Origin of the sequence: Labrys sp. (in: a-proteobacteria), from assembly GCF_047605565.1 — a bacterium.
In the GTDB taxonomy this organism is placed as follows: Bacteria; Pseudomonadota; Alphaproteobacteria; order Rhizobiales; family Labraceae; genus Labrys; species Labrys neptuniae.
Map to the genome: position 1 here is coordinate 1 of NZ_JASGFM010000001.1, position 55,454 is coordinate 55,454.

Below are 55,454 nucleotides of genomic sequence, written 5' to 3' on the forward strand. Positions count from 1 at the left end.
TCTCTCGCCCGCACCAATCCTGACACAGTCTAACTACACAGGGTGCACGGGCATCTTGCTCGTTCTTCCGATCCTGCGAGTGCTGCGTTTCCAAGAACGGGCAAGATGCCCGTGCACCCGAGACTCGCTGTTCAAGACACCTTGACGCCGCCTCGCCCGATCTGTTCCCTGGGGCATTGCCGACGGCTCTGCTTCGGCCGACGGTCCGGCGCAGGCAGCGACAGGGAGCTTCGAGGATGCGGTTTTCACTCCGGCCGATGCTTGCCGGTCTTGCCTTTGTGCTGGTCGGGTGCACGGCTCTCTCCGCTCCTGCTTGGGCGGACAAGCGCATCGCCTTGGTGATCGGCAATTCGGCCTATCGCAACACCGTGCCGCTGCCCAATCCCCGCAACGATGCCACCGACGTCGCCAAGGCCCTGAAGGCGGTCGGCTTTACGGTGGTCGAAGGCTATGACCTCGACAAGCGCGGCATGGACGATGCCTTCAGGCGTTTCGCCAACGAGGCCGAGGGCGCCGATGCGGCGCTGTTCTATTATGGCGGCCACGGTTTCCAGTTCCAGGGCTCGAACTATCTGATGCCCGTCGATGCCAAGCTGACCGGCGTCGGCGATGTCAATTACGAGATGGCGCGGGTCGACGACATCCTCAACGACCTGCAGCGCGCCAACGGCGTGCGCATCGTCATGCTCGATGCCTGCCGCGACAATCCCCTGGCCCAGCAGCTTTTGTCCAAGGCGAGTCCGACGCGTTCGATCGGCATCAGCCGCGGCCTCGCGCGCATCCAGCAGACGGCCGGCAGCGTGATCGCCTATTCCACCCAGCCCGGCGCCGTCGCCGCCGATGGCGGCGGCCGCAACAGCCCCTTTGCCGCGGCCTTTCTGGGGGAGGTCGGCAAGCCTGGGGTCGAGATTGGTGCCTTGTTCCGCCGTGTCGCCGCCAATGTCTACAAGGCCACCAATGAGCGGCAACTGCCCGAGGTGACCTTCTCGCTGCTCGGCGATTTCTATTTCGCGGGCGGCGCTGCGGCGCCCACCCCGGTGCCGCCTGTATTGCCCACGCCTGCACCACAGACGCCCGTACCCGCGCCACTCGACGCTGCTGCCCAGGCTGCGGTGGAAGGATGCGACAAGATGGCGGCTTCGCCACAGGACATGGACCGCCCCTCCGGCGTGCCCGGTGTCGAGTTCAACCGCATCCAGCCCCGCCTGGCCGTCGAAGCCTGCCGGGCGGCCCTGGCCGCCGCTCCCGAGGATCGGCGCGTGCAGTTCCAGCTGGCGCGGGCGCTCGATGTCGCCGGCAGCGATGCCGAGGCGCGGGACCTGCTGACCAAGGCCGCCGCCGCGGGCTCGGTCTCGGCCATGTCGGACCTGGCCCTGATGCTGGAGACGGGCGAGGGCGGCCCCATGGATCTGCCGCGTGCCGTGGCCCTGTTCGACCAGGCCGCGGCGGCCGGCAATATCTCGGCTATGCGCAATATCGCCATCGAGTTCGAGAATGGTACCGGCCGCCCGCGCGATGCCGTGCAGGCGGCGCAATGGTACCGGAAGGCCGCCGACACCGGCGATCCGCAGGCGATGGGCTTCCTGGCCGTGCTCTATCTGCAGGGCACGGGCGTGCCCAAGAATGCTGGAGAGGCGCGCCAATGGATCGACAAGCTCGTCGAGACCGAGCACACCCAGACCATGCTGCGGGTCGGCTATGTGCTGCTCGGCCAGACTGGAGCGGTGAAGGATTTCGCCACGGCCCGCAAGCTGTTCCAGCGTGCGGCCGAACTGGGCGATGGCGACGGCAACGTCATGCTCGGGAACATGGCGGCCAACGGCATTGGCGGGCCGCGCGATTTCGGCAGGGCCACGGATTTCTTCGAGAGGGCCGCGGCGATCGGCAACCTCAATGCCAAGGCCAGCCTGATACCGTTCCTGATGGCGGGGGCTGGTGGCATCAAGCGCGATCCCGGCAAGGCGGCCGACTACGGCCTGGAAGCCTTGAGGGGCGGCTCGCCGGTGGCCCGCGGTCTCCTGATCGACAAGGCCTCGACCTCGCTTACGCCGCAGCTGCGCAAGGCCGTCGAGCAGCGGCTGGCCAAGGCCGGCCTGCTCAATCGCGCCCCGGACGGCAGCTACGGGGCCGACACGTTGGCAGCCCTGCAGGCCTTCGTGCTGGCGAAATAGGCCTCTTCGATGGCAGATAGGGCCTGTTTCTGACGATACAGGCAGGAATCGCAGGTCATGTCATCAACAGGACAGCAATCCCCAACAGGAACTGTCCCATGCGTCTGCGTCTTGCCCTAGCCGCCCTCATCGCGAGCGCCACCCCGGTCCTGGCCGCCGACCTCGGCTACACCACCGCCGAGCCGATCGCCCCGGTGGTGCCCTATAGCTGGACCGGCTTCTATGTCGGTGCCCATGCCGGGGCCGTGTTCGGCAATGCCAGGATCAGTGCCGACATCGGCGGCTATCGTCAGAATTTCAACGACGTCGGTTTCATCGGCGGCCTGCATGCCGGCTACAATTACCAGTTCGAGAACAATGTGGTGGTCGGGCTGGAAGGCGACATCGACTACACCTCCCTGTCGAAGACGCGCCACAGCGTCGCCGGTGCCGTCCCTTATAGCGTCCGCTTCAAGAGCGACTGGCAGGGCTCGATCCGCGGGCGGGTCGGCTATGCCTTCGACCGCTTCCTGCCTTATCTGACCGCCGGCGTCGCCTTCGCCAACCAGAAATACAACGTCAACGCCCCCGGCCTCGGGGCTTTTTCGGCCAGTACCACCCGGGCCGGCTGGACCGTCGGCGCCGGCCTCGAATATGCGCTCAACGACAATTGGTCGGTGCGCGGCGAGGTGCGCTACAGCGATTTCGGCAAATGGCGGATCCGGGCGGCCAATCCAGGCAAGGTCCGTTTCCACGAGACCACGGCCCTGCTCGGCGTGAGCTACAAATTCTGAAGGCGAGGGGCCGGACAGGCGATGATCGTGGCGTGATCCCACCAGGGATTGCGGCGGATACGGTGATCCACGATGTCGAATCCGGCCTCACCCAATTCGGCCAGGAGTGCCGGCAGCGGCCTGAGAGTACGGCTTGGAACGCCGCCGTCGACAAGGCATTGGCGTTCCACGTCATAGCGGGCACACGCTTCGGGCGAACGCGGCGGGCCGCACATGGTACTGGCGATGAAGATGCCGCCTGGCTGCAGAATGCGGCGAATTTCCGCCAGGCAAAGGCTGCGATCCGCGCCGATCAGGCAGTGCAGGCAGGCGCCGTCGAAGACCAAAGCGAAAGATGCCGCGTCGAAATCGGGCATGGTGCGCACATCACCCCGGATGAAATGGCCAGCAAGCCCGGCGGCCTCGAAGGTTTCATGGGCCCAGTCGATGGCCGTTGGCGAGATATCGATGCCGTGCACCCGATAGCCGCGTTCGGCCAGCAGCAGGGCTGCCATGGCGGCATTGCCGCAGCCGAGTTCGAGGGCAGGGCACGGGGCAGGCGGCAGGAGATCGGATCGATGGAGGTCGTCCAACATCGCAGCGAGCTTCAGCCGATTGCCGGCATGACAATCTCCGGCCCAACCCGGCAGGCCGGCGGCGCGCAGGTCCCGGTATCGTTTCTCGTAGTCCTGCATGCTTACCCGGAGGCTCGACCTTCCGCCGTGTTTACGTCAAACTTCGCGCTGACCTCAGGGAAGCAAGCGTGAGTCTGGGGGAATCATGAAGAGCATTCATGGCCTGATTGCCATCACATTCATCGCGACCCTGGGGATTCTTGCAACCGGTCCGAACGGCTCGGCTTGGGCCGCCGGGACCTGCGAGCACCGGGCCGCGCCGGCCGGGGCAAGCGGCAAGCGGGTGGCTGTCATCGTCGGCAATGGCGGCTATGGCAATGGCATTCCAGCCCTGCTCAATCCGTCCAGGGACGCCGAGGCTGTCGCCAAGGCGATGGGGGCGCTCGGCTTCGAAATCTTCCTCGCCGGTGATGCCGACAGCGCGAGCCTGCAGAACTGCCTCGCCACCGCCTATGCCGGCGCGGTCGGGGCCGATGTGGCGATGTTCTATTATTCCGGCCACGGCATCCAGATCAAAGACGAGAACTATCTGGTGGCCACCGATGCCACCTCGAAGGATCTCCAGCATGGCTTCGTGCCGGTGCAGCCGATCGTCGACACGCTGCAGAAAGGCGCCAAGGCGACCCTGGTCTTCCTCGATGCCTGCCGCAACAACCCGATGGCCGAGGGCGGTCAGGCCGGGCTTTCGGTCTCGACCGGGCGCGGCCTCGCCCGGGTCGAGGGGGCGGGAGCCACGGCAGCGCCGGGCGCCGTGCAGGCGCGCGGGCTGATGGTGGCCTATGCCACCTCGCCCAATGCGGTGGCGCTGGACGGCAAGGGCGAGCTCAGCCCCTTCACCGGTGCCTTCGTCAAGGCGGTCGGCACCTCCGGCTATTCGATCCAGCGCATCATGAGCGACGTCACCAAGGCGGTGGGGGAAGAGACCGATTGGGCCCAGACGCCCTGGATGAAATCCTCCCTGACCGACGAACTCAAGCTCGGCGGCGGCCAGACCCTGGCCGAGGCCCAGTCCGTCTCCAACAATCATGCCACCCGTTCGCTGGAACTGCTCTACCAGGACAGTGACAAGCAGGCGGCGATCATCGAGGCGCTGAAGGGACTGCCCTCCCAGTCGGACGATACTGCGCTGAAGCGCTTTCCCAAGGCCTATCTGGCGCTCTACACCGCCGTTCAGAGCCGCCAGATCAAGCTGCCCGTCGACACGGGCAAGACCATTCTCTGGACTGCTGTCTCGCCGCTGGACCGCGTTGGCCTCCTGGCGTCCAGTGCCGACTACCAGTCCGGCGAACTCGATTTGTGGTCGACGGACAAGGGCAAGATCGTGGCGAGGCTGGCTCTTGAGACGGGCGCCCGCAATCTGCTGTTCAGCCCACACGGCAAGTTCCTCGCCGTGAGCTCCTCCGGCAAGGTCTCGGTCTTGAACGGGCTTGATGGCACCAAGCTGTTCGACCTGCCGCGCGAAGGCGCGGTCTCCATGATGGATTTCAGTCCGGATGAGAGCCGTCTGCTGCTGGCGGGCGACAATTCCGGGTTCCTGACGGTCATTGACGTCGCCACGGGCAAGCCCATGATCCGGATCAAGGAAAGTGCGCTTGGCCTTGGCAAGGTCAACGCCTCGAAAGTGGCTTCCGCCGTCTTCGGCGGCAATGATGCGATCTGCCTCAGGCTTCAGGCCGACCTGATCCGTGCGCAGAAGGCACCCGGCGGGAATGCGGTGGCGATCTTCGATCTGCGCGAGAGCCGCACCACCCATCTGCGCTCGATCGATGCATCCATTGAGCGCGTGTTGTGCGATCCCACACGCAAATATCTGATCGGCGCTTCTTCCATCGGCTTGGGCGATGGGCTCCTGGAAATCTGGGATCTCGCCCGCGATGAGATGACCGAAGTCAAGACGACGAACGAGAAGGTCGACGGGCTCGATCCAAGCGGGCGCTATGTCCGGACGACTGATCTGAGCGGGCGCAAGGGCGGCTTTGTGTATGAACTCGCCACCGGCAGGAAGGTGAGCCTTGCCGCCATTCCTGACGGGTTCCAGAATTCCGGGCCCCTCGTCTACAATATGTCGGGCGGGGTCGTCGGCCTGGACATGACCTCGAATCCCTGGCGCGACTGGCCGGATGAGAGCCTGTTCGGACCAAGCCTGGTGCAGAAGGCCGAGGCGGGATTGACCCCGCCGCAACGCCAGGAAGTCGCACGCGACCGGATCACCTTCGCCGAGGTTGCCACCGCACCGTAGAGCGACGCCGGCGTGGACCTTGAGCCGATTTCGGCTAGGGTTCTTCCGCAGACGGCCATTTGTTTTCGGGGTGACACCAGGAGGCAGCATGGAAAACGACATTTACACCACGGCCCTGCTCGCTCTGGGTGGCCTGTTCATAGGCCTGGGGTTGGTGATTGCCATTCTGTGGGGTTCGGCGGCCTGGGAGAGGCGGCGCCTTTCCAGACGGCGCCGCTTGCGCCCGCTCTCTTTCGCTTTTGCGGCATCGGAGTGGGACGCCAGCGACACCGATGCTCCGGTCGGCAGCGGGGATGGCCATGGCGGCTGCGGGCATGGCGACGGAGGGCATTGAGGCAATTGTGCTGGGACCAGCGCTTGCGACGGCCAGGCCGGTCCTGCGCCTGCCTGGGGTGGCGGGTTTCGAGCCATGGCCATGGAGGCTGCGACGCGCTGCGCCATCGGGGTCTAAGAGGAACTGGGATGGCAGGAGATCGTCCATGTCATCCACCCCGGCAACCAGGCCTCCATCGCTGAGACCAGAAGGCTCGGCTCGGAGCGGTGGGGCTCGACCGAGTTGCCCCGCCCTACAGCGGTACCCTCTGCGAACTCTACGGGCAGCGGCGCGGATAGGGGTTCCGGCGCGCGGGGGCAGGAACAAACTTCGCGCTCAAAGGTTTCATTTTTTTACGATCATATCTTGACGTTAACGTAAACTGAATATATCTCCCGGTCATCTGCAAAGCAGGGGTCTCCGATGTCACTGAGCGAGATGGCATTCGCCGAAGAAGCAACCGACCCGCGCAAGGGTGGACAACGCAAGGAGCAGTTCACCATCCACGAATTGGTCACCGAATTCGAGGTGACCTCGCGTACCCTGCGTTTCTATGAAGAGAAGGGCCTGCTGATCCCCACCAGGCGGGGGCAGGAGCGCATCTATTCCCGTCGCGATCGCGCACGCCTCAAGCTCGTCCTGATGGGCAAGAGCGTCGGCTTCTCGCTCGAGGAGGTCAAGTCGATGCTCGACCTCTACGATCTCGGCGATGGCCAGGCCACGCAGCTGCGCGTCGCCCTCGAGCGGTTCGAGGAGAAGCTCGCCGAGCTCGACCGTCGCCGCCGCGACATCGACCACGCCTATGCCGAACTCAGCCATGCGCGCGACATCGTGCGCGGTCGTCTCGGCCGCCAGCAGAAATAATTCAACAGGAGCAGACCGATGCCCAGCTACAAGGCTCCCGTGGAGGATGTGATGTTCCTCCTCAACGACGTGCTCGACATCAACAAATACAACAATCTCCCCGGCTTCGAGGACGTCTCGCCCGAGACCGTGGGCGCTATTCTCGGCGAAGGCGCCAAGATGTGCGAGGAGTTGCTGCAGCCTCTCAATGCCAGCGGCGACCGTGAAGGCTGCATCCGTTCCGACGACGGCACGGTGACGACGCCGGATGGTTTCAAGCCGGCCTACCAGGCCTACCGCGAAGGCGGCTGGGTCGGCTTGCCGGCCCCGGCGGAATATGGCGGCGCCGGACTGCCGGCGGTGCTCAACTCGGTCATGCAGGAATTCGTCTCGGGCGCCAATCTGGCTTTCGGCATGTATCCGGGCCTGACCCAGGGCGCCATCGCGGCTTTGCTCGAGCATGGCAGCGACGCGCAGAAGCAGACCTATCTGCCCAAGATGATAGCCGGCGAATGGACCGGCACCATGAACCTCACCGAGCCGCATTGCGGCACTGATCTCGGCCTGATCCGCACCAAGGCCGTGCCCGCCGGCGATGGCTCCTACAAGATCTCCGGTACCAAGATCTTCATCTCCGCCGGCGAGCATGACCTCGCCGACAATATCGTGCATCTGGTGCTCGCCCGCATCGAGGGCGCGCCGGCGGGTACCAAGGGCATCTCGCTGTTCGTCTGCCCGAAACGTCTCGTCAATGCCGACGGCTCCCTCGGCGCCGGCAACAAGGTCTCCTGCGGCAAGATCGAGGAGAAGATGGGCATTCACGCCAATGCGACCTGCGTGATGAACTACGAAGAGGCGACCGGCTATCTCGTCGGTGTCGAGAACAAGGGCCTCGCCGCCATGTTCGTGATGATGAACGAGGCGCGGCTGGCCGTCGGCATGCAGGGCCTGGCGCTCGGCGAGGTCGCCACCCAGAATGCCGCGGTCTATGCCCGCGAGCGTCTGCAGGGCCGGGCGCTCACCGGTGCCAAGGAGGCCGACAAGGCGGCCGATCCCATCATCGTGCATCCCGATGTCCGCCGCACCCTGATGACGGCCCGCGCCCTCAACGAAGGCGGCCGCGCTCTGGCGCTCGCCACCGCGCTGCAGGCCGATATCCATCGCCGTTCGCCCGATGCGCCCGCCCGCCAGGCCGCCGACGATCGTCTCGGCCTGCTGACCCCGATCGTCAAGGCCATCCTCACCGAAAACGGCCTGCAGAATGCGATCAATAGCCAGCAAATGTTCGGCGGCCACGGTTATATCGCCGAGGTTGGTGTCGAACAGTTCGTGCGCGACGCCCGCATCACCCTGATCTATGAAGGCGCCAACGGCATCCAGGCCCTCGACCTCGTCGGCCGCAAACTGCCGCGTGACGGCGGCCGTGCCATGATGGCCTATCTCGGGGAATTGAACGGTTTCCTCAAGGCCCATGAGGCGGACGAGGCCCTCAAGCCCTATATTGCGCCCCTGAAGGCTTCGGCCGGCCATCTGCAGCAGGCGACGATGTGGCTGATGCAGAATGCCCTGGCCAAGCCCGACAATGCCGGCGCGGCTTCGACCGATTACCTGCATCTCTTCGGCCTGGTGGCGCTCGGCTATATGTGGGCGCAGATGGCCAAGGCAGCGTTGGCAATGGGAGAGAGCGATTTTGCGAAGAACAAGCTGATTACGGCGAAATTCTTTGCCGATCGGTTGCTGCCGGAAACCGGACTGCGCCTGGCCCGCGTCACCGCCGGTGCCGGCGACGTGATGGCCCTGTCGGCCGAGGCGTTTTGATCGGAGCGCGGACATCTTGTCCGCCCTTGCAGGCCAGATAATCTGATGGGGAAGAGCGGACAGGATGTCCGCGCTCCCAGGGAGAGACCCAATGAGCGAAGCCTTCATCTACGACGCCGTGCGCACACCGCGCGGCAAGGGCAAGGCCGACGGCGCCCTGCATGAGGTCACCAGCCTGTCGCTGGCGAGCCAGACGCTGCGGGCCGTGGCCAAGCGCAACGAACTCCCCGAGAATGCGGTTGAGGACGTCATCCTCGGCTGCGTCGATCCGATCGGCGAGGCCGGTGGCGACATCGCCCGTATCGCCGCGCTGCATGCCGGTCTTGGCGAGAAGGTGCCGGGCGTGCAGATCAACCGTTTCTGCGCCTCGGGCCTGGATGCGGTGAACCTGGCGGCCGGCCAGATCGCCGGGGGCCAGAAGGATCTCGTCGTCGCCGGCGGCGTCGAGAGCATGTCGCGCATCGGCATGATGGCCTCGGGCGGCGCCTGGGCGCTCGATCCCTCCAGCGCGGTGCCGACCTGGTTCATGCCCCAGGGTATTTCAGCCGACCTGATCGCCACCAAATATGGCTTCTCGCGGGACGACGTCGACGGCTATGCGGTTGAGTCGCAGCGCCGCACCGCCCAGTCCTGGAGCGAGGGGCGCTTCGCCAAGTCCGTCATCGCCGTCAAGGACATCAACGGCCTGACTATCCTGGACAAGGACGAGCATATGCGCCCTGCTACCACCATGCAGTCCCTGGCCGCCCTCAACGCCTCTTTCGTGCAGATGGGCGAGATGGGCGGCTTTGACGCCGTCGCGGTGCAGTCGCATCCGGAGGTCGAGAAGGTCAGCCACGTCCACCACGCCGGCAATTCCTCCGGCATCGTCGACGGTGCTTCCGCTGTGCTGATCGGTTCGGCCGAGGCCGGCAAGCGTTTCGGCCTCAAGCCGCGGGCCCGTCTCCGGGCGGCGGCCTCGATCGGCTCGGATACCGCCCTGATGCTGACCGGCCCCGTCGACGTCACCGAGCTCCTGCTGCGCAAGGCCGGCATGAGCAAGGCGGACATCGACCTCTTCGAGATCAACGAGGCCTTTTCCTCGGTCGTGCTGCGCTACATGCAGGCCTTCGATCTCGATCCAGCCAAGGTCAATCCCTGCGGCGGCGCGATCGCCATGGGCCATCCGCTCGGCGCCACCGGTGCGATGATCCTGGGCACCGCCCTCGATGAACTCGAGCGTACCGGCAAGTCGACAGCCCTGATCACGCTGTGCGTTGCCGCCGGCATGGGCGCCGCCACCATCATCGAGAGGGTGTGACCTCTTTTCCTTCTCCCCTTGCGGGTGCCGTCAACTCTCTTGAGTTGACTTGAGGTGCCCCGAAGGGGCGGATGAGGGGTCTTGCGGCCGTTCATCCGGAATCGAATGAGCCCTCGAAACCCTGAGAGGTTTCGTCCACCCCTCATCCGGCGCTGCGCGCCACCTTCTCCTGCAAGGGGAGAAGGAAATTGGCTGGAGCCATCTCATGAACCTCACCAATTTCCGCTTCGATGTCGACGGCGACGGCATCGCCCTCGCCACCTGGGACATGCCGGGCCGCTCGATGAACGTCATCACCGTGGAGGTGATGGAAGAACTCGGCCAGATTCTGGAGCGCGTCACCGCCGATGCCGCCATCAAGGGCTGCGTCATCGCCTCGGGCAAGGACGCCTTTTCCGGCGGCGCCGATCTCACCATGCTCGAGGGCATGGGCCAGCGTTACGCCAAGGCGCGGGCCGAGCTCGGCGAAGACAAGGCGATGGAGACCTTCTTTGCCGAGAGCCGCTTCCTGTCGCAGCTCTATCGCCGCATCGAAACCGCAGGCAAGCCCTTCGCCGCCGCCATCAACGGCGTCTGCCTGGGCGGTGCTTTCGAACTCACCCTGGCCTGCCACTATCGCGTCGGCGCCTCCGACAATGACAAGGCCCGCGTCGGCTTGCCTGAAGTCAAGGTCGGCCTGTTCCCCGGTGCCGGCGGCACCACCCGCGTGTCCCGCCTGATGAAGCCGGACCAGGCCCTGCAGATGCTGCTCAAGGGCGACCAGCTGCGCATCGGCCAGGCTCAGAAGATGGGCCTGCTGCACGCTGTCGCCCCGCGCGAGGAGCTGGTTGCCAAGGCCAAGGATTGGATCAGGGACGGCGGCTCGCCCGTGGCGCCCTGGGATGTCGAAGGCTTCCGCCTGCCCGCAGGCCCGGTCTATTCGAAGGCCGGCATGATGGTATTCCCGCCGGCCAACGCGCTCTATCGCCGCGAGACCTACGACAATTATCCCGCGGCCCGCGCCATCCTGCAGACGGTGTATGAGGGCCTCCAGCTGCCCTTCGACCGCGCGCTGACGGTGGAATCGCGCTATTTCGCCCATGTGCTGCGCTCGACCGAGGCGCGCTCGATGATCCGTACCCTGTTCGTCTCCATGCAGGAGCTCAACAAGGGCGCGCGCCGTCCGGCCCTGCCGCCGTCGAACCTCAAGCGCGTCGGCGTGGTCGGCGCCGGTTTCATGGGCGCGGGCATCGCCTATGTCTCGGCTTTGGCCGGGCTCGACGTGGTGCTGGTCGATCGCGACCAGGAAGCCGCCGACAAGGGCAAGGCCCATTCCGACGGTCTGATCACCGGCCAGATCAAGAAGGGCCGCGCCTCGATGGCGGACAAGGAAGCCCTACTCGGCCGCATCACCGCCACGGCCGATTTCGGTGCGCTGGCCGGCGTCGACCTCATCGTCGAGGCCGTGTTCGAGGATCGCACCGTCAAGGCCGAGGTGATCAAGAAGATCGAGGCGGTGATCGGCAAGGACACCATCTTCGCTTCGAACACGTCGACGCTGCCGATCTCCTCGCTGGCCGAGAACTCGGCCCGACCCGAGCAGTTCATCGGCGTGCATTTCTTCTCGCCTGTTGACAAGATGCTGCTGGTCGAGGTGATCAAGGGTGCCAAGACCGGCGACAAGGCCATTGCCGTCGCGCTCGACTTCGTGCGCGCCATCCGGAAGACGCCGATCCTGGTCAATGACGGCCGCGGCTTCTTCGCCAATCGCTGCGTGCTCAACTATATCCGCGAAGGCCATCTGATGCTGGGCGAGGGCGTGCCGCCGGCGATGATCGAGAATGTCGCCCGGGCCGCCGGCATGCCGGTCGGGCCGCTCTCGCTCAATGACGAGGTCGCGATCGACCTGGCCTGGAAGATCCTGCAGGCCACCAAGAAGGACCTTGGCGAGGCCGCCGTCGATCCGGCGCAGGAGAAGCTGCTCGACGCCCTGCTCAACCAGCATGGCCGCCTCGGCCGCAAGAACGGCAAGGGCTTCTACGACTATCCGGCCGGCGCCTCCAAGCGGCTATGGCCGGGCCTGTCGGACCTCCAGGCGGTGAAGCTCGATCCCGATACCATCGACCAGAAGACGCTGAAGCACCGTTTCCTGGTGGTCCAGGCGCTGGAAGCAGCCCGCACGGTGGAGGACGGCATCATCACCGACATGCGCGAAGCGGATGTCGGCTCCATCCTCGGCTTCGGCTTTGCGCCCTTCACGGGGGGAGCCCTGTCCTATATCGACGGCGTGGGCAGCAAGGCCTTCGTGGCTCTGTGCGACAAGCTCGCAGCCGCCTATGGCCCGCGCTTTGCGCCCAATAAGCTGCTGCGCGACATGGCCGTCAAGGACGAGCGTTTCTATCAGCGCTTCAAGCCTGAAAAGAAGGCGGCGTAAGGTTGTGGGGAGTGTCGACCAGGAGTCCGTGCTTCGGAGCGCGGACTTCTCAGCGACATGTCTTCATGTCGCGATGTCCGCATCTTTGAACCACAGAGCTAGCAGAAAGAGGCGGACAGGATGTCCGCGCTCCAAACTTACCGCAGTCCCTTCTTGATCTGCCGGATCAGGCCGGGGCCTTTGTAGACCAGGCTCGAATAGAGCTGCACCAAGGTGGCGCCGGCCGCGAGCTTGGCTTTGGCGGTCTCGGCCGAATGGATGCCGCCAACCCCGATCAGGGGGAAGCGGCCGCCGACGCGCCGGGCCGTCTCGGCCAGGACCTGGGTGGAAAGCTCGAACAGTGGGGCCCCCGACAGGCCGCCGGCTTCCTTGGCCGTCTCGCTCTCCCTCAGCGTCTCCGGCCGCGATATCGTGGTGTTGGAGACGATCATGCCGTCGAGCTTGTGGGCGAGCGCCCGGTCGACGATGTCGTCGAGCTCGAACATGGTGATGTCGGGCGCGATCTTGAGAAGCAGCGGTCGGCGCGGCCCGATGAGCGCAGCCGTATCGCGCGCCTCCACCGCACGGGCCAGCAACTCGTCGAGCGCCTCGCGCTTTTGCAGATTGCGCAGGCCCGGCGTGTTGGGCGAGGAAATGTTGAGGGTGAAATAGGAGGCGACGGGGGCGAAGACGATGATGCCGGCGGCATAGTCGGCAGCCTTGTCCTCGCTGTCCTTGTTGGCGCCGACGTTGACGCCGAGAATGCCGCGGCCCTTGCGGGCCTTGAGCCGGGCCAGCACGGCGGCATGGCCCTGATTGTTGAAGCCGAAGCGATTGATGACGCCCTCGTCCGCCGGCAGGCGGAACAGGCGGGGGCGGGGATTGCCCTCCTGGGGCCGCGGGGTGACGCTGCCGATCTCCACGAAGCCGAAGCCGAGCCTGAACAGGGGATCGACCACCTCGGCATTCTTGTCGAAGCCCGCCGCCACGCCGACCGGATTGGGGAAATCGAGCCCGAAGGCCTTCACCTGGAGCGAGGCCGGATCGGGCAGGGACGGAGGGATCGGCAGGCTGCGCAGGGCGGAGAGGGTGGCCTCATGCGCCTCTTCGGGATCCATGCGAAACAGGCGGGGGCGGATGAGGGCGAAGGCGGCGCCGATCATGGCTGCTGGCTCGAGAGAAATTCGAGCGGGAAGACATGGCGGCCATCCGCTCCGAGCGGCAGTGGCGCCGTCCATTCGATCAAATCGAGGGGCAGGGCGGCATAAAGGTGGGGGAACAAGGCGCCGCCGCGCGAGACTTCCCATTTGAGGGCTTCGCCGAGCCTGTCGGCTTCGACGGCGGCGAGGACGAGATCGTCCTGGCCGGCGAAATGCCGCGCCGCCGTCTCCTGCGCCGTCTCGGCGGAGGAGAAATGGATATAGCCGTCCTGGACGTCGATGGGGGCGCCGTCGAAACGCCCGGCAGCCTCGGCGTTGCGCCATTGCTGCGCCGTCAGGATCTTGAAAATGAGCGCCATATGTCCTCCAGCCTTTCGCCGCACGTCCTCTACAGGGCCTGAAGACTTTACGAAAGGGCCTGCCGCAGGGCGCCTGCACGGATTTTCCATCGGATACAGGGCTTCGAGGCTTGAATACGCCACGACAATGACGGATTGACGCCTTGTTCATGCCTTTCCCTGAGTGGAAAGCAAATGTCGCAAGCTGCGGTAGCCCTTGCTTAACCCGGCGCTGATATGACTGATCTGATTGTAATGATTTTGGAAGGCTGGGATGGCGCAGGGCCAACGGCGCATGGTTGAGCGGGTCGAACCCCGTTTCGAGCCCGAAAAGGGCGAGGAAGCCGATCAGGGCGATAGTTTCCGCCTGACCCGGGAAGACCGCCCCGCGCCGGTACCGCTGGAGTTGCGCGAGCGCTCGCCCTCCCGCGCCAAGACCGCGCGCTCGAGCAAGGGCTGGAGCCTGTTCGGCGGATCCTCCTCGCGGGGCGGCGGCTCCAACCGTCGTGGCGGCGGGGGCGGCGGCGGCAGTTCGGGAAGCGGGCGCAAGCCCAAGCGCCGGCGCTCCATGCTCTATCGCCTGACCTACTGGTCCTTCCTGCTGTGCATGTGGGGCCTGCTCGGCGTCGGTGGCGTCGTGGCCTGGTATGCCGCCAATTTGCCGCCGATCCAGAATCTGGAAGTGCCTCCGCGCCCGCCCAATGTGAAGATCGTCTCGGCCGACGGCACCGTCATCGCCAATCAGGGCGAAATGGGCGGCGCCGCCATCTCGATCAAGGACCTGCCGAAATATGTGCCGCAGGCCTTCATCGCCATCGAGGACCGGCGCTTCTATTCCCATTACGGCGTCGATCCGCAGGGCCTGGCCCGCGCCGGCTATGTCTATCTCACCACCCACCGCCTGACCCAGGGCGGCTCGACGCTGACGCAGCAGCTCGCCAAGAACGTCTTCCTCACGCCCGAGCGCAGTCTGCGCCGCAAGATCCAGGAAGCCATCCTCGCCGTCTATCTCGAGCGTAAATTCTCCAAGAACCAGATCCTGGAGATGTATATCAACCGCGTCTATTTCGGCGCGGGCTCCTACGGCATCGAGGCCGCGGCGCAGCGCTATTTCCGCAAGCCCGCCAAGGAACTCACCATTGCCGAGGCCGCGACCCTGGCCGGCCTGGTCAAGGCGCCGTCTTCGCTGGATCCAACCAAGAACCCCAAGGGCGCGCATGACCGGGCCCAGCTCGTGCTCGACGCCATGGTCGATACCGGCGCGATCAGCGCGCAGGACGAGAAGACGGCCCTGGCCACGCCCGTCAAGGTTTCCAAATTCGCCGCCCGCTCTTCCGGCAACTATCCGGCCGACTGGATTTCCAACCAGCTCAGCGACCTCACCGGCCCGCTCGACACCGACGTGGTGGTGGAGACCACCATCGATGCCAAGCTACAGAATCTTGCCGAACAGTCCCTGCGCCAGGGCCTCGACAAGTCGGGCGGCAAGCTGCGCGTGAGCCAGGGCGCCCTGGTGGCGATGGATCCCGATGGTGCCGTCAGGGCCATGGTGGGCGGGCGCTCCTATGCGGAGAGCCAGTTCAACCGGGCGATTTCGGCCTATCGCCAGCCTGGCTCCACCTTCAAGCCTTTCGTCTATCTCGCCGCGCTGATGAACGGCGCGACGCCCGATACCGTCCGTGATGACGCCCCGATCACCCTGGCGGGTTGGAGCCCGAAGGACTTCTCGCGCGAATATCGCGGCCCGGTGTCGCTGACCACGGCGCTCGCCCTCTCGCTCAACACGGTAGCGGTGCGCCTGTGCGCCGAAGTGGGGCCGAAGGCAGTGGTCGCCGTCGCCCACAGCCTCGGCATCAATTCCAATCTCGATCCCAATCCCTCCATCGCCCTCGGCACGTCGGAAGTCACGCCGCTGGAGATCACCTCGGCCTATGCCACCTTCGCCAATGGCGGGCGCATGGTGATCCCCTATGTGGTCAAGCGCATCAGGACCGAGAAGGGCAAGGTGCTGTTCCAGCGCCAGGCGCCCGGCAATCAACGCGTCATCGAGGACGACAAGGTCGGCATGATGAATGCGATGATGAGCCAGACCCTGACGGTCGGCACCGCGCGCAAATATGGCCTGCCGGGCTGGCAATCGGCCGGCAAGAGCGGCACCAGCCAGAACTATCGCGATGCCTGGTTCATCGGCTACACCAGCCACATGGTAACAGCCGTCTGGCTCGGCAATGACGATGGCACCTCCACCTCGCGCATGACCGGCGGCAGCCTGCCGGCCCAGATCTGGAACGAGTTCATGCGCGGTGCCCATAAGGGCGTGCCGCCGGCGCCGCTGCCGGGCCGTCCGTGGGTGCGCGAGGCGCCGCCGCCGGAGGACGTCATCGCGCAGCAGCCGCAATTCGACGGCGCACCGGAGGACCAGCCGGTGGCTGTCGAGCCGGTAATGACGGCGAATGCGCCGCGCAACACCGGTCGGCCGATCGCGGACTGGCTGAACCGGGTGCTGGGACGGTAAGTTTTGGGGGGCGGGTCTTCGGACCCGCCTTCTTTGCCTTCAGGCGCTGTGTTTCAGGCGGGTCCGAAGACCCGCCCCCCAAATCACCCCAGATCCATCTCGAACCAGTTGGCCTGATGGCGCGGCCAGCGCCGTGGCGTCACGAAGACCGCATCGAAACGCTGGACCAGCAAGGCGTGATCGGGATGGCGTGCCAGCCAGGCCCGGGCCGCGGTGGCGATGCGTCGCTGCTGGGTGGGCGTGATCGCTTCGAGCGCCATCGCCAGATCTGCGCGTGCCTTCACCTCGACGAAGACCAGCGTGCCGCCGCGGCGGGCGATCAGGTCGATCTCGCCGCCCGGTACCTTGAAGCGTCGGGCGAGCAGGCGGTAGCCCTTGAGGCGCAGCAGCCAGCCGGCCCGTGTCTCGGCATTGAGGCCGACGCGGAAGGCGGCCTGGCGTTCGAGCCTGCTCAAGAGGCCCTGCTGCGGCGCTCCGAGGCCATCTCGACGGCACGGGCATAGACATCGCGCTTGGGCAGGCCGAGGCGGGCCGAAACGGCGGCGGCGGCATCCTTGACCGAAAGCGTATCGAGCGCGGCAGCCAGCGAAGCCTCGATGTCGTCGGCGCTGGCCTTTTCCTCGACCGGCGGTCCCACCACCACCACGATCTCGCCCCGCGGTTCGTCGGCAATGGCAAAATCGGTGGCCAGCGACACGAGCGTGCCGCGATAGACCGTCTCATAGGTCTTGGTGAGCTCCCGTGCCACGCTCGCGGCGCGGTTGCCGAGCGCCGTCGCCATGGCAGCCAGGCTGTCGGCGAGGCGCGGGCCGCTTTCATAGAAGATCAGCGTGGCCGGGATGGTCTTGAGCTCCGCAAGGCGATTGGCGCGCGCGCCGTCCTTGCTGGGCAGGAAGCCTTCGAAGAAGAAGCGATCGGTCGGCAGGCCGGCGACGGCGAGCGCAGCCAGCGCGGCAGAGGGGCCGGGTGCGGCAAAGACGGGAATATTCTCTTCGATGGCCTCGCGCACCAGCTTGAAGCCGGGATCGGAGACCATGGGCGTACCGGCGTCCGAGACCAGGGCAACGCCCTGGCCGCTGGTCAGCCGCTCCAGGATCTGGGGCCGCACGCGGGGGGCGTTGTGGTCGTTATAGGCCAGGAGCTGGGCGCTGATACCATAATGGTTGGTGAGGCGGCTGGTGACGCGCGTATCCTCGCAGACGATGAGATCGGCGGCGGCCAGCGTGGTCAGCGCCCGCAGCGTGATGTCCTGGAGATTGCCGATGGGCGTCGCCACCACATGGAGGCCCGGCAGCAGGGAGGGAGCGGTCAAGCGCTGGCCATGCAGCAAATAGCTGTGTTCGGCGCCGACGATGGAGGGGGAGAAATCTGGACGCATGGGGTCCTGCCTTTGCCGGCCGCGAGTCGCAATCCGCAGCCTGTTCTCCTGTGTAGCTCCTTGAGAATCAAAGGCAAGTTGATCTTCCGGCCGGGGTGATCAAGATAGAGGCATTACGCCATCAAGAGAGAGATTTCATGAAGCCCGGCCCGAACGACGTCCTGTTGGTGATCGACGTGCAGAATGATTTCTGCCCGGGTGGGGCGCTGGCCGTGCCCGACGGCGATTCGGTGGTGCCGGATATCAACCGGATGGCCGTGGATTTCGCCCATTGCGTGCTGACGCAGGACTGGCACCCGCCCGGCCACTCCTCCTTCGCCTCCAGCCATCCGGGCAAGGCGCCGTTCACCACGACGACCATGCCCTATGGCGAGCAGACGCTCTGGCCTGATCACTGCATCCAGGGCAGCCCGGGAGCCGAGTTCCATCCCGGCCTGGCCCTGCCCAGGGCGGAGATGATCATCCGCAAGGGCTACAATCCCGCCATCGACAGCTATTCGGCCTTCTTCGAGAACGACCGCACGACGCCGACCGGGCTCTCGGGCTATCTCAAGGAACGCGGTCTCGGCCGATTGTTCTGCGTGGGCCTCGCCACCGATTTCTGCGTGCGCTTCTCGGCCGAGGATGCCAGGCGCCTGGGCTTCGAGACCATCGTCGTGCTCGATGCCTGCCGCGGCATCGACCTCGGCGGATCCGTCGCGGCGGGGATTGCCGCGATGCGCGAGGCGGGCGCCACCCTGGTCGACCGGATCTAGGGCGTGTTGGTCTTCTCAGCTCCATTGAGCCCGGCCGGTGGGGCGGTCTGCAGAGCCTGACTCAAGACCAACAACGGAACCGGGAGAAATTCCACCTTTGTCATGCCCGGGATAGGCCCGCTGATGACAAAGGTCGAGGTTCCCGTGACTTCTCGATCAGGCCCTGAAGACCGGCCCACCAGGAATCAATGCGCCTGCGCGGTCGCCGCCGTTTGCGGCATGGCGCGGTGCAGATGTCGGGTCAGCCGCTTCTCCAGCAGGTTCCAAACATGGGCGATGGCGAAGACCATGATCAGATAGAGGATCGCCGTCCACATATAGGCCTGGAAATCGAAGGTGCGCGAGAAGGCAAGGCGGGTCACGCCCATCAGTTCGGGGACTGCCACCAGGGCGGCGACCGAACTCGCCTTGAGCATCAGGATCAGCTCGTTGCCATAGGGGCGCAGGCTCACCATCAGGGCCTGGGGCAGGATGATCTTGCGGAAGATCTGGCCCGAATGCAGGCCGAGGGCGAGGCCTCCCTCGGTCTGGCCCCGCGGCAGCGACTCGATGCCGCCGCGCAGGATTTCGGCCTGGTAGGCGGCGGTGTTCAGGGTGAAGGCGATCACCGCGTAGTAGAAGCCGTCGCGCAGCAGCCACCACAGGCCCAGGTCCTCGAACAGGGATTTGTGGGCGCCGAGAAAGATGCCGAGGCCGTTATAGATCAGATAGACCTGAGCCAGCAGCGGCGTGCCGCGAAAGAAGTAGATATAGCCAAAGGCCAGCCCCCGCAGGACCGAATTGCGCGACATACGTGCCATTGCGATCGGAAAGGACAGCAGGGCGCCCAGCACCATGGCCAGGGCGACCAGCAGCAGTGTCAGGCGCAGGCCGGCCAGGAAACGCGGGCCATAGGTCGCCAGCAGGTCGCTGTTGAGGCCGATATCGCCGACGAGAGCAAGAAATCCGGACCAGAGCGTCTCCATGCTCAGGCCCTCGCCAGCTTCTGGCCGCGATTATAGTGCCTTTCCAGCATTGTCTGGGCGATGCCGGACAGGATGGCCATTACCAGATAGAGCAGGCAGCAGGCCGCGTAGAACAGCAGCGGTTGCTTGGTCGCGAAGACGGCCCTGTTGGTCATGTACATCAATTCGCTGACCGCGATGGCGGAGACCAGCGAGGTGTCCTTGAGGAGCGCCATCCAATTGTTGCCGAGTCCGGGCAGGGCCGTGCGGATCAACTGCGGCAGGATGATCTTGCGGAATGTCACAACGCGGCTGAGGCCCAGTGCCGCCGCGCCCTCGCTTTGTCCCCTGGAAAGGCTGCGCAGGGCGCCGAGCCAGACCTCGCTGGAAAAAGCGCCGAGCACCAGGCCGAGGGCCACGAAACCGGCGGCGAAACCGCTGACCTCGATCTGGATGCCCAGCCCGAGCGCCGCCAGAAGTGTATTGATGGCGGACTGGCCCAGGAAATAGACGATCAGGATGGTGAGCAGTTCGGGCAAGGCGCGGAACAGCGAGGTGTAGATGCCGCAGACGATGCCGAGCCAGATGGGACCGCCATGCTTGGCCATCGCCACGCCGAGCCCGAGCAGCAGGCCGAAAGGCAGGGTACACAAGGCCAGGCCCAGGGTCATCATGGCGCCCTGCAGCAGCGGGGTGCCCCATCCCGTTGCGCCAAATCCCAGAAGTTCCATTCCATGCCCCCGCCGCTGAGCCCTCGGGATATGGCTCTGGCACCGGATTCGGTGCCAGGCCGATCAAAGCGCTGCCAGGTCAGGCCGACAGCTGCATTCGATGCAGCCGGCCAAAAGCGTTTTGTGATTTGGCACAATCGCCAAGAATCGCAAAAACGCGTCTGACCAAAGAGTTAGAGCAAGGCAGCGTTTCCTTTTAAACGCGCTTTGCTCCAGGCCTGACGCGTCTCAGGCGGTGGCGTCAGGGCACCCAGAGGTCGAACGGAAAATATTTCTCGTTCAGCTTCTTGTAGGTGCCGTCGGCGTGAATTTCCTCGATCGCCTTGCTGATGGCGTCGCGAAGATCGGTGTCCTCCTTGCGCACGGCCGCACCGACACCGAGGCCGAAATATTTGACGTACTTCTTGATGTCGATCTCGGCCTTGATCTCGCAGCATTTGCCGGCATCGGATTTGAGCCATTCCATCATGGCGCTCTTGTCGGCTTCCACGGCGTCGATACGTCCGGCGGCGAGGTCGGCATTGGCCTCGTCCTGGGCGGGATAGAGCTTCACCTGGGCGCCGCCGGGGCCGATCTCACCCTCAAGGAAGTTGGAATGGATGGTGGAGGACTGGGTGCCGACGATGGAACTCTTCAGGCCGTCGGCGTCGAAGGATGTGATCTTGCTGTCCTTGGGGGCGACCCAGACGGCCGGCGTCTGGTAGTAGGACCTGGAAAAATCGACCTGTTTCTTGCGCTCGTCCGTGATCGACATCGAGGCGAAGATGGCATCGTATTTGCCGGCCTTCAGGCCGGGAATGATGCCGTCCCAATCCTGGGCAACCACGGTGCATTTGGCTTTCAGCTTCTCGCAGACGGCCTTGGCGATGTCGACGTCGAAGCCGACGATCTCGCCCGACGGCGTCAGGCTGTTGAAGGGAGGATAGGCCCCCTCGGTGCCGATCTTGATGGTCGACCAGTCCTTGGCGTGGGCCATGCCCATGCTGGCCATCAGCGCCAGTGCACCGGCGGCGAATGTTACGAAACGCATAAAACCTCCCTGGGTAGTATCGGAATGCTTCTTGGCTGGTGTCGTGCAAATGTCATCCCGTCGGGCGAATGAAACACCGCCCCCAGGCAAAAGCAATAGGGCTGGGATGGCGCCCGATGGTCGCTTTCGCTTCGTCGCTCTTGCTAAGGCTGGGCGTTTGTGATCACAATTCCAGGATGAGTCACTGGGATCCGTCCGATGAAATCCGTCTATTCCGAGCGTCACAAGGGCCATGCCGGCAATGTCGAACTGGTGGCCGGTGCCATCGTCCCGGCCTTCGAGATGCCCTCGCGCGCCGAGTTCATTCGCGCCCGCATCGACGAGGTCGGGCTCGGCCCGGTGCTGGCACCGCAGACCCATTCGCTCGATGCCGCCCGGCGCGTGCACAAGCCCGATTTCATCGATTTCCTCGGGCGGGCCTATCCGATGTGGAAGGCCGCCGGGCGCGAGGGCACCGCGATGCCCTTCACCTGGCCGACGCGCGGCCTCAGGGGTGACAGGCCGCCGGAATCGATCGAGGCGTTGCTCGGCTATTATTCCTTCGACGCCGGCGCTACCTTCGTGGAGGGGACCTGGGACGCGATCAGATCCTCCTACGAGGTGGCGCTGACCGCCGCCGGACTGGTCAAGGGCGGCGAGAAATCGGCCTTCGCCCTCTGCCGCCCGCCCGGCCATCATGCCGGTTCCGGCTTCATGGGCGGCTATTGCTTCATCAACAATGCGGCCGTGGCGGCGCAATGGTTCCTCGACAATGGCGCCCGCAAGGTCGCGATCCTCGATGTCGACTACCACCACGGCAACGGCACGCAGGAGATCTTCTACGAGCGTGACGACGTGCTGGTGCTCAATCTGCACGGCGACCCCGCCAATGAATATCCCTTCTTCCTCGGCTTTGCCGACGAGAAGGGCGCCGGCAAGGGGGAGGGCTTCAACGTCAACTATCCGATGCCGGCGGGCACGACCTTCGAGGTCTGGGGCGCGGCGCTGGACGATGCTTGCGCCAAGGCGGCGGCCTACAAGCCCGACGTGCTCCTGGTCTCGCTCGGGGTCGACACTTTCGAGAAGGATCCGATCAGCGCCTTCAAGCTGAAGACCGAGCATTATCCGCTCATCGGCGCGCGCATCGCCAAGCTCGGCCTGCCGACGCTCTTCGTGATGGAAGGGGGTTATGCCGTGGCCGAGATCGCGGTGAATGCCGTCGGCGTCCTCACCGGCTTCGAGGGCGCATGATGGCCAAGACGACATTCGGGGTGGTGCAGTTCGCCTGCACCGACAATATTGAAGACAATGTTGCCACCGCGACGCGCCTCGTGCGCGAGGCGGCCGGTGCCGGTGCCCAAATCGTGCTGGTGCAGGAACTGTTCGAGGATCTCTATTTCTGCCAGGAGGAGAAGGCCGAGCATTTCGCCAAGGCCCGCACGCTGGACCAGGACCATCCGACCCTCAAGGCCATGCGTGCCCTGGCCGCTGAGCTCGGCGTGGTCCTGCCCGTCAGCCTGTTCGAGCGTGCCAACCAGGCCTATTACAACAGCCTGGTCATGGTCGACGCCGATGGCGGCGTCCTCGGCCTCTACCGCAAATCCCATATCCCGGACGGGCCCGGCTATGAGGAGAAGTTCTATTTCCGGCCCGGCGATACCGGTTTCAAGGTCTGGCCCACCCGCTTCGGCACCATCGGCGTCGGCATCTGCTGGGACCAGTGGTTCCCCGAGGCGGCGCGGTCCATGGCCCTGATGGGCGCGGATGCGCTGCTCTATCCCACCGCGATCGGCTCGGAGCCCGCCACCGGCTTCGATTCGATGGAACACTGGCGCACGGTGATGCGGGGCCATGCCGGCGCCAACATCATGCCGGTGATGGCCGCCAATCGCATCGGCGTCGAGCGTTTCGGCGAACAGGAACTGACCTTCTACGGCTCCTCCTTCATTGCCGGCCAGCATGGGGAATTGCTGGCGGAAGCGGGGCGCTCCAGCGAAGCGGTGCTGACGGCAAGCTTCGATCTCGAGGCGATTCGCGCCGAACGCGCCGCCTGGGGCCTGTTCCGCGATCGCAGGCCCGAGCTTTACGGCCGTATTGCTACTGGAGACGGCAGTCTTCCCCTGCGATGACTGGTTCGTGAGGCGATAAAACTTGAACGCGACGCGGATCGGCGCAATCATGACAGTGTGACGACAGGCCGTTTACACAGGAGGCGTCATGACGGAGGCTGATCCGCCGGGATCGCTGTTTTCGCGAAGCGAAAGCGCAGATGTCGCGCACCTTCCCGCTTCGCGCCGCCCCGATCCACCCGCCATCGCCTTCGACCGGCACGAACTGCGCCAGATTATGAATCTTTACGGCCGCATGGTCTCCCATGGCGAATGGCGCGACTACGCCATCGATTTCCTGCGCGACAAGGCCGTGTTTTCCATCTTCCGGCGTGCCTCGGAGATGCCGCTCTACCGTATCGTCAAGGATCCCTCCCTCGCCCAGCGCCAGGGCGCCTATAGCGTGCTGGCCCCGACCGGCATGATCCTCAAGCGTGGCCATGACCTGGCGCGCGTGCTGCAGGCCATCGACAAGCCGCTGCGGCTGGTGGTGTGAGCGCGCTCTTGATTCGCATGGGGTGAACGGCAATCAGCCAAGCCGCAATGCCTGGGCCTCCTCGCCCCGTTCTTACGGGGAGAGGTAAGGTGAGGGGTGGCGCTGTGGCTGGGTAAGGCTGTGTAGGCCTCACCCTTACCCTCTCCCCGCTTTGCAGGGCGAGGGGGGCTTCGATGTGGCTGCTCCGTCCTTGAGGACTTCAACTCGCCCGTCCGTTATGCCCCGCCATCACGCAGAGCAGTTCGAACATCAGCGTCGCGCCGGTCAAAGCGGTGAGGCCGGACGGATCGAGCGGAGGGGAGACTTCCACCAGGTCCGCGCCGACCAGATGGGCGCCTTCCATCAGGCGGATCATCGCCTGGGCCTCACGCGTCGACATGCCGCCGATCTCCGGCGTGCCGGTGCCGGGTGCGAAGGAAGGGTCGAGCGCATCGATGTCGAAGCTGAGATAGGCGGGCTGGTCGCCGATGATGGCGCGCGCTTCGGCCATGACATCGGCCACGCCGCGAGCCATGAACTCCTCGATGAAGACGATGCGGACCCCGGCGGCCCGGGCGAAGTCGTAATTGGCGGCATCGGAGATCGCGCCGCGAATGCCGATCTGGATCATGCGCCTGGGATCGACCAGCCCCTCCTCGATGGCGCGGCGGAACGGCGTGCCATGGTTGTAGCGGCTGCCGAAGAAGCTGTCATAGGTGTCGGAATGGGCATCGAACTGGACGAGGCCGACCGGCGCCTGTTTCGCCAGGGCACGCAGGATGGGCAGGGTGGTGAGATGGTCGCCTCCCGCCGTCAATGGGCGGGCGCCGGCGGCCTGGATCTGCGCATAAAAGGCCTCGATGCTTTCCAGGCTCGCCATCAGGTCGAGTGGGTTGATCGGTGCGTCGCCGCAATCGCCGGCCCGTATCCGGTCAAAGGGCGAGATGCCGGTGACATGGTGCACCCGCCGCACCAGGCTCGACTGGTTGCGAATCTCCCGGGGACCATGCCGCGCGCCGGTTCGGTTGGTCGCGCCGCCATCGAAGGGAATGCCGACGAGGGCGATGTCGATCTCGTCCGGTCGGGCCATGGGTAGGCGCATGAAGGTCGAGGGGCCGGCAAAGCGCGGCACAAGCCCCGAATCGAGCGGCTGGAAGGGATGGTTGCTGCTCACTTTTGGTTTCCTGTCCGGGAGCCTGAGACGATCAGTCGATGGTGTAATGCGCATCCCGGGGCATGCAGTCGGCGCCGTTCACCGGCACCAGGTCCTGGGGACAGGCCGAGAAGACGACGATCAGGTCCATCTCGGCCTTGAGGCGGACATGGGAGCCCGGCGTCGACACCGGCGGCTGGAAGGAGACGCTGCCATCGGCGCCGACCGGGATGTTCATGAACAGGTTGAGCGGGCTGGGTGTCTCCGCGCCGGTGACGCCGAGCGAAGCCAGGGCATGCGCCAGATTGTCGGTGCAGCTGTCGTGATGACCGACATGGCCGAGCTGCTCATAGCGATAGCGGTCGCAGGCGGCGATCAGCGTGTCGTGGATTCCGCCGGAATTGTCTTCGACCAGGGTGAGCATGGGACGCCGGCGATTGCTGCGCAGCGTGTCGCCGAGCTGGGGATTGACGCGCAGCATGGCGCCGCGGCTGTGCTCCATCGACATGAACTCGCCGGGATCCTGGGCATTGAAGGCCCAGCTGTCGACGACCTGGCTGCCATGGGTGTTGATGACGGTCACCGTCTGCCCGGCCTTGACCCGCTCCGCCACGCCCTTGCGTGCCGGGATGAGGCGCAATTCGCCCTTCGCTCGCCCCTCGATGCCCATTCGTGCTGCCTCCCTTGAATTTGCTTCGGCGCCTGATGCGCTCAACCTTTGGTGCGCAGCCTTAGCGCAATTTCTTTACGAACTCCGCTACCACCGGTGCCAGCCTGGTGACGATCGCGTCGACGCCGGCAGCGGTCGGATGCATGCCGTCGGCCTGGTTGAGGCCCGGTGTGCCGGCGACCCCATCCAGGAAGAAGGGATAGAATTCTGCCCCATACTGGTTGGCGAGATCGGGATAGATGCCATCGAACGCCTTCTGGTAGTCGGCGCCGAGATTGGGCGCGGCGCGCATGCCCATGAGCAGGACCGGGATCTTGCGCTCCTTGAGCCGCTCCAGCATGGCCGCGAGATTGGCCCGGGCGAGCTTGGGATCGATACCGCGCAGCATGTCGTTGGCGCCGAGTTCGAGCAGCACAGCCTTGGTGCCGTCGGGGACCGACCAGTCGAGCCGGGCAAGGCCGCCGTCGGTGGTGTCGCCGGAAACGCCGGCATTGTCGATCGTCACTTCGATGCCGAGCTTGGCGAGGGCTGCCTGCAGCTTGGCGGGATAGGCATCCCCAGCTTCCAGGCCGAGCCCAGCGGTGAGGCTGTCGCCCAGGGCCACCAGCCGCAGCGGTTCGGCAGCTGCCGACACGGTCGTGAGCGGGGTCATGACAAGCAATGTGAGAATTGCCACAATCGATGCATAGATACGATACACGATCACGAAAACCTTTCAGGCAGGATGCGAATGAGCGAAGCGATCGATCTGGCTGATGTCCATCTCAGCCTCGGCACCGGCGCGGCACGCGTTCACATTCTCAAGGGCGTTACGCTGAAAATAAGGCAGGGGGAAGCGGTCGGCCTCGTCGGCCCCTCCGGTTCGGGCAAATCCACGCTTTTGATGACGCTGGGCGGCCTGGAGCGGCCCGATAGTGGCAGCATCCGCATCGCCGGGCAGGATCTCGGCGTCCTCGACGAGGATGGCCTTGCCAAGTTTCGCGGCCGGCATATCGGCGTGGTTTTCCAGTCCTTCCATCTCATCCCCACCATGACGGCCCTCGAAAACGTCGCCGTGCCACTGGAACTGGCCGGCCGGCGCGATGCCTTCGCCCGCGCGGAAGCGGAATTGGAAGCCGTGGGGCTCGGTGCGCGCAAAGCCCATTATCCGGCCCAGCTCTCGGGCGGCGAACAGCAGCGCGTGGCGCTGGCCCGCGCCTTGGCGCCCGAGCCCGCCATCCTGATCGCCGACGAGCCGACAGGCAATCTCGACGAGGGGACGGGCGCCGGCATCGTCGAATTGATGTTCCGCCTGAAGCGCGAGCGCGGCGCCACCCTCGTGCTGGTGACGCATGACCTCGGCCTTGCCGCCCGCTGTGATCGCATGATTCGCATTCGTTCCGGCCATATCGAGGCGGACGAGGCCATGAAGGTGGAAGCGGCGGAATAGATCTCCCCGGCTCCATCAGGCCGATCGAGCGTGGCCGGCACGCCGGATGCAGCGCTTTTCGATAAGGCCGAGATCCCGAACTCGCCGTGCCATGGCCATGGAATGCGCCAGATTGCCGATTAGGCAGGTCCGTTTCGGGTCTCGCGCCCTGCGCGAGGGGCATTGGGGAAAAGTATGGTTGATTCGCAGCAGGGCAGGCGTGCCCTCTTCATCGTCAATCCCAACGCGCGCAATGGCGGCAAGGGCACCGATGCGATCCGCAAGGTGCTGGAGACGGGCGGCATTCATCTCATCGAGGCGAACCCGGAAGGGGACGAGAAGATCGCCGACGTGATTCTGCGGCGCCGGGAAGAGTGCGACCTCGTCATCGTCGGCGGTGGTGACGGCAGCCTCAACGCCGCCGCCCGGGGGCTGATGGAGACGGGCCGGCCGCTCGGCGTGCTGCCGCTCGGCACCGCCAACGACTTCGCCCGCACCGTCGAGATCCCGGCCGATCCGCTGAAGGCGGCCGAACTCATCGTAACCGGACAGCCCAGGCCGATGGATCTCGGCGAGGTCAATGGTCAGCTCTATTTCAACGTGGCAAGCATCGGCTTCAGCGCGGACCTTGCCGCCGAACTCTCCGAGAAGGCCAAGAAGACGTTCGGCAAACTCGGCTACGGCATCGTGGCCGCCCGGCTGCTGGCGCGCTCGCAGCTCTTTACCGCCTATCTCGACCATGACGGCACCACCGAGAAGCTCAAGACCCTGCAGGTCTCGGTCGGCAACGGCAAATATTACGGCGGCGGCATGAGCGTGGAGCAGACCGCCACGGCCGATGACGGCAAGCTCGATTTCTACAGCCTGGAGGTCGACCATTGGTGGCGCCTGCTCAAGCTGCTGCCGAGCCTGCGCAGGGGAACCCATGGCCAGTGGGACGACGTGCGGGCTTTCGGCACCACCGAGCTGGTGATCCGCACCAACCGGCCGCGCCCTGTGAACACCGATGGCGAGCTCACCACCTGGACGCCGGCGCATTTCAAGCTCCGGCGCCATGCCATCGAAGTCTATGCGCCGCCGGCGAAATCCGGCTGATCAATGCCCTGACAGGCGCTGCGCCAGGAGTGAGCAGAACAGCGCCCATCCGGCGCCGATCACCCATCCGGCAATCACGTCGGTGGGCCAGTGCACGCCGAGATAGACGCGGCTGACGCCGACCATGAAGGTCAGCAGCGTGCACACCACCATGATGTAGATCGACAGGGCACGCGTGGGAAAACGGCGGGCCAGCATGATGCCGAGCGTGAAATAGACGGTCGCCGACATGAAGGAATGGCCGCTGGGAAAGCTCGACGTGTAGACCCTGGAGCCGTGCGCCACTAGGTCGGGCCTCGGCCGGTCGAAGCCATATTTCAGGAGCGAGCTCATCAGGATGCCGCTGCCGATGGCGAGGATGACGAAGACGGCACTGCGCGGCGATCCTGATAAAGCGAGAAAACCTGCCACGGCCAGCGTTGTCAGGGTCAGCACGCCGACGCCGCCGAGACCAGTGAAGTCTCGCATCATCTCCTCGAGCCAGCCCGGCCCGAGCGGATCGGTGAGATCGGCGGGATCGCGCATCATCAGGAGGATGGCGCGATCGAAGGCTTCCGTGCCGCCTCGCATGACCAGGCCGGCCAGCACGGCGAAGATCAGAGCGGCGCCAGCGACGCACAGGATGGCGACCAGCGCCGAGCGCTCGGGATGTTGCTGGATCATGAGGATTGCTGGGCCTTAGAACTCGATGCCTTGCTGGGCCTTCACGCCGGCGGCGAAATGATGCTTCACCAGCGTCATCTCGGTCACCAGGTCGGCCGCCTCGATCATCTCGGGCTTGGCGTTGCGGCCGGTGACGACGACATGCAGGTCCGGTCGGCGCGCCTTCAAGGTCTCCACCACCTCGGCGAGGTCGAGATAGTCGTAGCGCAGGGCGATGTTGATCTCGTCGAGCACGAGGAGGCGGATGCCGGGATCCGCCAGCATCGCCTTGGCTGCGTCCCAGGCCCGGCCGGCGGCGGCGACGTCGCGCTCGCGGTCCTGGGTCTCCCAGGTGAAGCCCTCGCCCATGCTCTTCCAGGTCACCAGGTCGTCGAAGCGCTCCAGCGCCGTGCGCTCGCCGGTCGACCAGGCGCCCTTGATGAACTGCACCACGCCGATGCGCCAACCATGGCCGAGCGCGCGCATGATCAGCCCGAAGGCCGCGGTGGACTTGCCCTTGCCGGGACCGGTGTTGACGATCAGCAGGCCCTTTTCGGTGATGGTCTTGGAAGCGACCTCGGCGTCCTGCACGGCCTTGCGCTTTTCCATCTTCGCCTTGTGGCGTGCGGCATCGTCGGTCATTTCAGCATCCACTCACTTCACCACCAGAGGCAGGCCTGCCATCATGAAGATCACCCGGTCGGCGAGGGCGGCGATCCGTTGATTGAGCCGGCCCTGCTCGTCGCGAAAGGCCCGGCCGAGAGCGTTGTCCGGCACGATGGACAGGCCGACCTCGTTGCTAACCATCACCACCGGGCCGGAGACCGCCGCCAGGGCTTCCTGCAGCCGGAGAAAGGCGGATTTGAGGTCATGTCCGCCCAGCATGAGATTGCTGAGCCAGAGCGTCAGGCAGTCGACCAGCACCGGACCCCGTGTAGCGGCAAGCGCTTCCGGCAGGGCGAGCGGCGCATCGACCGTATGCCAGTTGGCGTCGCGCCGGGCCTGGTGCTCGCCGATGCGCTCGCGCATCTCGTCGTCGAAGGCTTGCGCGGTGGCGATATAGGTCCAGGGCGCGGGATGGGTCGAAATCAGGCTCTCCGCATGCCGGCTCTTGCCGGAACGCGCGCCGCCGAGGACGAGGGTGAGTCGAGGAGAGGACATGCCGCCTTCCTGCCGGGTCTTGGGCAGGAAGGCAAGTAACGCGATTTCACCCTTCCCTGGAGGGGAGGGTGAAGACTCACACCGGTCCCCATTTCAGGTCGGTGTTCTTGACCGGCAGGCTGCGGATGCGCTTGCCGGTGGCGGCGAAGATCGCGTTGCAGACGGCCGGGGCGATCGGTGGCGTGCCGGGCTCGCCGATGCCGCCCCATTTCTTGCCGCCGCTGAGCACGAGATGGGTCTCGATCGGGGGCGTGTCGGCGAGACGGGCGACCTGGTAATCGTCGAAATTGCCCTGCACCACCGCGCCCTTCTCGATGGTGATCTCGCCGAACAGGGCGGCCGACAGGCCATAGACCACCGCGCTCTCGATCTGCATCTCCACGGTGAGCGGATTGACGACATGGCCGCAATCGACCGCCGCCACCACGCGCTGGACCTTCACCTCGCCCTCGGGGCTGACGGCGAGCTCCACCACCTCGCCGACGATAGTGCCGAAGGATTCGTGGATGGCGATGCCGCGCCCCCGGCCCTTGGGCAGCGGTTTGCCCCAGTCGCTCTTCTCAGCCAGCGTGTCGAGCACGGCGAGAAAATCCGGCTTGCCCTCGAGCAGCTTGCGCCTGAAACGGTAGGGGTCCTGGCCACTGGCCTGGGCCATTTCGTCGATGAAGCTCTCTAGGGCAAAGGCATTCTGCGACGAGCCGACTGAACGCCAGAACATCACCGGCACATGGGTGTTCTTGAGGATGCAGTCGATCTGGGCCGCGCCGGTGCGGTAGGGCATGTTGGCGAGGCCCTCCACGGCGGAGGGTTCGACGCCGTTCTCTACCTTGCCCCAGCCGAGCGAGCGCTGGATGGAGCCGACGGCGGTGCGGACATGGATCGCCGCCGGCAGGCCGTCCTCGCCGAGGGAGGCCTGGAAGCGGATGGCTGCTTGCGGGCGATAGCGGTCGTGGCGCATGTCCTCCTCGCGCGTCCACACCAGCTTGACCGGCTTGCCCACCGCCTTCGACACCGTCACGGCCTGGACGAGCTCGTCATTGACGGCGCGTCGGCCGAAGCCGCCACCGAGGAAGCAGTTGTGGATCTCCACCTCGGAGGGGGCAACGCCCGCCGCCTTGGCGGCAAGCTGGAGCGCCATGTCGGGGTTCTGCGTGCCCATCCAGACTTCGACCTTGCCGTCATGGACATGGGCGGTGCAGTTGAGCGGTTCCATCGGCGCATGGGCCAGATGCGGCGCCTGGTAGAGGGCGTCGACACGCTTGCCGCGGGCGAGGGCGGCCTCGACATCGCCCTCCTTGCGCGCCGTGACGGCGGGGCCGTCGAGGGCGGCGACATAGTCGGCATCGAAACGCTTGCTGTCCGTTTCGGCGGCGGGGCCCTCCTCCCATGTCACCGGCAGGGCAAGCGCCGCTTCCTTGGCGCGCCAGAACCGGTCGGCCACCACGGCGAGGCCGCCCTCGATCGGCACCACGGCCAGGATGCCGCGGCGGCCCTTGATGGCGGTTTCGTCATGGGATTTCACGCGGCCGCCGAAGACGGGACAGGTCACCACGGCGGCATAGACCATGTCAGGCAGGCGGATATCGATGCCGAATTTCGCCGCGCCCGTCAGCTTGGGCGGCGTATCCAGGCGCGCCAGCGGCTTGCCGATCAGCGTGAACTGCTCGGGCGTCTTGATCGCGGGCTCCTTGGCCAGCGTGACCTTGGCGGCCTCGCCGGCCAGCTCGCCGAAGCGCAGGCTGCGATTGCTGGCCTGGTGCAGCACCTTGCCGGCATCGACGCTGCAGCTTTCGGCCGGAACCTGCCAGCGCGCAGCGGCGGCTTGCACCAGCCTTTCGCGGGCATTGGCGCCGGCGGCCTGCAGGAATTCGCGCGAGCGGCGCACGGCCCCGGAACCGCCGGTGCCCATACGCTTGTAGACGGTGTTCTCGCGCAGATTCCGGCTGGCCGAGGCGTATTCGGGCTTCACCTTGGCCCAGTCGCAGCCGAGCTCCTCGGCAACGATCATCGGCAGGGCCGTGAAGATGCCCTCGCCCATTTCCGATTGCGCCACGCGGATGATCACGGCGTCGTCGGGCTCGATCAGGATCCAGGCATTGATCTCGCCATCGGTGGCCGTGCCGGCCCAAGGCTGGTCGGCAATATCAAGAGCGTGGGCGGCATCGGGGATGAAGCCGCCGATCATCAGGCCGCCGGCGGCCGAGAGGCCGATGGCCAGGAAGCTGCGCCGGCTCAGTGCGGTGGAGGTGCGGTCGATCGCGTTCATGGCCTCACCCCTTCATCAGTTCAGCGGCGCGATGGATGGCGGCGCGGATGCGCGGATAGGTGCCGCAGCGGCAGATATTGGTGATGCCGTTGTCGATATCCGTATCGGTGGGCGCCGGCGTATCCTTCAGGAAGGCGACGGCGGCCATGATCTGGCCCGACTGGCAATAGCCGCATTGCGGTACGTCCTCGGCAAGCCAGGCCTGCTGGACCGGATGCTTGCCGTCCGCCGACAGGCCTTCGATCGTGGTGATGGTGGCGCCGTCGACGTCGCCGACCTGGGTCTGGCAGGAACGGATGGCGGCGCCGTTCACATGGACGGTGCAGGCGCCGCATTGGGCGATGCCGCAGCCGAACTTGGTACCGGTGAGGCCGAGTTCATCGCGCAGGACCCAGAGCAGAGGGGTTTCGGGCTCGATGTCGAGCCGGTGGGTGGTCGAATTGACGGTGATGGCAACCATAGGCAGGCCTTCCAGCGGCTGATGCCGGGCAGAAGGTCCGGGCCCATCGGCGTCGGCCTTCTGGTGGGCGATTGCGGGAAGGCGAAATTGTGGCGGCAATCATGGCGCTGGGGTGACGGGTAACGCAGACGTGAGAGTTTGTGCAGTCTGGAAGCGATCGAGAAACACTGCTGCCGAGGGTGACCAAAATGGGCGGATCATGAAGATGCGGACGAGGACTACAGTCGTCGTCACTACAATTGCGCTGACGTTTCCTCCGTCATTGCGAGCGCAGCGAAGCAATCCAGTTTTGGTAAAGCGCGTCGCTCATGGCTTCTGGATTGCTTCGCTGCGCTCGCAATGACGCAAGCCGGATGTCTCCACCAAATCACGACTATGATGTCAGCCGCCCTGGCTATTGCTTGAACCAGATCCGGCTGTAGCCGAGCGCATCCCCGGCGATGGCGACGAGAACGCCGATGGAGACGAGGATGAGGCCGGTCAGGAAGATGCGCACGATGCGGCGATAGACCAGCCCCTGCAGCGAAGTGGGCGAGAGCATGCCGGCCAGCGCCCAGACCTGGAAGATGATGCCGCCCCCGATGAGGAAGACGGCTGCCAGGTCCTCCGGGATCCAGGTTCCCGGCTGCGAGGCCCAGTTGTTGAGGAAGCCGAGCGAGAAGGCGAGCACGACGCCGATGGCCGTCACCGAACCGCCGCGGAAGATGACGTCGATCTTCTCCGGCTCGGTCGGCGGTGCCGGCGGCTTGTCTTCGGGCATGTCAGCCTCGCTGATGTGGCAATGTCGCCGGCCTTTATGCCGGATTTTGCGCGTGGTTTGGAAGCGGGAACATTGACAAGCACGCCCGCGCACCCCTTATGTCAGCCGCGATCGGTCTCTCGTTAAGAGAGAAGAGGGAATGCGGTGCGGATGAAGAGGGGCCCGGTTGAGGGCTGTCTTGGATGCCAAAGCCGCGGCTGCCCCCGCAACTGTAAGCGGCAAGCGTCCCGCCTTGAGGCCACTGGGCAACCGGGAAGGCGGCGGGGGGCGATGAGCCGCGAGCCAGGAGACCTGCCGGTCGCACTGCTGTCACCGGTCCGGGCGGGGCGCCTCGGAGGCCGGTTCCGTCTTCCCGGACGATCGCCGGCCATGCCGTCGGTCCCGCGCCCTCCATCCGCTCCGGCGGCGATGAACAGGGCCGATGCCAGAAACAACTCTCCCAGTCCGGCTGCTCGTCTGCGTGACCTGCAGGCGCGAGGGCGATGACCCCGAGGCGCCGCGCCAGGGCGCCCGGCTGCGCGATGCGCTCGCGGGCATGCTGCCCGAAAGCGTCGAACTGCAGCCGGTCGAGTGCCTGGGCAATTGCAAGCGTTCCTGCACGGTGGCTTTGTCGGCGCCCGGTACCTGGACCTATGTTTTCGGCGATCTCACTGCCGAGAGCGGCCCCGACATCCTCACCGGGATCGATCTCCTTGCCCATTCCAGCGACGGCCTGATGCCCTGGCGCGGCCGTCCCGACGTCTTCAAGCGCAGCATGATCGCGCGCATCCCACCCATGCCAACCCTCAAGGACGCCGCCGAATGAACGCACACAGCAAGGTTCCCTGCACCATCGTCACCGGCTTTCTCGGAGCCGGCAAGACCACGCTGATCCGCAACCTTCTGGCCACCGCCAACGGCCGCAGGCTGGCGTTAATCGTCAACGAATTCGGCGATGTCGGCGTCGATGGTGACATCCTGAAATCCTGCGGCATCGAGAGCTGCCCGGAAGACGCCATCGTCGAGCTCGCCAATGGCTGCATCTGCTGCACCGTGGCCGACGATTTCGTGCCGGCGCTGGAGACGCTGCTGGCACGCCCGAACGCGCCCGAGCACATCGTGATCGAGACATCAGGTCTCGCTCTGCCCAAGCCGCTGGTCAAGGCCTTCAACTGGCCGGCGATCCGTTCGCGCGTCACCGTCGACGGCGTCATCGCCGTGGTCGACGGCGCCGCGGTCGCGGCCGGCCGTTTTGCCGACGATCCGGAAGAGTTGAAGCGCCAGGCCGAGGGCGACGCTTCCCTCGATCACGACAATCCGCTCGAGGAGGTCTATGAAGACCAGCTCCTCTGTGCCGATCTCGTCGTGCTCAACAAAGCCGATCTCCTCTCCGCCGGCGAGGCCGACAGCGTGGAGAAGGACATCGAGAAGACCGTGCCGCGCGCCGTCAAGGTGGTGCGCACCTCCGAGGGCCGCATCGACGCGGCCGTGCTGCTCGGGCTCGGTGCCGCGGCCGAGAACGACCTGGAGGCCCGACCCTCCCATCACGACCACGAGGCGGAGCATGACCACGACGACTTCGATACCTTCATCGTCGACCTGCCGGCCATCCTCGATGCCGATGCCCTGGTGGCCAAGCTGAAGGCGGCGGCCGAGGAGCATGATATCCTGCGCATCAAGGGCTTCGTCGCTGTCGACGGCAAGCCGATGCGCCTGCTGGTCCAGGGCGTCGGCGCCCGCTTCTCGCAGCATTTCGACCGCGCCTGGGCGCCGGAGGAAACCCGTTCGAGCCGCCTCGTCATCATCGGCGAGAAGGGCATCGACCAGGCCGGCATCCGCAAGACGCTGGAGGGATAAAGCGAAGATGAGGTATAGCTCGACGCCTGCCTGTTCGTCATGCCCGGGCTTGACCCGGGCATCCGGCTCCGATGCGAGCTGGATTGCCGGGTCAAGCCCGGCAATGACAAGGTGGCGGGCGTTGTTCTTTGGTCCGGAACCGTCCTGATGCATCTGCTGCCGGCCGATACGCGTTCGCTCGATGCCAGCGAGGCCGCCGTCGATCTCGACCAGGCTCCCGGCGCGATCGTGTTCGCCTCGCTGACCGACAGCGACCTCGCCCTGGCAGCTGCATCCGGCCTCGACGATCTGCGCCTGGCGCCGCTGCAGAAGCTGCGCCATCCGATGTCCGTCGACCTCTACATCGACAAGACGGCCCGCCACGCCAGGACGATCGTGGTGCGCCTGCTCGGCGGCCTCGATTATTGGCGCTATGGCGTGGAGGAACTGGCGGCGACGGCGCGCACCCGCGGCATCGCGCTCGCCTTGATCCCCGGTGACGCCAGGCCGGATGGGCGACTGTCCCAGCTCTCCACCGTGCCGCAGGAGGCGCTGGACCGGCTTGCGCAGTACTGGCGCGAGGGCGGGCCCCGGAACGCCCGGGCCTCCTTGCTCTATGCCGCCAGGCTGGGCGGCCTCGATTTCGGCGAGCCGGAAGCGCCGCTCGCCGTGCCGAAATATGGGATGTTCCTTGGAGCGCGGACATCCTGTCCGCATCTTTCTCACCAATGTGCCGCGTCAAGAGCGGACAAGATGTCCGCGCCCCAAGCCGCCATCTTTTTCTACCGCTCGATCCTGCTCTCGGCCGACACCGCCCCCATCGAGGCCCTGGCGCGGGCGCTCGATGCCGAGGGCCTGGCCGTATCGGCCTTCTATGTCGGTTCGCTCAAGGATGGCGAAACCGCCGAATGGGTGCGCCGGCAGCTTGAGGACCTTCAGCCTCGAGTGATCCTCAATGCCACCGCCTTCTCGGCTCTGGATGATGACGGCGCTTCGCCGCTGGATGTGGCCGGCTGTCCCGTCCTCCAGGTGATCACCTCCTCCTCGGCGCAGGAGGCCTGGGAAGCCTCGACCCGTGGGCTGTCGGCCAGCGACCTCGCCATGCATGTGGCGCTGCCCGAGCTCGACGGCCGGCTCTCGGCGGGCGTGATCTCCTTCAAGGCCGAACGCGAGGAGGGCGCCTTCACCCGTCTCGCCCATGCCCCGCATGACGAGCGCATCGCCGCCGTGGCTGCCAAGGCCGTCGCCTGGACGAAGCTTGCCACGAAGGCGCGGGCGGAGCGCAGGCTCGGCCTGATCCTCTCGAACTATCCGGGCGCGGATGGCCGTCTCGCGCACGCCGTTGGCCTCGATGCGCCCGCCTCGGCCCTGGCGATCCTGGAGCGGCTTCGGGACGAGGGCTATGCGGTGGGCGAGTTGCCGGAGAGCGGCGCTGATCTGCTGGAGCTGGTTGTCCAGTCATACCCTCCCCTCGATGGGGAGGGTCGACGCGTAGCGTCGGGGTGGGGTGACTGCCTCGACCGTGGTGATTCCCACCCCACCCCGGACCTGCGGTCCGACCCTCCCCATCGAGGGGAGGGTAAAGAGCTTTCCTTCCCGCTCGCGGTTTACCAGAGCTGGCTCGGCGCCCTTCCCGCTGCCCTCCGCGACAGGCTCGCGGCCCAATGGGGCGATCCCTCGGCCGATCCCCTCTGCAGCGAGGGCGCCTTCCGCTTTGCCGGCCATCTCTGCGGCCATGTCGCCGTGGCGGTGCAGCCCGATCGCGGCTCGGCCCTCGACCGCAAGGGCGATCATCACTCGCCCGATTTGCCGCCGCGCCATGCCTATCTCGCCTTCTATCTGTGGCTGCGCCAGGCCTTCGGCATCGATGCGATGATCCATCTGGGCACGCATGGCACGCTCGAATGGCTGCCGGGCAAGGCCGCCGCCCTGTCTGCCCAGTGCTTCCCGGAGCTGGCCGCTGGGGCCGTGCCGGTGCTCTATCCCTTCATCGTCAACAATCCCGGCGAGGCGGCGCAGGCCAAGCGCCGGCTCGGCGCCGTCACCATTGGCCATCTCACCCCGCCCTTGCGGGAGGCCGGCCTGTCCGGTGGTGCCATCGAGGTCGAGCGCCTGATCGACGAATATGCCAGCGCCGACGGCCTCGACCAGCGCCGCATGGCCTATCTCAGGCGCGAGATCATCGAGCGGGCCGTGGAGACTGGCCTTACCGCCGAATGCGGCATCGCGCCCGGCCTCGACGAGGACGAGACGCTGGCGCGTCTCGATGCCTTCCTGTGCGACGTCAAGGAACTCCAGATCCGCGACGGGCTGCATGTCTTCGGGCGCCGGCCGGAGGAGAGCGCCCATCTCCTCGATGTCCTGGCCGCCTCCTGCGGCGAGGAGGAGCGGCCGGTTCTGGCCGCACGCCTCGAAAGCTGTGGTGACAGCGAGATGGCCAGCCTTCTCGCCGGCCTCGACGGACGCTTCGTGCGGCCCGGCCCTGCCGGGGCGCCGACGCGCGGGCGGGCCGACGTGCTGCCGACCGGGCGCAACCTCACCACGCTCGATCCGCGCGCGGTTCCGACCCGCGCCGCCTACGCGATTGGATCGCGTGCGGCAGATGCCGTTATCCAGCGCTATCTCCAGGATCACGGCGATTATCCCAAAAATATCGTGCTCGATCTTTGGGGCTCGGCCACCATGCGCACCGGAGGCGACGATCTCGCTCAAGCCATGGCACTGCTGGGTACCAGGCCGGTGTGGGACAACGGTTCCAACCGAGTTTCCGGCTTCGAGGTCTTGCCCCAGGCCCGGCTCGACCGGCCGCGCGTCGACGTGACCCTGCGCATCTCGGGCCTTTTCCGCGACGTGTTCGCCCAGCAGATCACGCTGTTCGACGAGGCGGTCAGGGCCGTTGCCGCCCTTGACGAAAGCGCCGAATGGAACCCGCTCGCCGCCGCGGCGAAGGCAAGCGGCCAGCGTCCGCTGCGCATCTTCGGCGCTGCGCCCTCCGCCTATGGTGCCGGGGTCACCGATCGCATCGCGCGCGGAGCCTGGGATGTCAGGGCCGATCTCGGCCGCGACTATCTCGCAGCCAGCAGCCATGCCTATGGTGCCGGCATCGAGGGCGACGCCGTGCCGGCGGTCTTCGCGGAGCGGGTCGCCTCCGCCGATGCCCATGTCCATGGCCAGGACCATCGCGAGATCGACATCCTCGACGATGTCACCTTCGCCGCCCATCAGGGCGGCTTTGCGGCGGCGCTGGAGGCGCTCGGCGCCAAGGCTGCCCTCTATCACGCCGATCTTTCCGATCCGGACAAGCCGCGCCTGCGCAGCCTCGGCGAGGAGGTCGGCCGCCTCGTGCACGGCCGGGCCGCCAGCCGGCGCTGGATCGACGGCATGATGGCGCATGGCTATGCCGGCGCCGCCGAGATGGCCAATGCCATGGATTGCCTGTTTGCCTTCTCGGCAACGGCCGGCATCGTCACCAATGCCGCCTTCGACCGCATGCACGAAGCCTATGTCGAGGACGAGGAGGTCGCGGCCTTCCTCGCTTCGGCCAATCCCGCCGCGGGCCGGGCGATCCGGGCGCGGCTGGCCGAGGCGATCCGCCGCGGCCTGTGGCAGCCGCGTCGCAATTCTGCGAGTTTTCTGCTCGATGAGGCTGGGAGGGCGGCGTGAGCGGATCGTCAGGCCAGGTCAAGGGCTGGTGCCCAGGGGCGCTCAGGCCGATGCGCTCCGGCGACGGCCTGATCGTGCGGGTGCGCCTGACCGGCGGGGACCTTACCCCCGAACGCGCGGCCGCGCTGGCCGAGGCGGCCCGGCGCTTCGGCAACGGCCTTGTCGACCTGACTTCCCGTGCCAATCTGCAGATGCGCGGTGTCAGCGACGACACGCTGCAACCGCTGCTCGACCGGCTCGCCGAGCTCGGCCTGCTCGATGCCAGCGCTGCCGCCGAACAGGTCCGCAACGTGATCGCGAACCCGCTGGCCGGGCTCGATCCGAGCGCGCCGATCGACATACAGCCTCTGATCCGGGCGCTGGAGCTCAGGCTGATTGGAAATGAACGTTTCCATATCCTGCCGGCCAAGTTCGGTTTCCTGCTCGACGGCGGCGGCGTGCTGTCGCTTGACGGTATCGAGGCCGATATCGCCCTTCGGGCCGAGGACGATGGGCATTTCCGCCTGGAAGCCGGTGGGGAGACCCTCGGATGGGTGAGGGTGGAGGAAGCCCTGGAGGCCGCCCTCGGCGTTGCCGAACGCTTCCTGGCCCTGCGCCAGCCCGACGAGCGCCGCATGCGCGATATGGTGGAGCGGTTGCCTTTACCCTCCCCTGGAGGGGTCGACCATTCCTCTTGGAATGGTCTGGGGTCGACGCGTAGCGTCGGGGTGGGGTGGGAAGCGGAGGGCGTGGAGGTTCCCACCCCACCCCGGCCTTCGGCCGACCCTCCCCCTCCAGGGGAGAGTAGGATGCGTCACCTTGCCGGTCCCCACGCCGCCGGCTTCTTCACTGCCGCGGCTCCTTTCGGACGGCTCGATGCCGGCCAGCTCGAGGGCCTCGCCGCCATCGCGGCCCGGCATGGCGCGACATTGCGCCTGACGCCCTGGCGCTCCATCCTGCTGGCGCCGCTTGCCGTCGACGTCACCGCAGAGGTGTCGTCCCTTGGCCTCGTCGTCGATCCCGGCGACCCGCGTCTTGCCATTGCCGCTTGCCCCGGCAGCCCTTCTTGTCTATCCGGCGAAGCGCCGGCGCAGGCCGATGCCGCCAGGCTCGCGCCGGTGCTGGCCGGTTTCGTCGAAAAGGGAGCGAGCGTGCATGTCTCAGGCTGTGCCAAGGGCTGCGCGCGGCGCGCACCGGCTTCCATCACGCTGGTGGGGCAGGCAGGACGCTACGGTATCGCCTTCGACGCCGACAGCAAGGCGCCGAGCGAGGCGGAACCGATGTCTTTGGGCGAATTGACGGCGTTTTTGGCCAAGCGGCTACAGCATTTTCCGGAAAAGTTGGGCGACTTTTCGATTAAGAAAATGCGCTAGAACAAGGGGTTGGAGACAGTGCGATTCGATGGAAGCGCAATTTCTCCGGTCGAGAAGAGTTTCAAGAGCAGTGACCATGTCTGAACGCGACTATATCCGTGACGGTGCCGAGATCTATCGCCGCTCCTTCGCGATGATCCGTGCCGAAAGCGACCTGTCGCGCTTTTCGGCCCTCGAGGCCCCCCTCGTCGTGCGCATCATCCATGCCTGCGGCATGGTCGAGGTCGCTGCCGATGTCGAGATGTCCGATGATCTTGTGGCGAGCGCACGCGCCGCGCTCAGGGCCGGTGCGCCCGTGCTGTGCGATTCGAAGATGGTGGCCAATGGCGTGACCCGCGCCCGTCTGCCGGCCGACAATGACGTGGTCTGCACGCTGGACGATCCGCGCACGCCGGGACTCGCCCGCGAGATCGGCAATACCCGCACCGCCGCCGCCATGGAGCTCTGGCGCGACCGTCTCGGTGGCGCCGTGGTCGCCATCGGCAATGCGCCGACCGCGCTCTACCATCTCATGGACATGATCGATCGCGGTGCGCCCAGGCCCGCCGCCATTCTCGGCATTCCCGTCGGTTTCGTCGGCGCCGCCGAATCCAAGGACGATCTCAAGGCCTGGGGCAAGGTGCCCTGGCTGATCGTGCGCGGCCGCAAGGGTGGCAGCGCCATGACTGCGGCGGCGATCAACGCGCTGGCGAGCGAAATCGAATGAGTGCCGGTCGTCTCTACGGCGTCGGCGTCGGTCCCGGCGATCCCGAACTGATGACCTTGAAGGCGGCACGGCTCCTCCGTTCCGCGCCGGTCGTTGCCTATTTCTGCAAGCAGGGGCAGCGCGGCCATGGCCGCACCATCATCGAGGGCTTCCTCGCCGAGGACGTCGTCGAGGAAAAGCTCGCCTATCCGATGACGACCGAAGTGCCGGCCGCCGATCCCGCCTACCATTCGGCGCTCGGCGGTTTCTATGACGAATCGGCCCGGCGGCTCGCCGGTCACCTCGACGCCGGCCGCGACGTCGTGGTGGTGTCGGAAGGCGATCCCTTCTTCTACGGGTCCTTCATGCCGATCTTCCATCGCCTGGCCTCTTCCTACGAGACCGAGGTGGTCGCCGGCGTCTCGGGCATGGCGGGCTGCTGGACACGGGCCCGCACCCCCATCACCTATGGCGACGACATCCTTACCGTGCTGCCGGCGACGCTGGACGCGGCGGCGCTCAAGCGCCATCTCGAACTCGCCGACGCGGCGGTGATCATGAAGCTCGGCCGGCATTTTCCGAAAGTGCGTGCCGTGCTGGAGGAACTGGGTCTCGCCGCCCGCACGGTCTATGTCGAGCGCGGCACCATGGCCGGCGAGAAGATCATGAAGCTGCCGCCGGCCGATTTCACCGGCGTGCCCTATTTCGCCATGCTGTTGGTGCCCGGCCAGGGACGGCTGCTGTGACCGGCCGCGTCATGATCATCGGCCTCGGGCCGGGGCCTGCGAAATGGGTCACGCCGGAAGCCAGCGCGCTGCTCGCCGAAGCGACCGACATCATCGGCTACGGCCCCTATGTCGACCGCGTGCCGCCGAGCCCGGCGCGGCGCCATGCCAGCGACAACCGGGTCGAGGTCGACCGCGCCCGCCATGCCCTCGAACTCGCGACTGCTGGCGCTGATGTCGCTGTGGTTTCGGGCGGGGATCCCGGCGTCTTCGCCATGGCGGCGGCGGTCTTCGAGGCGGTCGAGGCGGGGGATCCGGCCTGGCGCGACCTCGATATCGTGGTCGTTCCCGGCGTTACCGCCGTGCTCGCCGCCGCCGCGCGGCTCGGCGCACCCCTCGGGCACGATTTCTGCGTGATCTCGCTCTCGGACAATCTCAAGCCCTGGTCCATCATCGAGAAGCGGCTGGTCGCGGCGGTGGAGGGCGATTTCGTGCTCGCCTTCTACAACCCGGCCTCCAAGGCCCGGCCGGACCAGATCGGCAGGGCCTTCGACGTGCTGCGCCGCCAGGCGGGCGAGCGTATCGTCGTGCTCGCCAAGGCCGTCGGCCGGCCGGACGAGGACATCATCGTGACCAGCCTGTCGGCGGTGAAGCCCGAAGAGGTCGACATGCGCACGCTCGTGCTGATCGGCTCCTCGCAGACGAGGTTGATCGAGCGCGGGGAGGCCGAGCCCTGGATCTATTCGCCCCGGAGATGGGACGCGTGACCTCCTGGGACCGCAGGCTTCCAGCCTGCTCTGCATCTCCGGCGTGTTCGACGTTTCCAAGAATGCAGGCTGGAAGCCTGCTATCCCAGGGGCAAGCAGTTCCGGGGGGCGGGTCTTCAGACCCGGCTTTGTCTTTCCGGCGGGCGCGACGTCTCCGGGCTGGTCTGAAGACCAGCCCCCCGGTGCTCGATCCAGGCCAAAGCCTCCTGCGCCGTTGCCACCGTCTCCACTTCGGCCGTCCCAGGTCGTCGCAGCAGGATGACCGGCAGGCCGAGGCGGCGCGCGGCGCTGATCTTGCCGTAGGTGGCGCTGCCGCCGGAATTCTTGGTGACCAGGATGTCGACGGCCTCTTCCTGCATCAGGCTGTAATCATCGGCCTCCGCGAAGGGACCGCGGGCAAGGATCAGCCTGGCGCGCGGCGGCAGCTCTTCCGGCGGATCGACCGAACGGACCAGATAGAAATGCTGGGGTGCGGCGAGGAAGGCCGGCAGTTCGAGCCGGCCGGTGGTCAGGAAGACGCGACGTGGCGCGGTGCCGAGCGCCTCAACCGCGGCCTCGGCGTCCGGAACCTCGCTCCAGCGATCGCCGCTCTCAGCCTGCCAGGCCGGACGCCGCAGGGCCAGCAGCGGCACGCCCATGCGCCGGGCGGCCTCGACCGCATTGGCCGACATCCGCTCGGCGAAGGGATGCGTGGCATCGATGAGCGCGGTGACCGCATTTTCCTCGAGGAAGGCGCAAAGTCCTTCGACGCCGCCGAAGCCGCCGATCCGATGGGCGATCGGGGGCGGGGCGGGATTGATCGTCCGCCCGGCAAGGGACACCATGGCCGGAATGTCGGAGCGCGCGGCCAGGAGCCTCGCCAGGGCCGAAGCCTCGCTGGTGCCGCCGAGCAGCAGGACATGGGGACGGGAACGGGTCACTCAAGCGTCATTCAAGTTGGTTCGATCTTTGTCATTGCCGGGCTTGACCGGCAATCCAGCCTATTGCCCGATTGCGTGTGGCTTCTGGATAGCCGGGTCAAGCCCGGCTATGACAAACCGGATCGTTTCTTCTTAAGTGAATTGCGTTGGAACTGAAATGCGCTGTCGTCTCTTGAGGGTCGGATGAGCCCTGTCAACCATTCGGATCGCTGGCTGTCCATCGTCGGCATCGGCGAGGACGGCATGGCCGGCCTGTCGCCGCTGGCCGCCGCCGTGGTCGCCGGGGCCGAACTGCTGGTCGGTGGCGCCAGGCACCTGGCCATGGTGCCGGACAGAGCCGCCGAAAGGCCGGCGGAAAGGCTGGCCTGGCCGAGCCCGCTGACCGACGCCATCGGCCCGATCAGGGCGGCGCGTGGGCGGCGCGTCGTCGTGCTGGCCTCCGGAGATCCGTTCCTGTGGGGTGTGGGTGCCACGCTGGCGCGCTTCATCCCGCCCGAGGAGATCGCCTGCCATCCCGCGCCTTCGTCCTTTTCCCTGGCGGCGGCGCGGCTCGGCTGGGCGCAGCAGGATTGCGCCCTGATCTCGCTGCATGGCCGGCCCTTCGAGACACTGGTGCCGCATGTCCAGCCCCAGGCCCGCATCCTGGCCCTGACCTGGGACGGCCGCACGGCGGCCAAGGCGGCGGCCCGCCTCACCGAGCTCGGCTTCGGCGCGTCCCGCCTGACCGTGCTGGAGCGCATCGGCGCAAGCGCGGAGAGGATCCGCTCCGCCCGGGCCGAAGCCTTCGATCTCGACGGCATCGATCCGCTCAACGTCCTGGCCATCGAGGTGGTCGCCGGCCCCGACGCCCGGCCGCTACCGCTCGCCAGCGGCCTGCCCGACGATTTCTTCGAGCATGACGGCCAGCTCACCAAGCGGGAGATCCGCGCCGTCACGCTGTCGGCGCTGGCCCCGCTCAAGGGCCAACTGCTCTGGGACATCGGCCTGGGGGCGGGGTCGGTCGCCATCGAATGGCTGCTGCGCCATCCGTCCAACCGCGCCATCGGCATCGAGGAGAATGCCGACAGGGCGACGCGCGCGCTGGTCAACGCCGTCAATCTCGGCGTGCCGCATCTGCGCCTCGTCACCGGAGCGGCACCAGCCGCCCTTGCGGGACTGGAGCGCCCTGATGCCGTCTTCATCGGTGGCGGCACGGGTGATGAGGGTGTGTTCGAGGCTGCCTGGGCCGCCCTGTGCCCGGGCGGGCGCCTCGTCGCCAATGCCGTCACGCTGGAGAGCGAGCAGGCCCTGGCCCGGCGTTTCACCCAATATGGCGGCGATCTGATCCGTCTGGGCGTGGAGCGGCTGGTGCCCGTCGGCAGCATGCATGGCTGGCGCCCGGCGATGCCGGTGACGCAATGGAGCGTGGTCAAGCCAGGAAATCCTGGGCAATGAAACCGTTCGTCGCCGCCGGTCTCGGCTGCCGCAAAGGCTGCCCGGCCGAGGAAATCGCCGATCTCGTCCGGCTGGCCCTGCAGGAGGCCGGCTTGGAGCTTGCCGCACTTTCGGGCCTGTTCGCGCCCGCCTTCAAGCAGGGCGAGGCGGGGCTGGCGGAGGCTGCCACCAGCCTGGGCGTCCCACTCGTGCTGATCCCCCAGGCTGCGCTGGAGGCCGCCGAGCCGCGCGTGCTGACCCGTTCGGAGCGCGTGGTCGCCCTGACGGGGCTGGGCAGCGTGGCCGAAACCGCGGCGCTCGCTGGCGCCGGCCCGCAATCCACCCTCAAGCGGGCGCGCATCGCCAGTGCGAACGCCACCTGCGCCATCGCCGTCAACGAGGCCTGACATGACCGTTCACTTCATCGGCGCCGGCCCCGGCGCGCCCGACCTCATCACCGTCAGGGGCCGCGATCTCGTGGCGCGTTGTCCGGTCTGCCTCTATGCCGGCTCGCTGGTGCCGCCTGAGATCATTGCGCTGGCGCCTGCGGATGCACGCGTGGTCGATACCGCGCCGCTGACGCTGGACCTGATCATGGCTGAGATCCAACAAGCGCATGAAGCGGGCCTGGATGTTGCGCGGCTGCATTCGGGGGATCTGTCGATCTGGAGCGCGCTGGGCGAGCAGACGCGCCGCCTGCGCGCTCTCGGCATTCCCTGCACCATCACGCCAGGCGTGCCGTCCTTCGCCGCCGCCGCGGCGGTGCTCGGCAAGGAGCTCACGCTGCCGGAGGTGGCGCAATCGGTGGTGCTGACGCGTACCTCCGGCCGGGCCTCGGCCATGCCGGAGAGCGAGACGCTGGAGGCTTTCTCCCAGACCGGTGCGACGCTGGCGGTGCATCTTTCCATCCACGCGCTGCCCCGCGTGGTGGCCGAGACGACGCCGCATTACGGCAGCACCTGCCCGGTCGCGGTGGTCTTCCGGGCAAGCTGGCCGGATGAGCGTGTCGTCACCGGTACGCTCGGCGATATCGAAGACAAGATCGCGGCCGAGCCGATGGAGCGCACCGCCTTGATCTTGATCGGACGCACGCTGGCCACCGATGATTTCCGCGAAAGCGCGCTCTACGACACCGACTACAAGCGGCGCTATCGCGGCTTCGAGGGGTGACGAGCCGGTCCTCACGCCCCCTCCCAGGGTGTTGGCGTTTGAAAGCCCCGAGAGGGTGGCGCAGCCCCTCGTCCGCCTGCCGGCACCTCCAGTCAACGCAAGAGAGTTGACGACACCGCCAAGGGGAGAAAGCTGCCCATCGTTCTCAGCGACGCGTTGGTGCAATCGTCCGTCAATTCCGGCTCGGATCAGCCAGAAATGTCGCGCCTGGACTATTCGATGTTCGCTTTCCCGGCATTGTGGAAGTTCTTCCTCCTGGTCGCGTCCCCGTCATGTCTTCCCGTGGCTCCCACCTTTTTGGTGCGTTCCTCGCCCTCGCGGCGGGAACGGTGTTTTCGTTCGGCAGCATCACCATTCGTGAGTCGCCGCATCTCGACGCCGTGCAATATCTGATCTGGCGCAGCTTCGGCCTGCTGCCGCTGGTTCTCGGTGTGGCGCTGCTACAGGGCAAGTCGCCGCTGCAGCAGTTGATTTCGGGCGGCTGGCTGGGACTTGGTGGCGCACTGTGCATGACGGTGATGGCTGATTTGTTCATCTTCGCCATGAAGACGACCTCCATCGCCAATGCCCTGCTGTTTTCGAGCGCGGCGCCGCTGATCGGCGCCATATTGGCCCGCCTGATCCTGAAGGAGCGCATCTTCGTCTCCACCTGGGGCGGCATCGCTATCGGCATCGCCGGATTGCTGATCATGACCTGGGGGGAACTGGGCAGCGGCAATGCCATCGGCAATCTCGCTGCCTTCGGCGTGGGCTTTGCCTATGGCCTCTATTCCATCATTGCCCGGCTCGGCCGCGACAGGGACATGTCGGGTGTGGTGACGGGTTGGGCGGTGCTGACCATCCTCACCTGCGGTGCTTTCATGGCGCTGAGAGGGATCACCATCGCCACGCCGATGCTGGAAAACACCTATGCCATGATCCATGGCGCCGTTTTCATCGGTGGCGGCATGTATCTGCTCAATTCGGCTGCCCGGCATGTCGGCGCCGGGCAACTCACCTTGCTGGCCCAGACCGAGATGATCCTCGGGCCGGTCTGGGTCTATCTCTTCTTCGACGAGACACCGCGCCTGACCACCGTCCTGGGTGGCGGGGTGCTGCTTGCGGGCGTGCTCGTCGCCGCCCTCGGGCGCAGCTTCGTCCGCGATGAGGAAGCGCAAGTGGCGGCGCGCGCCTCGGTGTGATCCCGGGACTATACGGGCTCAGGACGACTTCAGGCGCCAGCCACCGAGAATGTGCCAGATCACAGCCAGGAGCACGATGGCGCCGCCGATGATCGCGGCCATACCCGGATCCTCGGCGAAGATCAGATAGACCCACAGCGGGGCCAGCACCACGTCGAGCGTGGAGATCAGGCCGGATTCGGCGGCGGGGATCCGGCGTGCACCGGCCAGGAACATGAAGAAGGCCAGGGGGATCGAGGTGAAGGCGAACAGCGCCAGCACCACCCAGTCCTGCGCCGTCGCCGCGGCGGGCGAGGCGAAGGGCAGGCCCACCAGCGCGGTGAACAGGCAGCAGAACAGGTTGACCGGCAGCATTTCCAGCCCCGGACGGGCCCGCGCGACCACCGCCACGATGGCGAAGGAGGCGGCCATGCCGAGCGCCATGGCGTCGCCGAAGAGATGGCCGGATCCGAAGGAGCCTCCCACCATCACGACCACGCCGACGAGCGCGCCGCCGGAAGCGATCAGCGTGCGCCGGGAGACCCTCTCGCGCATGATCAGCCAGGCAAGGCCGGCGGCCAGGAAGGGCGTGGTGGCATAGATCACCGATACGTTGGCGATGGTGGTGTGATAGAGCGCCCCGACGAAGAACAGCATCGACAGCGAGGCGCAGGCCGCGATGATGAGGCCGAACCAGCCGATCGAGCGGATCGCGGCCAGGCTGTCGGCGCGATGCACATAGACGAGACCGACCCCCATATAGATCGCGCCGATCGCCGCGCGCAGCGACACGGTCGTCCAGGCGTCCACCGTGAGCATGCGGGCGAAGATGCCGCTGATGCTCCAGGCGATGGCGGAGGCGACGACGAGAAAGACACCGAGCCGATGAACGGAACGGGCGTCGGGCGAGGCGGTGATGGCGGACATCGGAAAACCGGGGGTGGGAGGACGCAACTCACATGATTTTCAGCGGCACTCCCAACGGGCCGATGAAGGTGTGATCAGCCGCAATCTCCTTGTTTCCGATGCTTCGTTCAAGGGAGGAAAGCTATCTTGAACGACAAGAAAAGCTTGATGACGGAGACGGCGCTTGCGCTGTTCCTCCACTGTCCCTGCGTTCCTCGATCGCTTTCCGCTCAGTCGTGACATTGACAACTTACGCTATCCGATAGAGCGGCCGGGTCCGCCATCGTCGCCGGGCAGTGCCGCGTCTGTCGCCAGGGCAGGTCGCCGTCCGGCAGGGGCGCCGGACGGCGATCGTCGTCAGCCTGCGCTCATCTTGCTCTCGTAGTCGGCTTCGAGCCGCGTATGCAGGCCCCAGAAGCTCGGCGGTGCGTGTCCTCCGAGGCGGGCCGCGAGGATGTCGAGATGGGTGTGCCAGCCGGCAGCGACGCTGATCAGTTCGTCACGGGTGAGCAGGCGGCTATGGGTGATGGTGATATGGGTCCGCCCGAGCTCCGGCTTGAGGTCGATGCGCACCTGGGAGCCGTCCCCCCAGGCATATTCGATCAAGGTGGGCGGCTCGCAGGCGATCACCCGCCCATGCATTTCCACCGTGCCGTTCAGATGCACATATTTGGGCGGCGGCGGGTCGTCGGGCGACGACAGGTCGCCATTGCGGAAGACATGGTTGACCCGTCCGCCCGGCTGCAAGTCCATCTCGCCGCCGGCCAGCCATTGCTGGCGCTTCTCGGCTTCGGTCAGGAAGGCCCAGACGCGTTCGATCTGTCCGGAAAGAACGCGTTCGATGCGTACGGTCTCGGTGTCGATGATCACGCCGTAGTCGGACATGGTTCAACTCCCTAGAGTAAAGCGCTTTCATGAGCGCTTGTTTTCTCTGATGCTTTATTTCCCAGCCAATCCGACGGATTGGCCAGGGCACCTTTGCGATTCCTGCAGATACCGGCAAATCGCGAGACGCTTCAGGCTCAACTCCCTTGAGGGTTGGCAATCGCATCCGCGATCAGCAAGGCGTCAAGCGTGTCGAGCCGCTGATTCCAGAGTTTTTCATAAAAACGCATCCATTCCAGGCCGGCATGCAGAGGCCGCGGATTCAGCCGGCAGGTATGGGTGCGTCCTTCGACACGGCGTTCCACCAGGCCGGCCTTCTCCAGCACCTTGATATGCTTGGAGGCGGCGGCCAGAGAGATGGCGAAGGGGTGGGCGAGTTCGCCCACCTTGCGGGGCTCGGCGGCGAGGCTGCGCAGCATGGCCCGCCTGGTCGGATCGGCCAGGGCATGAAAGACGGCGTCGAGAGGATCTTGATATTCAACCATACGGTTGAATATCTTCCTTTGCCCCTCAACTGTCAACCAAATGGTTGACGACAGCATCGGACCGATCTCGAAATCGGGGCCGATACTGTCGATTTGGTCGTCGCATGGTTTTTTCCGAAAACCGGTGTCCACTTTGCCGACGATGCTGACTGTTTCCGTCGCGTTCGGCACCTGGGATGTCGCGCCATGCAAAGGCGTTTCCGGCAAGGCCCTGTCTAGTCGCCACGAGCAAGAGGGAGAATTCCATGGCCGCAGCAGCCAAGACATTTGCAGCTAAGACATTTGCAATCGTTGGAACCGGGGTCATCGGTGCCGGCTGGGCGGCACGGGCGCTCGCGCACGGCCTGGACGTCGTCGCCTACGATCCGGCTCCGGGCGCCGAGGAAAAGCTGCGTGCGGCCATCGACAATGCCTGGCCGGCCCTGGAAAAGCAGGGGCTCGCCGCCGGTGCCGACCGCAAGCGCCTCAGCTATGCCGGTTCGATCGCCGAAGCGGTCGCCGAGGCGGACTTCATCCAGGAGAACGCGCCGGAGCGCGAGGAGCTCAAGCAGGACCTGCTGGCGCAGATCGACGCTGCCGCCAAGCCCGGCGCCATCATCGGCTCCTCCACCTCGGGCCTGTTGCCTAGCCGGCTGCAGGCCAGGATGGCCGATCCGACCCGGCTGGTGGTGGGCCACCCCTTCAACCCCGTCTACCTGCTGCCCCTGGTGGAAGTGCTCGGCGGCGAGAAGACCTCCCCCGAGACGGTCGAGGCCGCCAAGGCGTTCTACACCTCGATCGGCATGCGCCCGCTGCATGTCAAGGTGGAGATCGAAGGCTTCATCGCGGACCGGCTGATGGAAGCGCTCTGGCGCGAGGCTCTCTGGCTGGTCAATGACGGGGTTGCCACCACCGAGGAAGTCGACGCGGCCGTGGTCTATGGCTGCGGCCTGCGCTGGTCGCTGATGGGCACCTTCCTGACTTTCCATCTCGCCGGCGGCGAGGGCGGTATGCGGCACATGCTGCACCAGTTCGGCCCCGCCCTGAAGCTGCCCTGGACCAAGCTGGTGGCTCCGGAACTGACGGATGAACTGATCGACCGCGTCGCCGATGGTTGCGAGCACCAGGCCGCCGGGCGCTCGATCAAGGCGCTGGAACGCCGCCGCGACGACTTCCTCATCGAGGTGATGGCGCTGGCCAAGAAATATTGGCCGGAGGCCGAGGGGTTGGAGGGGCGGATCTAGCTCCCCTGGGACCGCAGGCTTTCAGCCGGCTCTTGGAACCGTCACACTTGCACGATGGGCGATGCAGGCGGGACGCCTGCAATCCTAGAGCAAAGCGCGTTCACACGTGAACGTTTGTTTGCTCTATCTCTTTGTTTCGACGCGTCTTTGCGATTCTTGATGATTCCGAGAAATCACAAAACGCTTTGGGGGACTCCCATGCACCTTCTCGACGAAACCGTCCGCCCGGAATGGATCGACTATAACGGCCATCTCTATGACGGCTATTACGCGGTGATCTTCGCCAAGGCCGTGGACGAGTTCCTCGGCCGGGTCTGCCTGACCGAAGCGGTGCGGGAGACGACGCGCCATACCATCTACACGATGGAGACCCATGTCCGCTTCCTGTGGGAGGTCAAGCTCGGCACGCCCGTTTCGGTGACCTGCCAGGTGCTGGACCTCGATGCCAAGCGCGTCCGCATCTTCCTGAGCATGTATGACAAGGTGCGCAACCTCGTGGTGGCGACCTCCGAGCAACTCCTGATGTCGATCGACCAGACCGAGCAGCCGCACGCCGCGCCTTGGCTGCCGCAGAGCGCGGCAGTGCTGGAGGGGCTGCTGAAGGAGCACGCCACCCTGCCGATGCCGAAGGATGCCGGCCGCAGCATCGGCATCAAGCGGTAGTGCTATTCCGGGTGCACGGGCATCCTGCCCGTTCTTGGAAGCAATGTCGCTGGTTGGAACGAAAGAACGGGCAGGATGCCCGTGCACCCGGAAACGCCCCAGCTCGCCAGCCGCCATGTTTGCCGGCTTATATTGAGTCCTGCTGGCATTTCAGCGGGATCGAATACATATAGCCTTATCGACTTGCTGGTGTTCGAGGTTTCATGCGCCGCTTCTTCATGGCAGTGCTGCTGTTGGTGCTATCGATTGGCGGTGCCCGCGGGTCCTGCCAAGACTATTTGGTGCAGGCTTTCGATAGGCTGAAAACTGTGCCTTTCAGAGCCGACATAGTGGAGGAGGGCGAACATGGCTCGAAACTCATGACCACCTACATCCGTCAGTCCGCGGAAGCTATTCGGATCGAGACAAAATACAAAGCCACTCCCACGCAGGAAGATAAGTTTTTAGGTTTTGTTGGTGTTGATAGGGAGCGATGGATAAATGAAGGGGATGGATGGAAAATTTGGGATGGCAACAGTACTAGGTTTTCTAATTTCATAATAAACTATACGAATCCATATATTCCATTTTCTGTAAAAAGATTGAAGGATGTAAGTTGTTTGGGGTCTCTTGTCAGACATGGTTCGTGGCATTCGATATTTGAATTGCCAGAAGGTGGCGATAATCAACACTATGTGTTGTACGTCGACAATGTCACAGGCCTACCGGAGAGTTGGTCCATCGGTGGACAATTTTTCAGCCAGAAAGTGACCTATCGCTACGAAGCTGTTCCGGCGATTAATCCTCCGCTTGCGAAATAGTGCAAGGTAGGGGCGGTTCTCCGCCCTCCCGCTACCTTTCAAGCGCAACGCTTCCAAGAGCGGACATCGCGACATGCCTTCATGTCGCGGAGATGCCCGCGCTCCATGATCAATCCGGCCAGCCGCCGGGGCTGGTCTCGGCGCCGTCGTCATATTTCGACAGCCACTCCACCGCGGTGTCGCGGAAGCGGGTGAGGCCCTTGTAGTCGACCAGTTCGGGCGGCAGGGTCTGCAGCACGCGATGCAGGCGCCGGCCCCATTTGGGCACCGTCACCAGTTCCTCCAGCTTGATCAGGTAGCAGCGGATCGGGAAGACGATGGCGTTGGAGCGCGGCAGGCGGAAGAAGCTCTGCAGCTCGACGCGCAGATGCAGCTTGTTGCCGATATTGTCCAGCGTCAGCGTGGTGCGATCCTTGCCCCATTTGTGATAGTTCTCGGGCGAGGTATCCAGGCGCGGATTGACCGTCATCGTCCAGTTGAGCCGCCGCGTCGGCGAGCCCTGGCGCAGGTTCAGCATGAATTTGAGCGCCCGTTCGAACACGCCGAGCTGGTGGGCCAGCGGCACCGGACCGTGCCATTCCATGAAGTTCATGCCGATATCGAAATCGAGCGACCAGTCGGCCTGGGTGGTCACGATGCCCGCATCCATCCACAGATTGCCGTCGCGCTGGTCGAGCAGGCAGAAATCACCCTGGGACTGGCGGGTGATGTATTCCATCGGCCCATAGGGCAGGGTGGCGACGTCACCGAAGGTGAAGCGATCGTCGATGCCCAGGGGACGGTTGATCCAGTGCCATTGGTCGCCGTTCCGCTCGAGCGTGAAATGCTCGGGATAGGAGGTCGACATGCTCTCCATCAGGAGTTCGAGCAGATCCCAGCCCGCCAGCGTCATGTGGGGCAGGGACTGGCAGCGCAGCGGATCTTCCTTGAGGACCTGTGCCCGATCGGCCATCTCCGAGACATAATGCTCGTCGACGTCGATGGGATGCTCGAAGACCGAGCCGTTCGGGCCTACGGTATGCGGTTCGATATTGACCGCATACATGTAGTTGTCCTTGTCGAAGGGGAACGGGAAGCGGCGGATCCCCGTTTCCGAATTGCGGAAAGTGAAGTCGTCGCGGAAGGTTTCCTGGCGGAATTGGATGCCCATGGTGCGTATCCTCTGTGAGAGCTTCCTGGGACGGCAGGCGTCTCGCCTGCTCTTGGACACACGGCGATTCAAGAGCAGGCGAGACGCCTGCGGTCCCAGGAATTAAGTTACAAATCCAGCACCAGTTCCCGGCCCTCGAAGCGCGAGACGCAGGGCATGACCTTGGTGCCGGAGGCCTTGTCGGCTTCCGAGAGGTAGTGGTCGTTGTGCATGAGCGTGCCGTCGCAGGAGAGCACTCGCGTCTCGCACTGGCCGCAGGCGCCGCCGCGGCACAGATAGGGCGCGTCGACCCCGGCCGCCTCGATCGCCTCCAGCATGCTCTGATGCGGCCCGACCTGGGCCTTCTTGCCTGATTGGGCCAGGGTGATCTCGTAAGGCTTGCCGGAAGCCGGCGCGAGGAACTGCTCATTGTGCAGGTTCTGCTCGGGCCAGCCTTCGTTGCGGGCGGTGTTGAGCACCCATTTGATCATGCCGCCGGGCCCGCAGACATAGAGATGCGTGCCGAGGGGCTGGCGGGCGAGCAGGTCGACCAGGGGGATCGCTTCGCTCTTGGCGTCGCGATAGATGTGGATCCGGCGGCCATAGCGCTCGGCCAGATGGGCGAGATAGGCGCCGTGCTCGTCCGAGCGCACGGCGTAATGCAGCTCGAAGGGACGGTCCTCGTCGGCAAGCTGTGCCATCATCGCCATGAAGGGGGTGATACCGATGCCGCCGGCAAAGAGCAGATGCTTCTTGGCGCGCTGGTCCGGCGGGAACAGGTTGACCGGGTGGCTGATGCGGATGATGTCGCCGGGGCGGACCCTGCCATGCAGGAACAGCGAGCCGCCACGGCCATTGTCGTCGCGCCTGACGCTGATGGTGTAGCAGGCCGTGTCGCCCGGGCGGCTCATCAGCGAATAGGGGTTGCGCCGGAGGGTGGCGCCGTCTTCCATCTCCACCACCACATGGGCGCCGCCCGAGAAATTGGGCAGGGGCGAGCCGTCTACGGGCTTGAAATGGAAGCGCTTGATCTCGGGCGTGACCTGGTGGATCTCGCTGACGCGCACCTCGATCTTGGGTGTCTTGTCACTCATGGAAAGGCCTCCTCGGTCGGCGGAACGACACCGGGCTCTTCGGCGTCGATGCACACGCCCTGGAATGCGGCGATGCGGCGCGAATAATGGTCTCGCACCAGCAGAGTCAGGCCGCAATGGGCACATTTGACCGGCTGCGTGCGCACATGCTCGGTGATGCCCTTGCAATGCACGCATTGCACCCGGCGCTCTTCCGAGCCGCGATGCTCGGTCTGGATGGAAAGATGGTCGACGCCGGCCTCGATCGCAAGCTTCATGGCCTGGCCGATCAGGCCTTCCGTGCCGGCCAGATAGATCTGGGTGCCCATATGGGCCGTCGCCAATGTCTGGGCCAGGCGCGGCAGGGCGGCGGCGATGCTCGGGCCCTCATAGAACATGTCGGGGCCCAGTGCCCTGAGCGCCTCTCCCAGATTCTTGGCAGCGGCTCCGCCGGGCACATAGATGATGTGAGCCCTGTCGAGAAAGGCGGCGTCGGCCGTCTTGGCCGCGTCGAGGATCGCCTGACCGCCCTCAGCATCCGCCACGAACAGGTGCCGCTTGGCGCCGGGGCGGATGGCAAGCGTGCCATAGACAGGACGGCTCTTGATGCCGGATACGAGCATGGTTCTATCGAAACTCCAGCGCGAACGGAAACAGACGCAGCCAGGATCTGGCTATCATGTACAACGGCCCCTCTCCCGCGGGAGAGGGGCCAGGCGCCTCACAGCGCCGTACGCTTCTTCTTCTCCGGATCGTCGAAGGTGATGGTATGGGCGATCGCCGAGCACTGCACGTTCTTGCCCTTGACCTCAAGCTTGGTGCCCTGCTTGGCGACGTCGACGGCCATGCGGGCGATCGCCATCGAGCGGTTGGTCAGGCGCGAATACATGCCGCAGGTGACCACGCCCACCTTCTTGCCGCCGGCCCAGAGCTCGTCTCCGGCATCGAGGATCTTGTCGGTGTCGGCGAGGACGCCGAAGATCTTGAAGCGCTCCTTGCCCTTGAGGCGGTAGTGCTCCTCGGCGCCGCGGAAGCCGGTCTTGCCGGGCGAGACGGTGAAGGTGAGGCCGAGTTCCCAGAGCGTGTCGCCCGGACCCTCGTTCTCGAAGGGATACATCTGCGAATTGTC

Annotated in this window: 54 protein-coding genes and 1 riboswitch (1 of these 55 running past the window's edge); of the genes, 29 read left to right on the top strand and 25 right to left on the bottom strand. The window is 65.7% G+C overall.

Going from position 1 to position 55,454, the window contains the following annotated elements:
- Nucleotides 1-236 precede the first annotated feature (236 nt).
- Entirely contained in the window at nt 237-2,171 is a 1,935-nt protein-coding gene (locus tag QM672_RS00005; protein ID WP_415080266.1) for a caspase family protein, read from the top strand.
- A gap of 98 nt (nt 2,172-2,269) precedes the next feature.
- Nucleotides 2,270-2,944 (top strand): outer membrane protein, encoded by a 675-nt coding sequence (locus QM672_RS00010; protein ID WP_415080267.1) that lies wholly within the window; start codon nt 2,270-2,272, stop codon nt 2,942-2,944.
- On the opposite strand, the gene QM672_RS00015 is transcribed toward QM672_RS00010, so the two are convergent.
- Complete coding sequence (locus QM672_RS00015) at nt 2,932-3,618, bottom strand: class I SAM-dependent methyltransferase (protein ID WP_415080268.1); 687 nt, start codon at nt 3,616-3,618, stop codon at nt 2,932-2,934. The genes QM672_RS00010 and QM672_RS00015 overlap by 13 nt on opposite strands.
- A gap of 85 nt (nt 3,619-3,703) precedes the next feature.
- Between QM672_RS00015 and QM672_RS00020 the strand changes: the two genes are divergently transcribed.
- The 6 genes from QM672_RS00020 (at nt 3,704) to QM672_RS00045 (ending at nt 12,484) form a co-directional block, all read left to right on the top strand.
- On the top strand, nt 3,704-5,797 hold the full coding sequence (locus tag QM672_RS00020) for a caspase family protein (RefSeq protein ID WP_415080269.1): 2,094 nt from the start codon (nt 3,704-3,706) through the stop codon (nt 5,795-5,797).
- Nucleotides 5,798-5,885: 88 nt separating this feature from the next.
- Complete coding sequence (locus QM672_RS00025; protein ID WP_394313867.1) at nt 5,886-6,131, top strand: hypothetical protein; 246 nt, start codon at nt 5,886-5,888, stop codon at nt 6,129-6,131.
- A 402-nt stretch (nt 6,132-6,533) separates the two neighbouring features.
- Complete coding sequence (locus tag QM672_RS00030; RefSeq protein ID WP_311940930.1) at nt 6,534-6,974, top strand: MerR family DNA-binding transcriptional regulator; 441 nt, start codon at nt 6,534-6,536, stop codon at nt 6,972-6,974.
- 18 nt (nt 6,975-6,992) lie between these two features.
- A complete protein-coding gene (locus tag QM672_RS00035) occupies nt 6,993-8,771 on the top strand; it encodes an acyl-CoA dehydrogenase C-terminal domain-containing protein (RefSeq protein WP_415080270.1) in 1,779 nt (592 codons plus the stop codon).
- A gap of 91 nt (nt 8,772-8,862) precedes the next feature.
- Entirely contained in the window at nt 8,863-10,071 is a 1,209-nt protein-coding gene (locus QM672_RS00040) for an acetyl-CoA C-acetyltransferase (RefSeq protein ID WP_415080271.1), read from the top strand.
- 205 nt (nt 10,072-10,276) lie between these two features.
- Entirely contained in the window at nt 10,277-12,484 is a 2,208-nt protein-coding gene (locus QM672_RS00045; protein ID WP_415080272.1) for an FAD-dependent oxidoreductase, read from the top strand.
- A 137-nt stretch (nt 12,485-12,621) separates the two neighbouring features.
- Here QM672_RS00045 and QM672_RS00050 read toward each other — a convergent pair whose 3' ends face one another.
- Nucleotides 12,622-13,626, bottom strand: a complete 1,005-nt coding sequence (locus tag QM672_RS00050; protein WP_311940918.1) for a quinone-dependent dihydroorotate dehydrogenase — start codon at nt 13,624-13,626, stop codon at nt 12,622-12,624.
- On the bottom strand, nt 13,623-13,982 hold the full coding sequence (locus QM672_RS00055; protein ID WP_068299482.1) for a DUF952 domain-containing protein: 360 nt from the start codon (nt 13,980-13,982) through the stop codon (nt 13,623-13,625). The genes QM672_RS00050 and QM672_RS00055 overlap by 4 nt, the downstream gene beginning before the upstream one ends.
- A gap of 253 nt (nt 13,983-14,235) precedes the next feature.
- Here QM672_RS00055 and QM672_RS00060 point away from each other — a divergent pair, with 253 nt between their 5' ends.
- Nucleotides 14,236-16,476 carry a transglycosylase domain-containing protein gene (locus QM672_RS00060; protein WP_311940910.1) on the top strand — a complete coding sequence of 747 codons (2,241 nt, stop codon included), beginning with the start codon at nt 14,236-14,238 and terminating at the stop codon, nt 16,474-16,476.
- An 83-nt stretch (nt 16,477-16,559) separates the two neighbouring features.
- On the opposite strand, the gene QM672_RS00065 is transcribed toward QM672_RS00060, so the two are convergent.
- Both QM672_RS00065 and rsmI read right to left on the bottom strand, forming a co-directional pair.
- Entirely contained in the window at nt 16,560-16,931 is a 372-nt protein-coding gene (locus QM672_RS00065) for a YraN family protein (protein ID WP_311940906.1), read from the bottom strand.
- Nucleotides 16,928-17,854 carry a 16S rRNA (cytidine(1402)-2'-O)-methyltransferase gene (gene rsmI, locus QM672_RS00070; RefSeq protein ID WP_415080273.1) on the bottom strand — a complete coding sequence of 309 codons (927 nt, stop codon included), beginning with the start codon at nt 17,852-17,854 and terminating at the stop codon, nt 16,928-16,930. The genes QM672_RS00065 and rsmI overlap by 4 nt, the downstream gene beginning before the upstream one ends.
- A gap of 137 nt (nt 17,855-17,991) precedes the next feature.
- On the opposite strand from rsmI, the gene pncA reads away from it, so the two are divergent.
- Nucleotides 17,992-18,609: a bifunctional nicotinamidase/pyrazinamidase gene (pncA, locus tag QM672_RS00075; RefSeq protein ID WP_415080274.1), complete on the top strand. Its 618-nt coding sequence runs from the start codon at nt 17,992-17,994 to the stop codon at nt 18,607-18,609.
- A 185-nt stretch (nt 18,610-18,794) separates the two neighbouring features.
- On the opposite strand, the gene QM672_RS00080 is transcribed toward pncA, so the two are convergent.
- The 3 genes from QM672_RS00080 to QM672_RS00090 all read right to left on the bottom strand — a co-directional run bounded on the left by QM672_RS00080 (nt 18,795) and on the right by QM672_RS00090 (nt 21,314).
- Nucleotides 18,795-19,574 carry an ABC transporter permease gene (locus QM672_RS00080; RefSeq protein ID WP_415080275.1) on the bottom strand — a complete coding sequence of 260 codons (780 nt, stop codon included), beginning with the start codon at nt 19,572-19,574 and terminating at the stop codon, nt 18,795-18,797.
- 2 nt (nt 19,575-19,576) lie between these two features.
- Nucleotides 19,577-20,284, bottom strand: coding sequence for an ABC transporter permease (locus QM672_RS00085; RefSeq protein ID WP_415080276.1), 708 nt, complete (start codon nt 20,282-20,284; stop codon nt 19,577-19,579).
- Nucleotides 20,285-20,525: 241 nt separating this feature from the next.
- Nucleotides 20,526-21,314 carry a transporter substrate-binding domain-containing protein gene (locus QM672_RS00090; protein ID WP_311940891.1) on the bottom strand — a complete coding sequence of 263 codons (789 nt, stop codon included), beginning with the start codon at nt 21,312-21,314 and terminating at the stop codon, nt 20,526-20,528.
- Between the two features lie 198 nt (nt 21,315-21,512).
- On the opposite strand from QM672_RS00090, the gene QM672_RS00095 reads away from it, so the two are divergent.
- The 3 genes from QM672_RS00095 (at nt 21,513) to QM672_RS00105 (ending at nt 23,897) form a co-directional block, all read left to right on the top strand.
- Entirely contained in the window at nt 21,513-22,544 is a 1,032-nt protein-coding gene (locus tag QM672_RS00095) for a histone deacetylase family protein (RefSeq protein ID WP_415080277.1), read from the top strand.
- The gene (aguB, locus tag QM672_RS00100; RefSeq protein ID WP_376717739.1) at nt 22,541-23,422 is read left to right on the top strand and encodes an N-carbamoylputrescine amidase; all 882 of its coding nucleotides are present in this window, start codon (nt 22,541-22,543) and stop codon (nt 23,420-23,422) included. Before QM672_RS00095 ends, aguB begins: the two co-directional genes overlap by 4 nt.
- Before the next feature lie 88 nt (nt 23,423-23,510).
- Complete coding sequence (locus QM672_RS00105) at nt 23,511-23,897, top strand: DUF2794 domain-containing protein (protein ID WP_311940882.1); 387 nt, start codon at nt 23,511-23,513, stop codon at nt 23,895-23,897.
- Nucleotides 23,898-24,096: 199 nt separating this feature from the next.
- On the opposite strand, the gene speB is transcribed toward QM672_RS00105, so the two are convergent.
- From speB to QM672_RS00120, 3 genes are all read right to left on the bottom strand, one after another.
- Nucleotides 24,097-24,978 carry an agmatinase gene (speB, locus tag QM672_RS00110; RefSeq protein WP_311941026.1) on the bottom strand — a complete coding sequence of 294 codons (882 nt, stop codon included), beginning with the start codon at nt 24,976-24,978 and terminating at the stop codon, nt 24,097-24,099.
- A 103-nt stretch (nt 24,979-25,081) separates the two neighbouring features.
- Nucleotides 25,082-25,699 carry an urea carboxylase-associated family protein gene (locus tag QM672_RS00115; protein ID WP_311940880.1) on the bottom strand — a complete coding sequence of 206 codons (618 nt, stop codon included), beginning with the start codon at nt 25,697-25,699 and terminating at the stop codon, nt 25,082-25,084.
- A 61-nt stretch (nt 25,700-25,760) separates the two neighbouring features.
- A complete protein-coding gene (locus QM672_RS00120) occupies nt 25,761-26,351 on the bottom strand; it encodes an arylesterase (RefSeq protein ID WP_311940877.1) in 591 nt (196 codons plus the stop codon).
- A 78-nt stretch (nt 26,352-26,429) separates the two neighbouring features.
- Here QM672_RS00120 and QM672_RS00125 point away from each other — a divergent pair, with 78 nt between their 5' ends.
- On the top strand, nt 26,430-27,128 hold the full coding sequence (locus QM672_RS00125) for an ABC transporter ATP-binding protein (protein WP_210250000.1): 699 nt from the start codon (nt 26,430-26,432) through the stop codon (nt 27,126-27,128).
- Between the two features lie 174 nt (nt 27,129-27,302).
- Nucleotides 27,303-28,202 (top strand): lipid kinase, encoded by a 900-nt coding sequence (locus tag QM672_RS00130; RefSeq protein ID WP_415080278.1) that lies wholly within the window; start codon nt 27,303-27,305, stop codon nt 28,200-28,202.
- On the opposite strand, the gene QM672_RS00135 is transcribed toward QM672_RS00130, so the two are convergent.
- From QM672_RS00135 to QM672_RS00160, 6 genes are all read right to left on the bottom strand, one after another.
- Nucleotides 28,203-28,865: a phosphatase PAP2 family protein gene (locus QM672_RS00135; RefSeq protein WP_415080279.1), complete on the bottom strand. Its 663-nt coding sequence runs from the start codon at nt 28,863-28,865 to the stop codon at nt 28,203-28,205.
- 15 nt (nt 28,866-28,880) lie between these two features.
- On the bottom strand, nt 28,881-29,486 hold the full coding sequence (cobO, locus tag QM672_RS00140; protein ID WP_394313900.1) for a cob(I)yrinic acid a,c-diamide adenosyltransferase: 606 nt from the start codon (nt 29,484-29,486) through the stop codon (nt 28,881-28,883).
- 12 nt (nt 29,487-29,498) lie between these two features.
- Nucleotides 29,499-30,005, bottom strand: a complete 507-nt coding sequence (cobU, locus tag QM672_RS00145; protein WP_415080280.1) for a bifunctional adenosylcobinamide kinase/adenosylcobinamide-phosphate guanylyltransferase — start codon at nt 30,003-30,005, stop codon at nt 29,499-29,501.
- A 76-nt stretch (nt 30,006-30,081) separates the two neighbouring features.
- A complete protein-coding gene (locus QM672_RS00150) occupies nt 30,082-32,271 on the bottom strand; it encodes a molybdopterin cofactor-binding domain-containing protein (RefSeq protein ID WP_415080281.1) in 2,190 nt (729 codons plus the stop codon).
- Between the two features lie 4 nt (nt 32,272-32,275).
- Entirely contained in the window at nt 32,276-32,731 is a 456-nt protein-coding gene (locus QM672_RS00155; RefSeq protein ID WP_415080282.1) for a (2Fe-2S)-binding protein, read from the bottom strand.
- 394 nt (nt 32,732-33,125) lie between these two features.
- A complete protein-coding gene (locus QM672_RS00160; RefSeq protein ID WP_068287846.1) occupies nt 33,126-33,491 on the bottom strand; it encodes a hypothetical protein in 366 nt (121 codons plus the stop codon).
- Between the two features lie 95 nt (nt 33,492-33,586).
- Nucleotides 33,587-33,805: riboswitch (cobalamin riboswitch) on the top strand.
- Between the two features lie 107 nt (nt 33,806-33,912).
- Between QM672_RS00160 and QM672_RS00165 the strand changes: the two genes are divergently transcribed.
- From QM672_RS00165 to cobJ, 7 genes are all read left to right on the top strand, one after another.
- Nucleotides 33,913-34,296, top strand: a complete 384-nt coding sequence (locus QM672_RS00165; protein WP_415080283.1) for a DUF1636 family protein — start codon at nt 33,913-33,915, stop codon at nt 34,294-34,296.
- Nucleotides 34,293-35,327, top strand: a complete 1,035-nt coding sequence (cobW, locus tag QM672_RS00170; RefSeq protein WP_068287853.1) for a cobalamin biosynthesis protein CobW — start codon at nt 34,293-34,295, stop codon at nt 35,325-35,327. Before QM672_RS00165 ends, cobW begins: the two co-directional genes overlap by 4 nt.
- 147 nt (nt 35,328-35,474) lie before the next feature.
- A complete protein-coding gene (cobN, locus tag QM672_RS00175) occupies nt 35,475-38,969 on the top strand; it encodes a cobaltochelatase subunit CobN (RefSeq protein ID WP_415080284.1) in 3,495 nt (1,164 codons plus the stop codon).
- Nucleotides 38,966-40,321, top strand: coding sequence for a precorrin-3B synthase (cobG, locus tag QM672_RS00180; protein ID WP_415080285.1), 1,356 nt, complete (start codon nt 38,966-38,968; stop codon nt 40,319-40,321). Before cobN ends, cobG begins: the two co-directional genes overlap by 4 nt.
- Before the next feature lie 76 nt (nt 40,322-40,397).
- Nucleotides 40,398-41,027 (top strand): precorrin-8X methylmutase, encoded by a 630-nt coding sequence (locus QM672_RS00185; RefSeq protein ID WP_415080286.1) that lies wholly within the window; start codon nt 40,398-40,400, stop codon nt 41,025-41,027.
- A complete protein-coding gene (locus QM672_RS00190; protein ID WP_415080287.1) occupies nt 41,024-41,752 on the top strand; it encodes a precorrin-2 C(20)-methyltransferase in 729 nt (242 codons plus the stop codon). The genes QM672_RS00185 and QM672_RS00190 overlap by 4 nt, the downstream gene beginning before the upstream one ends.
- Nucleotides 41,749-42,498, top strand: a complete 750-nt coding sequence (cobJ, locus tag QM672_RS00195) for a precorrin-3B C(17)-methyltransferase (RefSeq protein ID WP_415080288.1) — start codon at nt 41,749-41,751, stop codon at nt 42,496-42,498. Before QM672_RS00190 ends, cobJ begins: the two co-directional genes overlap by 4 nt.
- A 116-nt stretch (nt 42,499-42,614) precedes the next feature.
- Here cobJ and QM672_RS00200 read toward each other — a convergent pair whose 3' ends face one another.
- Nucleotides 42,615-43,418, bottom strand: a complete 804-nt coding sequence (locus QM672_RS00200) for a cobalt-precorrin-6A reductase (RefSeq protein WP_415080289.1) — start codon at nt 43,416-43,418, stop codon at nt 42,615-42,617.
- A gap of 183 nt (nt 43,419-43,601) precedes the next feature.
- Here QM672_RS00200 and cbiE point away from each other — a divergent pair, with 183 nt between their 5' ends.
- The 4 genes from cbiE to QM672_RS00220 all read left to right on the top strand — a co-directional run bounded on the left by cbiE (nt 43,602) and on the right by QM672_RS00220 (nt 47,182).
- On the top strand, nt 43,602-44,852 hold the full coding sequence (gene cbiE / locus QM672_RS00205) for a precorrin-6y C5,15-methyltransferase (decarboxylating) subunit CbiE (RefSeq protein ID WP_415080290.1): 1,251 nt from the start codon (nt 43,602-43,604) through the stop codon (nt 44,850-44,852).
- On the top strand, nt 44,849-45,238 hold the full coding sequence (locus QM672_RS00210) for a cobalamin biosynthesis protein (protein ID WP_415080291.1): 390 nt from the start codon (nt 44,849-44,851) through the stop codon (nt 45,236-45,238). The genes cbiE and QM672_RS00210 overlap by 4 nt, the downstream gene beginning before the upstream one ends.
- 1 nt (nt 45,239) lies before the next feature.
- A complete protein-coding gene (gene cobM, locus QM672_RS00215) occupies nt 45,240-46,001 on the top strand; it encodes a precorrin-4 C(11)-methyltransferase (RefSeq protein ID WP_415080292.1) in 762 nt (253 codons plus the stop codon).
- A 272-nt stretch (nt 46,002-46,273) separates the two neighbouring features.
- Nucleotides 46,274-47,182 carry a DMT family transporter gene (locus tag QM672_RS00220; protein ID WP_415080293.1) on the top strand — a complete coding sequence of 303 codons (909 nt, stop codon included), beginning with the start codon at nt 46,274-46,276 and terminating at the stop codon, nt 47,180-47,182.
- A gap of 18 nt (nt 47,183-47,200) precedes the next feature.
- Here the strand turns inward: QM672_RS00220 and QM672_RS00225 are convergent, their stop codons facing one another.
- From QM672_RS00225 to QM672_RS00235, 3 genes are all read right to left on the bottom strand, one after another.
- A complete protein-coding gene (locus QM672_RS00225; protein WP_367625253.1) occupies nt 47,201-48,088 on the bottom strand; it encodes a DMT family transporter in 888 nt (295 codons plus the stop codon).
- 336 nt (nt 48,089-48,424) lie between these two features.
- Nucleotides 48,425-48,952 carry an SRPBCC family protein gene (locus QM672_RS00230; RefSeq protein ID WP_311940812.1) on the bottom strand — a complete coding sequence of 176 codons (528 nt, stop codon included), beginning with the start codon at nt 48,950-48,952 and terminating at the stop codon, nt 48,425-48,427.
- Between the two features lie 137 nt (nt 48,953-49,089).
- A complete protein-coding gene (locus QM672_RS00235; protein WP_415080294.1) occupies nt 49,090-49,644 on the bottom strand; it encodes an ArsR/SmtB family transcription factor in 555 nt (184 codons plus the stop codon).
- A gap of 38 nt (nt 49,645-49,682) precedes the next feature.
- Here QM672_RS00235 and QM672_RS00240 point away from each other — a divergent pair, with 38 nt between their 5' ends.
- The 3 genes from QM672_RS00240 (at nt 49,683) to QM672_RS00250 (ending at nt 52,123) form a co-directional block, all read left to right on the top strand.
- Nucleotides 49,683-50,660 (top strand): L-carnitine dehydrogenase, encoded by a 978-nt coding sequence (locus QM672_RS00240; RefSeq protein WP_415080295.1) that lies wholly within the window; start codon nt 49,683-49,685, stop codon nt 50,658-50,660.
- Nucleotides 50,661-50,858: 198 nt separating this feature from the next.
- Nucleotides 50,859-51,323: a thioesterase family protein gene (locus QM672_RS00245; RefSeq protein WP_394313926.1), complete on the top strand. Its 465-nt coding sequence runs from the start codon at nt 50,859-50,861 to the stop codon at nt 51,321-51,323.
- 203 nt (nt 51,324-51,526) lie between these two features.
- Complete coding sequence (locus QM672_RS00250) at nt 51,527-52,123, top strand: hypothetical protein (RefSeq protein ID WP_415080296.1); 597 nt, start codon at nt 51,527-51,529, stop codon at nt 52,121-52,123.
- A gap of 109 nt (nt 52,124-52,232) precedes the next feature.
- Here QM672_RS00250 and QM672_RS00255 read toward each other — a convergent pair whose 3' ends face one another.
- The 4 genes from QM672_RS00255 to QM672_RS00270 all read right to left on the bottom strand — a co-directional run.
- Nucleotides 52,233-53,273, bottom strand: a complete 1,041-nt coding sequence (locus tag QM672_RS00255; RefSeq protein WP_415080297.1) for a heme-dependent oxidative N-demethylase family protein — start codon at nt 53,271-53,273, stop codon at nt 52,233-52,235.
- Between the two features lie 107 nt (nt 53,274-53,380).
- Nucleotides 53,381-54,346, bottom strand: coding sequence for a PDR/VanB family oxidoreductase (locus QM672_RS00260; protein ID WP_311940797.1), 966 nt, complete (start codon nt 54,344-54,346; stop codon nt 53,381-53,383).
- A complete protein-coding gene (locus QM672_RS00265) occupies nt 54,343-54,948 on the bottom strand; it encodes a dimethylamine monooxygenase subunit DmmA family protein (RefSeq protein WP_311940794.1) in 606 nt (201 codons plus the stop codon). The genes QM672_RS00260 and QM672_RS00265 overlap by 4 nt, the downstream gene beginning before the upstream one ends.
- Nucleotides 54,949-55,046: 98 nt before the next feature.
- On the bottom strand, nt 55,047-55,454 hold the 3' portion of the coding sequence (locus QM672_RS00270) for an aminomethyltransferase family protein (RefSeq protein WP_149255477.1). 720 nt of this gene lie beyond the right edge of the window; only the last 408 of its 1,128 coding nucleotides appear in the window; the start codon falls outside the window, past its right edge — the gene reads right to left on this strand; it ends in the stop codon at nt 55,047-55,049.

Coding starts and splice junctions, on each gene's coding strand:
- QM672_RS00265 (WP_311940794.1), bottom strand. CDS start 54,948: ATGCTCGTATCCGGCATCAAGAGCCGTCCTGTCTATGGCACGCTTGCC.
- pncA (WP_415080274.1), top strand. CDS start 17,992: ATGAAGCCCGGCCCGAACGACGTCCTGTTGGTGATCGACGTGCAGAAT.
- QM672_RS00015 (WP_415080268.1), bottom strand. CDS start 3,618: ATGCAGGACTACGAGAAACGATACCGGGACCTGCGCGCCGCCGGCCTG.
- cobN (WP_415080284.1), top strand. CDS start 35,475: ATGCATCTGCTGCCGGCCGATACGCGTTCGCTCGATGCCAGCGAGGCC.
- QM672_RS00210 (WP_415080291.1), top strand. CDS start 44,849: ATGAAACCGTTCGTCGCCGCCGGTCTCGGCTGCCGCAAAGGCTGCCCG.
- QM672_RS00010 (WP_415080267.1), top strand. CDS start 2,270: ATGCGTCTGCGTCTTGCCCTAGCCGCCCTCATCGCGAGCGCCACCCCG.
- QM672_RS00020 (WP_415080269.1), top strand. CDS start 3,704: ATGAAGAGCATTCATGGCCTGATTGCCATCACATTCATCGCGACCCTG.
- QM672_RS00250 (WP_415080296.1), top strand. CDS start 51,527: ATGCGCCGCTTCTTCATGGCAGTGCTGCTGTTGGTGCTATCGATTGGC.
- QM672_RS00040 (WP_415080271.1), top strand. CDS start 8,863: ATGAGCGAAGCCTTCATCTACGACGCCGTGCGCACACCGCGCGGCAAG.
- QM672_RS00230 (WP_311940812.1), bottom strand. CDS start 48,952: ATGTCCGACTACGGCGTGATCATCGACACCGAGACCGTACGCATCGAA.
- cobO (WP_394313900.1), bottom strand. CDS start 29,486: ATGACCGACGATGCCGCACGCCACAAGGCGAAGATGGAAAAGCGCAAG.
- QM672_RS00080 (WP_415080275.1), bottom strand. CDS start 19,574: ATGGAGACGCTCTGGTCCGGATTTCTTGCTCTCGTCGGCGATATCGGC.
- QM672_RS00260 (WP_311940797.1), bottom strand. CDS start 54,346: ATGAGTGACAAGACACCCAAGATCGAGGTGCGCGTCAGCGAGATCCAC.
- QM672_RS00185 (WP_415080286.1), top strand. CDS start 40,398: ATGTCTGAACGCGACTATATCCGTGACGGTGCCGAGATCTATCGCCGC.
- QM672_RS00035 (WP_415080270.1), top strand. CDS start 6,993: ATGCCCAGCTACAAGGCTCCCGTGGAGGATGTGATGTTCCTCCTCAAC.
- QM672_RS00135 (WP_415080279.1), bottom strand. CDS start 28,865: ATGATCCAGCAACATCCCGAGCGCTCGGCGCTGGTCGCCATCCTGTGC.
- QM672_RS00095 (WP_415080277.1), top strand. CDS start 21,513: ATGAAATCCGTCTATTCCGAGCGTCACAAGGGCCATGCCGGCAATGTC.
- QM672_RS00165 (WP_415080283.1), top strand. CDS start 33,913: ATGCCAGAAACAACTCTCCCAGTCCGGCTGCTCGTCTGCGTGACCTGC.
- aguB (WP_376717739.1), top strand. CDS start 22,541: ATGATGGCCAAGACGACATTCGGGGTGGTGCAGTTCGCCTGCACCGAC.
- cobU (WP_415080280.1), bottom strand. CDS start 30,005: ATGTCCTCTCCTCGACTCACCCTCGTCCTCGGCGGCGCGCGTTCCGGC.
- QM672_RS00225 (WP_367625253.1), bottom strand. CDS start 48,088: ATGTCCGCCATCACCGCCTCGCCCGACGCCCGTTCCGTTCATCGGCTC.
- QM672_RS00125 (WP_210250000.1), top strand. CDS start 26,430: ATGAGCGAAGCGATCGATCTGGCTGATGTCCATCTCAGCCTCGGCACC.
- QM672_RS00050 (WP_311940918.1), bottom strand. CDS start 13,626: ATGATCGGCGCCGCCTTCGCCCTCATCCGCCCCCGCCTGTTTCGCATG.
- QM672_RS00220 (WP_415080293.1), top strand. CDS start 46,274: ATGTCTTCCCGTGGCTCCCACCTTTTTGGTGCGTTCCTCGCCCTCGCG.
- cobM (WP_415080292.1), top strand. CDS start 45,240: ATGACCGTTCACTTCATCGGCGCCGGCCCCGGCGCGCCCGACCTCATC.
- QM672_RS00005 (WP_415080266.1), top strand. CDS start 237: ATGCGGTTTTCACTCCGGCCGATGCTTGCCGGTCTTGCCTTTGTGCTG.
- QM672_RS00255 (WP_415080297.1), bottom strand. CDS start 53,273: ATGGGCATCCAATTCCGCCAGGAAACCTTCCGCGACGACTTCACTTTC.
- QM672_RS00045 (WP_415080272.1), top strand. CDS start 10,277: ATGAACCTCACCAATTTCCGCTTCGATGTCGACGGCGACGGCATCGCC.
- cobW (WP_068287853.1), top strand. CDS start 34,293: ATGAACGCACACAGCAAGGTTCCCTGCACCATCGTCACCGGCTTTCTC.
- QM672_RS00105 (WP_311940882.1), top strand. CDS start 23,511: ATGACGGAGGCTGATCCGCCGGGATCGCTGTTTTCGCGAAGCGAAAGC.
- QM672_RS00155 (WP_415080282.1), bottom strand. CDS start 32,731: ATGGTTGCCATCACCGTCAATTCGACCACCCACCGGCTCGACATCGAG.
- speB (WP_311941026.1), bottom strand. CDS start 24,978: ATGCGCCTACCCATGGCCCGACCGGACGAGATCGACATCGCCCTCGTC.
- QM672_RS00160 (WP_068287846.1), bottom strand. CDS start 33,491: ATGCCCGAAGACAAGCCGCCGGCACCGCCGACCGAGCCGGAGAAGATC.
- QM672_RS00190 (WP_415080287.1), top strand. CDS start 41,024: ATGAGTGCCGGTCGTCTCTACGGCGTCGGCGTCGGTCCCGGCGATCCC.
- QM672_RS00055 (WP_068299482.1), bottom strand. CDS start 13,982: ATGGCGCTCATTTTCAAGATCCTGACGGCGCAGCAATGGCGCAACGCC.
- rsmI (WP_415080273.1), bottom strand. CDS start 17,854: ATGCGTCCAGATTTCTCCCCCTCCATCGTCGGCGCCGAACACAGCTAT.
- QM672_RS00090 (WP_311940891.1), bottom strand. CDS start 21,314: ATGCGTTTCGTAACATTCGCCGCCGGTGCACTGGCGCTGATGGCCAGC.
- QM672_RS00025 (WP_394313867.1), top strand. CDS start 5,886: ATGGAAAACGACATTTACACCACGGCCCTGCTCGCTCTGGGTGGCCTG.
- cbiE (WP_415080290.1), top strand. CDS start 43,602: ATGAGCCCTGTCAACCATTCGGATCGCTGGCTGTCCATCGTCGGCATC.
- QM672_RS00130 (WP_415080278.1), top strand. CDS start 27,303: ATGGTTGATTCGCAGCAGGGCAGGCGTGCCCTCTTCATCGTCAATCCC.
- QM672_RS00060 (WP_311940910.1), top strand. CDS start 14,236: ATGGCGCAGGGCCAACGGCGCATGGTTGAGCGGGTCGAACCCCGTTTC.
- QM672_RS00030 (WP_311940930.1), top strand. CDS start 6,534: ATGTCACTGAGCGAGATGGCATTCGCCGAAGAAGCAACCGACCCGCGC.
- QM672_RS00085 (WP_415080276.1), bottom strand. CDS start 20,284: ATGGAACTTCTGGGATTTGGCGCAACGGGATGGGGCACCCCGCTGCTG.
- QM672_RS00115 (WP_311940880.1), bottom strand. CDS start 25,699: ATGGGCATCGAGGGGCGAGCGAAGGGCGAATTGCGCCTCATCCCGGCA.
- QM672_RS00240 (WP_415080295.1), top strand. CDS start 49,683: ATGGCCGCAGCAGCCAAGACATTTGCAGCTAAGACATTTGCAATCGTT.
- QM672_RS00245 (WP_394313926.1), top strand. CDS start 50,859: ATGCACCTTCTCGACGAAACCGTCCGCCCGGAATGGATCGACTATAAC.
- QM672_RS00120 (WP_311940877.1), bottom strand. CDS start 26,351: ATGACCCCGCTCACGACCGTGTCGGCAGCTGCCGAACCGCTGCGGCTG.
- QM672_RS00150 (WP_415080281.1), bottom strand. CDS start 32,271: ATGAACGCGATCGACCGCACCTCCACCGCACTGAGCCGGCGCAGCTTC.